Origin of the sequence: Micromonospora sp. NPDC048842, assembly GCF_040649935.1 — a bacterium.
GTDB lineage: Bacteria > Actinomycetota > Actinomycetes > Mycobacteriales > Micromonosporaceae > Micromonospora > Micromonospora hortensis.
This window is the reverse complement of record NZ_JBEZGK010000014.1, coordinates 1-56,157: the sequence shown is the minus strand read 5'-3', so window position 1 is coordinate 56,157 and position 56,157 is coordinate 1. Positions and strand designations below refer to the sequence as shown.

Below are 56,157 nucleotides of genomic sequence, written 5' to 3'. Positions count from 1 at the left end.
CACCGCCTACGTGGACCTGCTCAGCCAGTACAAAATCAACTACCTGCACCTGCACCTCACCGACGACCAGGGCTGGCGCATCCAGATCGACTCCTGGCCCCGCCTCACCACAATCGGCGGGGGACCCGGCACCGGAGTCGACGGCGTCGGCCCCGGATACCTCACCAAGGCCGACTACAAGGCCGTCGTCGCCTACGCCGCCGCACGACACATCACGATCATCCCCGAGATCGACATGCCCGGGCACACCAACGCCGCCCAGTCGACGTACCCCGAACTCAACTGCGACGGCGTCGCACCGCCCCCGCGCACCGACATCGCGGTCGGCTACAGCTCCCTGTGCATCAACGACGAACTCACCTACCGCTTCGTCGAAGACGTCATCCGCGAACTCGCCGCCATCACCCCCGGACCATTCCTGCACATCGGCGGCGACGAAGCCCACGCCACCACCGACGAGGACTACCGCACCTTCATGAACCGGGTCCTGCCCCTGGTCGCGAAGTACGGCAAACGCGCCTCCGGATGGAACGAGATCACCCAGGCCGACCTGCCCACCGACGCCGTCGCCCAGTTCTGGGGAACCGGCACCACAAACGCCAGCCTCGCCGCAGCCGCCGCCCGCGGCAACAAGGTCATCATGTCGCCGGCGAACAAGGCCTACCTGGACATGAAGTACGACGCCAACACCCGCCTCGGCCTGCGCTGGGCCGGCCTGATCGAGGTCTCCGACGCCTACGGCTGGGACCCCGCCACCCGGGTCACCGGAGTCGGCGAGAACGCCATCCTCGGCGTCGAGGCCCCACTGTGGTCCGAGACGCTGCGCACCCTGGACGACATCGAATACATGGCCTTCCCCCGCCTACCCGCGATCGCCGAACTCGGCTGGTCCACCACCGCCAGCCACGACTGGGAATCGTTCCGGACCCGGCTGGGGGAGCAGGCATCCCGCTGGCGACTGCAACAGGTCGACTTCTACCCGTCCCCGCAGGTGCCCTGGATCTGACCCGTACCCCCGTCGCACGCTGTTCGTGGGCACCGGCCGACCCGGCCGGTGCCCACGACGGTCAACGACCGCAGGCGGAGTCCAACGCCTTCAGCGGCGGGTCGAGATCCGGCGCCTCGATCTCGGTGGCCTTCGGACTGGCCAGGTGCTTCTCCACCCCGGCAGCCAGGGTTTCCAACGCGGTACGCACCTGCGGATCGGCAGCGGTCGGCGCCGCCGTCCGCAGGTCCTGCAACAGCGCGGTGTAGTGACCGCGAACCTTCGCGCCCGCCTCCTTGGCGCTCACCGGCTTGTCGATGGCGGCGATCGCATCGTCGGCCATCGCGACGTAGTGCTTCTTGACAAAATCGAGACTCGCGTCGCAGACCTGCTTGCTGTTCGCCGCCACGTCGACGGTCGGGCTGGGCGCCGCGGTGGCCGTCGGCGCGGCGGTCCCCGCGCTCTCCTTCTCGGCAGGCTGGCAGCCCACAACGAGGCCGACGGTCGCGACCAGGCCAACGACAATACGGACAGGCTTACTCGTCAAGGTGTTCCCCCGTGGTGATGTGCGGCCCCGCCGATCGCGGTGAACGGGCGGCGGCCAGAGCGCACCACTGTAGACATCACCCGCCGTAGGCGCACACCGCTTTCACGCCCGGTGTCCCGGCTCGACCTCGCCGGGCATGAGACGTTGGAGCACATGAACCTGGCGTACGACCACTCAGCGGACACCGGACCAACTGTGGTCTGCCTACCCATGTTCAGCATGAGCCGCACCGCCACGGCCGCCGCCCTCAGCCCCGCACTCGCGGGCGCCGGCCTGCGGGAGATCTACCTGGACCTGCCCGGCCACGGAGACACCCCCGCGAACTGCCCACCCACCTCCCGGGCGGTGCTGGACACCGTCTGCGCCTGGCTCGACCACCACGTCGACGCGCCGGTCCTGCTCGCCGGCGGCTCCTACGGCGCGTACCTGGCCGCCGGCATCGCACGCCAACGACCCGACCTCGTCGCCGGCCTGCTCCTGGTCTGTCCCGGTGTCACCATCGCCCGCGACAGCCGGACCCTGCCCGACGACCCACCGCTCGAAGCGCCCCCGGGCTGGCTCGACGCCGCTCCCACCGAACTGCACGCGCACCTCGACGCCGCCCTGGGCCACCGCACCCCAGCCGTCGTCGCGACGGTGCTCGCCGCCCTGAACTCCGGCGGTCCCGGTGACCCGACATTCCAACAGCAGTTGCAGAACGGCCCCGGCTACGCGCTACCCGACGAGAACGCCGAGGTCGTCTTCGACGGCCCGGTCAGCGTGATCACCGGCCGACAGGACCGGATCGCAGGTTACGCCGACCAGTTCCGCGCCATGCGCCACTACCCGCGTGGCACCTTCACCGTGATCGACGCGGCCGGTCACTACCTGCCGTACGAACAACCCACCCTGCTGCGCGCACTCACCCAGGACTGGCTGCGCCGCACGCGCGACTGACAGCCCAAGCTGGGGGAGCGGGCCGTGCCTGGCCCGGCCAACACCCCTGCTCGGCCTCAGAGTTCCCGGAAGCCGGGCCGCGACCGTGTTGGCGACAGAAATCATCAACGCGGCGATCGTCTGACGCGCCAATCGCTCGCGACGCGCGGCAGTAACCAGATTCGGCCGGCGATCATTGGTGCCACCGAAGCACCTTTGGTGGTCGGATGCGGGCTAGGTGACGGCTACGTGAAGTCAAGAGCCGGCAAGTGAAGAAAATACCATTTCAAGACGATCGCGGACATCGACTTCAGAAAAACAAGTACGTGGAATAGTCTGGCGATCTGGCCCCTGCCGAAGAACATGAGGGCCCTGCTGGCGATTACTTGTCATGAATACCAATGTTGCTGTGAGCTCGTCCGCTGCGGCGCGGACTGTATGCAGTTGCCTGTGGTCAATCGAGTAGTGGGCCCCTGCCGGAAGGTCCGCGGAGAACCGCTCCTCGACCGACACGGTTGCTTGTTTTTCGAGCAGATCGCCGTCGTTCTGCGACGGCGGGCGTGCCAGGTAAGACCCAATGGGACTGCCCTCGTTCACTATTTCAAAATGACGGAGGCGCAGGCGGCCACACAAGACCACGGAGCTGAACCCTTTGACATGGTTGTGAATGTCCTCATTGATTCGCGCACGTCCCGGCAGCCAGACATTCAGCCTCACTTGGTTACTTTCGGCGACCCCCCGCATGACAACAAGCTTTTCGAACCCGTTGACATGGGCGTACGAGGCATCGGCGATTGAACGGATCATGGCAGAATCGACGAGCATGCGCCGAATTACGTCAACGAGATCGTGGCGCCGGAGAAAATTCTCGATGGCGGGGCGCATATTGTCAGCTTGGTTAATAAAGTCGGGATCATCGAGCAGCGCCGGCTCCAAGTACGGATTCGCAACCTGTGGCAGATCCACGAAAAACCTCCTCATGCGCCCCGAGCAGCTTCTGCGCGTACGCCAAGTCCCGTCTCTGCGGTAGAACGGTGACCCAGCGCTACAAGCTACGAATCGACTCAGACACAACCTCGGTCAATTTGTCGATCTCACCGGGCAGTGCCGCTACCACGCGATGCTTCTGCTTGCCCGAAACCTGAGTCGAATGTGCCTCGCCGTGCAGGTTTCGGACCACAGCTCCAGCCTCCGTAGCAATCAATCTGCCAGCGTGAAGGTCCAGATCTCCGACATCATAGCCCACTATCCCATCGATGTCACCCTTTGCGAGCATGAGCCAACACGGCAGCGGAGCCCAAAGATCCAATAAGCGGTGCCCATGACGGATCAACGCATCAAGAATTGCCTGAGGATCTCCATCTCGGCGAACATCGTATCCTTGCAGCCAAGCAAGTACCGGACCACGCGTCGAGGACCGCTCAGGCGCGCGTATCGTCTTCCCATCGTTATCCCAGGCACCTCGATCCTTGATCGCGGACCATGTTCTTTTAGAGACAGGATCGTGGACCGCGCTAAGAATCGGAGTTCTGCGCCGACACAGGGCCACGCCTACCGCCAGGACCGGTAATCCGATCGCAAGGTTGTTGGTTCCGTCGAGCGGATCCACGAGCCAGGTAAACTCGCCGTCGCCGCTCAGCGATCCCGACTCTTCAGCGACGATTGCATGATCCGGAAATGTGCGTCTTATTTCATCGATAATGATCCGTTCCGCACTTGTGTCGAGCGTTGTTACAACGTCGCCACCGTCCCCCTTGTCGCGGATTGAAAGACGGTCGAACATATGTTCGTGTATGAACTCGCCGGCAAGATTGACGGCATCAATGGCTACCCGCCTGCCCAACTCTGCGTCTAGCTGATTCATGCTTGAACTCCACAATGTCGGCGGTAACGCCATCCGCGAAATCGCGAGTGCACCGCCTCTGCGCACTCGCTGCAGCTGACGGCAAGCAGCATCATAACAGCATGTGAGCTATAGGACATGCCACGCGTGCGGGAACGCATCATTCATAGGGATTTTTGGCTCGAATTGCTTTGTCGATGACTTCTCGCACGGAGACGTCGTCGAAGCCCTTAGGCAGAGGAACGCCAACCGCGACAAAAAGAGCACGAGCCTCGGTGACGGTTGGCTCGTCACTTAGGGGTGTCCGGGCAGCCGCCTCCAGGTCTACGCGCTTAGCCTGCGCCATCGTCGTCCGAAGATCATTCGCATACCCATCGAACAGCGGGCTGCCGTTCGAGACGACCATGGCGGGGAATTGAGGATCGTCCTGGGTGATAATGACGCGAGATGCGGATAAGTCAAACCGAAAAGTGGACATTACCGTCGACAATCCGATGCTTATGTCGAGAAACTGGAACCGCTGTTGGTGGTAACACGCAGAGAGGATTGTCGCGTAGGATTCGCGCATTGTGCGGTCGGCTGTCCAAAGTTCACCAGTTCCGTCTGGTCGCGACGACACGGCGTGTCGAAATCTGCTGTACGCTTCACACAGCACCGAGCTTGTCGGATCAATGATTTCAATACGCACGAGTAGAGCACGCCGATCTCGACGTGCGTTCGCAATGCATTCGGGAAGAGTCACCGCGCGGGTATAAGTACCTGTACCCCCACGGAACAGCCATCTGTCAGTATGTTGTCGGGCTTCAGAGAACGCCGCAGCGATATCGGCACCCCGCACCGTCCGGATGTGTGCAATTCCCTCAACCGTCGTCTGCATCTTCAGAACGGCCGAACTCGCCGCTTCCAAGGAAGCCATACGCCGCTCAATTTGTGTCAGCGACTGCGATGCCGTCGCGACACTCATTTCGGTTGACCTATCCGCAGATGCCTTGTTCCACCGATCGCGTAGAAGCGCGAATGAAATTACGGCCAGCGTTGCCAGTGTTGCGTTACCGGCAATTTTCGGCGACACAACGTCGAGGAGGCCCAAAGTGCTAGTGACGACAGCAAGAAGCAATGCGACAATGGCGTCGATCTGACGAACTAATCGAAGGGAAGTGCGCTTCATCGATGCACTCCTCAAGAGAGAGGGAATAGCTGATAAATGCGACGTCCTTTTGCGGAATCGATTGTAACACTGGGGGACAAACCTCCATCAAGGTCCTCGCCGCCGCACTTCCGTACAACCAGCACTCCAGCGGGAGATCCCTTCTGCATTGGTTCGTACGGTCTTCACGTGCCTTTCGGCCGGATCCTGCCTGTTGCTGTCGGATCTTGATGGAGCGCGGGTTCGTGGGGGAGCGGCCGCAGTGAAGTCACACAGACCCTCCTGCGCTGGCGACAGGAGGACGGCCTTGACGCGTTCGTCGAGGTCAACTCCCAGCCCGTGGTTATGCGCTGGAGAGGCGATGGTCGCGGCGACACCGGGAGGAACACGGCTTCGAGTTCCTCGCCCTCGTCCTACGACCTCTCGATACCGGATTCACCCGCCAATGCTCCTGAGCGTTGCCCCGTCCAAGGCTGACGAACAACAGCCGCCGTCACGACTTCCGGTTCCGGCCCAAGGCGCAGGAATCAAGGGCCCTGGACTGACGTAGCCGTACCTCCCGCCCATCCACTTCGAGGCGATTCGATAATGCACATTATGTAAAGTGGTGGGTTCTGGGGGTCCCCTCGTAGCCTGCCGACAGGGGTCAGTCGCGCATCAGGCCCGGCGGACACGCGTCCTCGTCCGGCTCGACGAGGCGCGCGTTGACCAGCGGGTTGCGTCGCAGGGTCGTCAGCACGGCAACACTGGCGCCGATGTCGGTCCAGGTGTCGTCCCACAGGGCGGAGACGAGCCAGGAGCGATCCGCCGGGAAGAACAGGTCGGGCAGCACCCCGTCGCCGCCGCGCATGTGACCGACGCGCCAGGCGAGAGCCTGTTCCGGTCCGGCCTGGACCAACACGTAGGACCAGTCCCCGTAGAGGGACACCCTCGCCGCGCGCGGAAAGACGACGTCGTGGGCACCGGTGTCGAGAAAGCCGAGCCACCAGGGCTGATCCGGCGTGCACGACACCAGCTCGTCGATCACCGCACGTTCGTGGGCGTGGTACTCGACACCCTCTGGCCGGTGGAAGGTGCCGTACGCCTCGAACACCGGCGGGATCGCCGCGGTGACCGAGAGACCCTGTGTGGTGCGCCCGGCGAGCCAGGCGACGTCGCTGGCCGTGCCGATCCGCCAGGTCCGTCCGTCCTTGCTGACGTCAATGGGCTCGGTCGGGGTCGTTGCGTCGTGCTCGACGGCGGTGGGTGACGCATACGGAGCCCACCCGGCTCGGCCAGCGGCCCGCCACTGGTGCCCCTCGGAGCAGACCAGATCTATCGGACCGTCGAGGTCCCGGTACACGATGGGCGTGCCGGGTCGACCACAGGTGGGACAGGTGGCGGCGAGCGACGTCATGCCGCGCACGTTACGTGCTTCTCGGTCAGCTCCAGCCGTACTCGTGGCGGCCGGGACGAGGTCCGCTCCCCCTCGCTGACCGCTTCCCGAATACGCGAAAATGCTGCATAATATCCCTTATGCATGACAAACAGGACGAATCGCTCGTGGTGCTGATCGAGGAGTTCCTGACCGCCCGGGCCACCCGCAAGCCCTCCCCGCACACCCTGGCGGCGTACCGCAGGGATCTGCGCACTGTCGCGACTCTCGTCGCGGAGGATGCCACCCCTCCCCTGCCCCTGGACGCGCTGTCGATCACCGCCCTCTCCCCCAGGGTGATGCGCGCGGCCTTCGCCCGGTTCGCCGCTCCCCGGGCGTCCGCGTCGGTGCACCGGGCCTGGTCCACCTGGAACAGTTTCTTCACGTTCCTTGTCGCTGACGGGTTCGTGGCGGGTAACCCGATGCCGGCGGTTGGGCGGCCTCGGGCGCTACTCCCCCAGCCGAAGCCGCTGCGCGGCGCGGACACCCCCGAGGTGCTGCTGGCGTCCGCCGCGCGCGACGACGGTCGGCAACGCGATCCGTGGCCGGAGCGGGACGTGGCGGTGTTGGCGGTGGCGCTCTGCGCCGGGTTGCGTCTGTCGGAGCTGCTCGCGTTGCGCGTCGACTCGCTCGGCGGCCGGCCCGGTGAGCGGCGGATCGAGGTGGCGGGCAAGGGTGGGCGGCCTCGGGTGGTGCCGATCGAGGCGGATCTGGACCGGGTGCTGCGGGACTACCTGGACAGTCGGGTGCGGCGCTTCGGTTCGCGGTCGGTCCGTCCCGACTCGCCGTTTCTGGTGGATCGGCGTGGTGAGCCGTTGCGCCGTGGTGGCCTGCAGTATCTCGTCGAGTCGTGTTACCGGCGGGCGGGCATCGGTGACCGGGTGCCGCGTGGTGCGCGGCTGCACGCGCTGCGGCACACGTTCGCGACCCGGTTGGCGGAGGACGGGGCGAGCGCGGCGGAGATCATGCGGTTGTTGGGGCACGCGTCGTTGGCGTCGTCGCAGACGTACATCGAGGTGACGGCCGGGCAGCAGCGTGACGCGGTCCGCGCCAACCGGACCAACCGCGCGCTGGCGGGTCTGGTGCCGCCCGGGTGAGCGTGGTCAGTGTGCGCGGTGGCCGGTGCCGTCGGCGGTGACGGGCAGGGGGCCGAGGACGGCGTTGATGATGTGGATGCGGGCGTTGGTGGCCTGGTAGTCGGCGCAGACCGTGTCGGCGCGGTCGCCGAGGCGGGCGGTGGGTCCGGTGCGGGTGACGGTGAGGGTGACGCCGTCGAGGGTGGTGGCGGCGCCGGCGGTGGTGAGGTCGGCGATCGGGTGGCTTCCGGTGATGAGGTGGGCTTTCAGCAGGGTGCGGAGCTGGTCGGTGTGGTGGGTCATGAGGTCGTCCCAGTTGTCCTCGGAGAACGTGGCGGCGAAGGCGTCGTCGGAGGGCGCCAGGACGGTGACGCCGGTGCTGGCGGCCAGGGCGGTGAGGACGCCGCTGGTGCGCAGTGCCGCTTCGAACGTGGTGAGGGTGGGGATCCAGCGCAGCGCCTGGTCGACGGGTTGCCCGGCGAGGAAACTCGGGTTGCCCGGGTCGGTGCCGGTGGGTAGGGCGGCACAGAGCGGCCCGGTGGGCTGGGGTGCGGCGCTAGAGGGTGCGGCGTTCGTGCGGGGAGCTGCGGGGCTGCCGGTGCAGGCGGCCAGCAGCAGGGTCGGCAGGAGCAGACCGAGCGTCCGTCGGACGCGCCGAGCGCCGTGCGGTCCGCGGTGTCGTCGGGGTTGTCGCTGTGGGGTGGCGGGGTGCGACACGGCGGCCTCCACGGGTGCGGGGGTTGCTGGTGGGGTGCCGGCGGCGCGGGTGTTGGGCCCGCGCCGCCGGCGTGATGGCTCGCTAGTCGTCGGTCACAGTGACGCGCATTGGCTGGTGCGCGGGCCGTTCACGGTGTTGGCGACGCCGAGGTTGGTCGGGGCGGCGCTGTTAGCGGTGCAGGTGAGCGGGCCGCGAATGGTGTTGCCGGCCAGCAGGGGTGCGTCGGTGCCGGTGGTGTTGCCGGACAGGTTGACCGGGCCGGCGATGGTGACGTCGATGATGGAGATCGCGTCGGTGGTGTTGGTGATCTGCAGTGGCCCGTTGACAGTGGTGTCGGCGAGGAGGACTCCGCTGGCGCGGGTTGCGCTGACTGGTCCGCTGATGGTCGTTCCGGTCGCGACGAGTGCGGCGCCCGTCCGGACGGTGACCGGGCCGTTGATGGTGGCGTCGGCGGCGCAGGTGAAGGCGGATACGACGAGCGGTCCGTTACGCCGGCCGGTGAGGGTCGGGTAGACGCGTTCGCCGTCGGTCAGCTTCTCCACGCCCTTGGTGTCGAGCAGCAGCGGGATCAGGCCGCGTTCGGGCTGGTTGAGGGGTACGTAGTAGCCGTCGTCGGTCTTGATGACCTTCCAGCCGTGCGCGGCGATGCGCTGCGCGACTGTGCTGCCCGCGCCGCCTGGTCCGTCGGTGCGTGCGCCGTTGTACTGCTCGTCGGTGAGCTTGTAGGCGCACGGGGCGTTGTCGAGGATGAGGTCGGCGGGGGGTGCGTCCAGCGGTGGTGGGCTGTCGCCGGGGTGCGGTGCCGGGTGGGCGGGGATGGGGCGGGAGCCGCGGAAGACCAGCCGGCCGGTGTTGGCGGCTTGGGTTTCGATGGCTTCGCTGCGGGCCTTCAGGATGTCGGCGCGGTCGGCGCGGTGGTAGTCGAGGAACTGGTGGAAGGTCCACAGGGCGGAGTAGGTCTTGCGGCGTCGGTTGTTGGCGGTGTTGCCCTCGTCGGGGCGGGTCTGGCCGCCGGAGCTGCGGAGTTCCAGCAGGGAGTTGGTGACGTTCTTGAGTCCGAGGGTGTTGCGCAGGATGGTTTCCTCGCTGAGGCCGACGTTGCCGCCACCTTCACAGCCGTAGGGGCAGGCCCACCAGCCGGCTTGGGCGCCCTTGGCGTACATGTGGCCTTCGATCATGTCCTGGGACTGGTCGAAGATGGGTTGGGCGACGTTCTGATGCCGTGGGGGCAGCATCGGCAGGTCGCCGGCGCGGGAGTTGCCGAACTCGTGGCCGTCGTAGCCGGCGACGGGTCGGTAGTCGCGGACCATTTTGATGTACGCGGTGGTTTCGGGTTGGCGGATCAGGGAGTAGTCGCGGTTGAGGTCCTGGCCGGTGGAGTTGCCGCGGGTGTTGTTGGCGCGGCCGTCGCCGTTGATGGTGGGGACGATCAGGACGGTGGTGTGGCTGAGCAGGTCGGTGATGCGGGGGTCGGTGCTGAAGGCGAGTTGGCGGGCCATGATGAGGCAGGCTTCGCGGTCGCCGGGTTCGTTGCCGTGCACGTTGCAGTTGATGGCCACGGGTGCGGTGGCGGCGACGGCTTCGGGGGTGGCCGCCGGGGTGGGGTGGCCGATGACGAGCATGTTGATGGGGCGGTTCTGGACGGTGCGGCCGAGTTCGACGACGCGTACGCGGTCGCTGAGGGCGTCGATGGCGGCGGTGTAGGCGTACTCGTCGGTGTCGCTGGTGTACTGCGCGGCGTGGGTGGTCTCCCAGCCGGTGCGTAGTTGCTCGCCGGGGGTGGTGGGGTTGCCCCAGGGTGCGGTGGTGGTGGCGGTGACCGGGTCGGAGTAGGGCTGTTCGGTGGTGCCGGTGCGGGCGCGTACGCGCCATTGGAAGGTGTCGCCGGGGTTGTAGCCGGCGTCGGCGAAGGTGGGTGCCTGTTGGTTGATCTGGCGGTTGGGTCGCCAGATGCCGACGATGGTGGGTGTGCCGGTGGGGGTGTTGTCGGCGTCGACGGGGGTGCGTTCGATCTGGTAGTCGGTGGCGTCGTCGACGGGTTGCCAGGCGAGGGTGGTGTATCCGTCGGCCTGGTGGGCGGTGAGGGCGGTGACCTGGTCGGGTGGTGCGGCGCGTTGGGCGTTGGCGGGGGTGGCTGCGGTGGTGAGGGTGACGGCGATGAGGGTGGACACGGCGATGAGGGTGGGTCGCTGGCGTCTCATGTGGCCTCCGACGAGTTGATCGTGGCGCGTGTTGACCAGCATGATCGTCGAAGTCCATCGATGCAATGATCTTGAGGGAATCTTGCGGCTGAGCGGGGCTCCTCCCCCGGCGGCTCGGCCAGCCGAGTTCGGCACTCACCGTGTGGGACAGTGGTGTGTGGAAGGCTGTGGTGGGTCTGGTCAGGGTTCGATGAGGCCCGCGCGGATGGCGTATCTGGTGAGTTCGAGCCGGTTTCGTAGGCCCAGTTTCTGCAGCAGATTGCTTCTGTGCCGCTCGACGGTCTTGATGCTGATGAACAGCAGTTCGGCGATCTCCTTCGAGGAGTGCCCTTCGGCGACGAGTTTGAGGATCTCTTCCTCGCGGCCGGTGATGGCTCGTTCGGGTACCGGTTCGCCGTTGCGGACGCGATCGAGGTAGTTACGGATCAGCGCGGTGACGGCGCCGGGGTAGAGGAACGGTTCGTCGCGCATGGCGGCCCGGCATGCCTCGACGAGGTCGCGGTCGGCGACGGATTTGAGGACGTATCCGTTGGCGCCTGCTCGGAGTCCTTCGAAGAAGAACTGTTCGTTGTCGTACATGGTCAGGATCAGTACCCGCAGGCCCGGTTGCTCTCTGATGAGCTCACGGGTGGCTTGCAGGCCGGTGAGCCGGGGCATCGCGATGTCGAGGATGGCCAGGTCCGGGTGGTGTAGCCGGGCTTGTTCGACGGCTTCGGCGCCGTCGCTGGCCTCGGCGACGACGGTCAGGTCGGGTTCGCCGTCAAGGATGAGCCGGACGCCGCGGCGTACCAGTGCGTGGTCGTCGGCCAGCAGGATGCGGACGGGTGCGGTCATGTCAGTCCCGCCGGGCCGGGCACGTCGAGGGTGACCTGGGTGCCGCCGTCGGAACCGGGGCCGATGCTGAGGTGGGCGCCGACGAGCAGTGCCCGTTCGCGCATGCCGCGGATGCCGGCGCCTTCCGGTTGGCCGTCGATGCCGCGTCCGTCGTCGCGGATCCGTAACCGCACGCCGTTGCGGTGCGGGATGAGCGTGATGTCGACCCGGTTGGCGCCGGCGTGCCGGGCGACGTTGGTGAGGCCTTCCTGGGCCACGCGGTAGAGCACCAATTCGACTTCCTCGGTGAGTGCGGGTAGATCGGGTGCGAAGTCACGGCGGACCTGCAGGCCGCTGTGGTGGGAGATCTCCGCGAACAGTGAGCGCAGGGCGGCGACCAGGCCGAGTTCTTCCAGGACGCCGGGTCGCAGGCGGCGGGCGATGCGCCGGATCTCGTCGAGGCTGTCACGGGTGGTCTCCTGAACCTGGTGCAGTTCGGGGCGTAGGTCGGGCGGGGCGTGGTCGGCGACGCGGCTGATCTGCAGGAGGACGGCCGTCAGCGTCTGGCCGATCTCGTCGTGGAGTTCCTGGGCGATGCGCCGTCTCTCGTTCTCCTGGGCGGACAGCGCGCGGGCGTTGCTGGCGGCGCGGTCGGCTTCGAGTCGGTCGAGCATGGCGTTGAACGTGCTGATCAGGGCGGCGATGCCGGCGTGCCCGGTGACCGCGGGGCGGGGTCCGGGGCGGAGCAGGTCGATGGTGGTCATCGCACGGGTGAGGCGTTGCAGCGGTGCCAGGCCGACCCGGAGCAGCAGCGCGTTCGCGACGAGCATGACGACCAGCCCGGCGCTGAGGATGAGTGCCTCGGCGAGGACGACTGGTGTCGACACCGTCACGGGGCCCAGCAGGACCAGGACTGTCGCCGCGGTGAGGACCGCGGCGTTGATCAGGAAGATCCGCCAGAACAGCGACACCGTACCGGGCCTCCCGTTGTTGTCTCCGCCGGGCGCGGCTGCCGCGGCGGTGTCGACGCTCCGGTACCCCAGGATCTCGTCGGCGCCACGTGGGTGTCTATGGGGGCTGGCTCCCATGTTGTCCCCATGGTCAGCGCCGTGGAATGAGTGTTGGCCCCGATGTCGGGAGCGCCCTGCGTTGGCAACGGTGGTGGGACAGACGGCGGGTGGGCCTTCGGGGTCCGCGCAGAGGGGGGCGGTGGATGACCACGGCGGGCTGGTTGGCGGTGGCGGTGTTCGCGGTCGTGTATGCGCTGATCGCCACGGACCGGGTGGACCGGGTCGCCGCGTCGGTGGGCGGTGCGGTGCTGATGCTCGCGGTCGGGTTGACCGGTACGCAGGAGGCGTTCTTCTCCACGGACACGGGCATCGACTGGCGGGTCATCTTCCTGCTCATCGGGATGATGATCATCGTGTCGGTGCTGAGCCGCACCGGCGTGTTCGAGTACCTGGCGATCTGGGCGGCGAAGCGGGCCCGGGGGCGACCGTACCGGCTCATGGTCATCCTGGTGCTGATCACCGCTGCCGCGTCGGCGCTGTTGGACAATGTCACCACGGTCCTGCTCGTCGCGCCGGTGACCATCTCCGTGTGTCGGCAGCTCGGCGTACCCGTGGTGCCGTTCCTGCTGGCTGAGGTGTTCGCGGCGAACCTCGGCGGCACGGCGACGTTGATCGGTGATCCGCCCAACATCATCATCGCTGCCCGGGCCGGGTTGTCGTTCAACGCGTTCCTGGTGCATCTGACGCCGCTGGTCATCGTGTTGCTGGGTGTCCTGTTGCTGTTCTGCCGGGTGCTGTTCCGGTCGGCGCTGACGTACCACCCGGAACGGGTCGGGCCGGTGCTGGCGCTGCGGGAACGCGACGCGATCCGCGAACCGCGCCTGCTGCTGCTCAGCGGCATCGTTCTCGCCTTCGTCCTCGCCGGGTTCGGCCTGCACACCGTCCTGCACCTGGAACCGGCGGTGATCGCCCTGACCGGCGGCGTCGTCCTGCTGGGTGTGTCGCGGCTGGAGGCGGGCAGTGTGATGCGCGACGTGGAGTGGTCCACCCTGGCATTCTTCGCCGGACTGTTCGTCATGGTCGGCGCTCTGGTCGACACCGGCGTGATCCAGGTGTTGGGCACGTTCGCCACTGACGCGGTCGGTGACAACCTGTTGGGCGCGTCGCTGACCTTGATCGGCGGTGGGGCGCTCATGTCGGCGTTGGTCGACAACATTCCGTCGGTGACCGCCACCAGCCCGATCATCGAGCAGCTCGTCGCGGCGAACGGCGGCATGGAGCAGGCCGGCATGCTGTGGTGGTCGCTCGCGCTCGGCGCGGGGCTGGGCAGTAACGCCACAGTGGTAGCAGCCGCCTCCAACGTGGTGATGGTGGGTGTGGCGCAGCGGGCCGGGTACCCGATCTCGTTTTGGCGGTTCACCCGCGACGGCCTGCTGCTGACCATCGTCACGGTCGCGCTCGCCTGCGTTTACGTGTGGCTGCGCTACTTCGTCCTGGGAGGTGCGCCGTGACGTTGCCGGCGCTGTATCTGCTGTTGGCCGCCGGGACGCTGGTGGCGCTTGTCAGCGTGGGCGCTGCGAAGATCGCCGCGAAAGCCGGGATGCCTGTGCTGCTTGCGTACCTGGGCGTCGGGATGCTGCTCGGTGAGGGCGGCCTCGGGCTGCCGTTCGACGACGCCGCGCTGGCGCAGGCGCTCGGGTTGGCCGCCCTTGCGGTGATCCTTGTCGAGGGCGGCCTGACCACACGACTCAGCGATGTGCGGCGGGTGTTGCGCCCGGCCTGCGCGCTCGCCACCCTCGGTGTGTTCATCAGTGTCGCCGTCACCGCCGCCGCGGCGCACTACCTGCTCGGCCTGCAATGGCACCTGGCGTTGCTGCTCGGCGCGATCGTCTCGTCCACCGACGCGGCCGCGGTCTTCTCGGTGCTGCGCGCCGTGCCGCTGCCCCGCCGGCTGAGCAACCTGCTGGAGGCGGAGTCGGGGCTCAACGACGCGCCCACGTTCATCCTGGTGCTGGCGTTCAGCGCGACAAGTCTGACGACGCTGTCCCCGGGCGGGATGCTTGCCCAGATGAGCTACCAACTGGTGGTCGGGGCGCTCGCCGGCGTCGGGGTGGGCATGGGGGCGGTGTGGCTGCTGCGCCGGTTGACCCTGCCCACCTCGGGGCTGTACCCGATCGCCACGTTCGCGTGCGGGGTGCTCGCCTTCGCCGGCGCCGGCTTGGTTCAGGCCAGCGGGTTCATCGCCGCCTACCTGGCGGGTCTGGTGCTCGGCAACGCCGGCCTGCCACACCGCCGCGCGACCGAGTCACTGGCCGAGGGTCTCGGCTGGATCGCGCAGATTGGCCTGTTCGTCATGCTGGGGCTGTTGGTCTCACCGTCCGACCTGCCGGCGGCGATCGTGCCGGCGTTGGTGGTCGGCGCGGCCCTGCTGCTCATCGCCCGGCCCGTCTCGGTGCTGCTGACCCTGTTGCCGTTCCGTGTGCCGCTGCGCGAGCAGGTGTTCCTGTCCTGGGCGGGGTTGCGCGGCGCCGTACCCATCGTGCTGGCCACGGTGCCGGTGGTGGCCGGCACGCCGGGCAGCCTGGTCGTGTTCAACATCGTCTTCGTGCTCGTCGTGGTGTTCACCGCGATTCAGGCGCCGTCGCTGCCGTGGCTGGCCCGACGCCTCGGACTGGCCCCGCATCGCGTCGGCCCGGACCTGCAGGTCGAGATCGCCCCGCTGGACAACATCGACGCCGACCTCATCAACGTCACCGTCACCGCGGGCTCGAAGCTGCACGGCACGTACCTGGACGAGCTGCGGCTGCCGTACCCCGCGGTGGCACCGCTCGTGGTTCGCCACGGCGTCGCGTTCGTCCCCGCGACGGACACCCGGCTGCGTACCGGCGACGACCTGCTCGTCCTCACCACCCCGGCGGTTCGTGAGGCGACCGAACGCCGACTGCGGGCGGTCAGCCGCGCCGGGCGGCTGGCGCACTGGCACGGCGAGTACGGCGACCCCGAACGGGGTGCGGAACACCCAAGGAGGAGTCCGTCATGGAAATCGAACGCATCGCCCTCCCCGGCGTCGGCGTCTCGTACTCGTTCGTCAACGGCGATGGCACCCGACTCGGCGTGATCTGCCACCCCAACGGCGCCCGAGACATCGCCCTGTACGACCGCGGCGATCCCACCGATGTCCGCGCCGCGGCGGCGCTGTCGCCGTTGGAGGCCCACCACCTCGCCACCCTGCTCGCGGCGACCTCTGTCATCGACCTCGTGCCGGACGGCGACGCGGACGTGGACGCCGTAACTGTGGCCCGGGTGCCGATTCCCGCCGGCAGCGACTACGACGGCCGACCCCTGAAGAGCCTGCGCAGCGACGCCGCCGTCGTCGCGGTTGTGCGCGACGGCCACCCCACCCTCAACCCCGACAGTCGGTGGGCCCTGCGATACGGCGACGCCTTGATCACCGTCGGCACCCGCGACGCGATCGATCACCTCGCGCGCGTCGTCGCCGGGTACGTCACTGGCGGCGGCGCGACACCGCTGCGGGTGTGACGGGCCGGGCGACCGTGGAGAGGACGTGGTCGAGTGGGACGCGGGGCCGCCGATGTGGGTGATCCGCGACGGCGTTGCGGCGCTCACCGGGCGTGGCGCAGGGCCCAGTCGAGGGCGACGTCGGCGATGCGCTGCCAGCCCTGTTGGGCGGGCAGCAGGTGCGCGTACCCCTCGAAGAGCTCGACCTCGGTGATGGTGTCGCCCTTGTAGTGCGCGGCGTTGGCGCGTTGCACGCTGGGCGGCATGATGTGGTCTGCCGAGCCGGAGATGAACAGCAGCGGCGCGCGCTGGTCGTTGTGGTAGTCGACGGCGATGTCCTGGGGGCCGGGCAGCAGGTTGGCCAGGACGCTGTCCCAGAGGATGCCGCCGGCGGCGGGGATGGCGTAGCGCTCGTACAGGGTGCGGGCGGTCTGCTCGTCGAAGGTGTTGGTGAACGCGTAGTTCCACTGCTCGAAGGTGAACCCGACGGCGCGGTGCCGGTTGGCGGGGTTGCGCAGCACCGGGAAGGTGGAACGCAGCTGCGAGAAGGGAGTCACCGTGACGCCTTCGGTGGGTGCCGAGTTGAGCACGACCGCCGAGGCGCCGTAGCCGTGGTCGAGCAGCACCTGGGTGAACGCCCCGCCGGCGGAGTGGCCCATGAGGATGGGTGGCGTGGGCAGCGCGTCGAGCACCGCGGACAGGTGCGCGATGATCTGTGGCGCGGTCAGCGTCTCCAGCGGGCTGGGGTCGGCGTTGATCGCCTCGACCTCGCCTTCCAGGCCGGGGTACGTGGGGGTGAGCACCCGGAAGCCCTTGTCCTGGTAGTGGGTGACCCAGTGTTCCCAGCTGCGGGGGGTGACCCAGAACCCGTGGATGAGGACGATCGTGTCCGGCGTGTCGCTCATGGTCAGCTCCCTGTGGTGTCGGGGGTGGCGATGGTGCGACAGCGTGGTGTCGGCGAGCCCACCCTAGGCATTCGTGAGCCGCGATGCGGCCGGTTGGGCGATGATGCTCAGCCGAGGTCGACCAGCAGGGGGCGGTGGTCGGAGATGGTGGACGCCGGCGCGGTGACAGCGCGTACGGGTGGGAGCTGGTCGAGGGCGTGCCGGTCGGCGAGGATGTGGTCGAGTTGAACGCGGGGCTGCCCGGACGGGTAGGTGGGGCGTCGACCCAGGGGGTGCCAGCCGGAGACGAGCCGGGCCGCGCCGGCGGGCAGGTTGAGGTCGCCGAGCAGGACGCGGGGCCCCGGCAGCGCACGCAGGGCACGGACGGTCTGACGTAGTTGGCGGGCGTTCCAGCCGGGCACGAAGGACAGGTGGGTCGCGGCGACGGTGAGAGGGCCGTGCGGGGTGTCCAGGACGGCGGCGAGGACCACGCGGGGTTCGTCGTGCAGCAGGATCAGGCCGCCGCGGGGGCCGGGCACGTAGACCGGTGAGCGCACCGGCGCCGGCTTGAGTCGGGTGACCTGCCAGCTGCGTACGGGGTGTCGGCTGATCAGCCCGATGCCGTAGCAGGGTTCGCCGTGGCCGTCGTCGTCGTGGCGCAGTGGGCGGAACTGTTCGCCGGGGGTGCCGACCACGGCGGCGGCGAAGCGGTGGTGCGGCGCGTCCAGGGCGCGGGCGGCGATGGCGGTGAGGTCGAGGTGGCCGCTGCGGCGTTGGTCGCGGTCGACCTCCTGAAGGGCGAGCACGTCGGCGTCGAGGGCGCCGATGGCGGCGGCGAGTCGGTCGGAGTCGACGAGCCCGTCGGTGAGGGACCGTCCGTGCAGCAGGTTGAAGGTGGCCAGGCGCACTCCTGCACCTTACGTGCCCGTGGCATGGTTGCCCGGTGGTGAAGGTGTTGTTGTGTTCGGTGCTGGTGTTCGTGGCGGTCGGAGCGTTGGGGGTGTGGTTGCGGCGGACGCGGGGTCGGTGACCGGGTGAGGCTGGCCACTCGGGTGCCGCCGCGGCGCGTCGGGTGGGCAGACTTGCTGCCCGTGGACGCCGTGACGCTGAGTACCCTGCTGGCCGCCGCCGCGATGGCCGGGTGGGTCGATGCCGTGGTCGGTGGTGGCGGGTTGTTGCTGCTGCCGGCGTTGTTGGTGGCCGCCCCGGGATTGCCGGTGGCCACCGCGTTGGGCACGAACAAGTTGGCCGCGATCTTCGGTACGGCCACGGCGGCGGCGACGTACGCCCGCAGAACGACTGTCGACTGGCGGGTGGCGGGCCCGGCGGCGGGGTTCGCGGTGCTCAGCGCGGGTGTGGGCGCGGCGCTGGCCGGGGCGGTGCCGGCGTCGGCGTACCGGCCGGTCGTGCTGGTGGTGCTGGTGTCGGTGGCGGTGTTCGTGCTGCTGCGTCCCCGGATGGGGGTGGTGGCGGTACCGGCGAAGCGCACCCCGGTACGGGTGGCGATGGTGATCGCGGTGGCCGGGGTGGGGATCGCCCTGTACGACGGGTTGATCGGCCCGGGCACCGGCACGTTCCTGGTGTTGGCGTTCACCGCCCTGGTGGGCGCGGACTTCGTGCACGGTTCGGCGATGGCGAAGGTCGTCAACGCGGGGACGAACCTGGGCGCGCTTGTGGTGTTCGGGGTGACCGGGCACGTGTGGTGGCTGCTGGGCGCGGGCATGGCGGTGTGCAACATCGCCGGCGCGGTGCTGGGGGCGCGGATGGCGTTGCGCCGCGGCGCCGGGTTCGTCCGGGTGGTGTTGCTGGTGGTGGTGGTGGCCCTGGTCGCGAAGCTGGGCCACGACCAGTGGGTGAGCTAGCCGCGGCGGCTGGGTGAGTCGAAGCGCCCGGCGCGGATCTCGCGCAGGGCCCGGCGGCGGGTGTCGCCGCGCAGGGTGTCGACGTAGAGCCGCCCGTTCAGGTGGTCGGTCTCGTGTTGCAGGGCGCGGGCCAGGAAGCCGCTGCCGGCGATGGTCAGCGGCTCGCCGTGCTGGTCGACGCCGTGGGCGGTGGCGTGCAGGGCCCGCACGGTCGGGAAGTACAACCCGGGGATGGACAGGCAGCCCTCCTCGTCGTCCTGGAGCTCGTCGGACAGCTCCAGGGTGGGGTTGATGAGGTGGCCGCGGTGCCCGTCGGCGTCGTAGACGAACACCTGGGCGCTGACGCCGATCTGCGGTGCGGCGACGCCGGCGCGGCCGGGGGCGCCGAGCAGGGTGTCCATCAGGTCGGTGACGAGGGTCCGCAGCTCGGCGTCGAAGGTGGTGACCGGTTCGCATCCGGTGCGCAGGACAGGGTCGCCGATGATCCGGATGGGCCGCATGGTCATGGGGTTCAGCGTATCGCCGTGCGGTGGCGCGGTCAGCGCCCGGCCAGGGTGGCGCGGATCGGGGTGGTCTTCGCGGCGGCCTCGGCGACCTCGGCGCGTGCGTCGCTGTCCCAGGTGATGCCGCCGCCGGCCCAGGTGTGCAGCCGCTGGCCGTCGGCGGCGGCGGTGCGGATGGTCAGGCCCAGGTCGACGTGGCCCGGGGCGACCCAGCCCAGCGCGCCCATGCTGGCGCCCCGCCCGACCGGTTCGAGGGCGCTGATCTGGGTCAGGGCGGCGAGTTTCGGGGCGCCGGTGACGGAGCCGCCGGGGCAGGTGGCGCGCAGCAGGTCGGCGAGGCCGAGGCCGTCGGCGGCGGCGGCGCGGACTGTCGACTCGGCCTGCCACAGGTCGCACCAGCGGCGCACGGCGAACAACTCGTCGACGGTGACGGTGCCGGTGCGCGCGATGCGGGCGAGGTCGTTGCGTTCCAGGTCGACGATCATGATGTGTTCGGCGCGTTCCTTCGCGCTGGCGAGCAGTTCGGCGCGGCCGGTGGCGGTGGCCGGGCGGGTGCCCTTGATCGGTCGGGTGATCACGTGCCCGTCGGTGACCTCGACGAGGGTTTCCGGGGAGGCACAGCCGATGGCCCAGCCGTCGCCGGTGAGGACGCCGCCGTAGCGGGCGCCGGGGAGCGCGCCGAGGCGGCTCAGGGCGGGCAGTGGGTCGCCGGTGTAGGGGGCGGCGGCGTGGCCGACGAGGTTGCTCTGGTAGACGTCGCCGCGGCCGATGGCGGCGCGGACCGCGTCGACGGCGGCGGCGTGCTGGTCGGGGGTCCAGCTCTCGACCCATTCGCCGAGCCGCCACGGCGGCGGCGGGCCGGGGCGGGTGACGCGGGTGGGGCCGTGCTGGTAGATGACGACGGCGAGGTCGGGCAGGGTCGGCGCGGGTTCGGGTGCCCCGGTGGGTGCGCCGGCCAGCAGCGCCCCGGCGGCGGCGGACAGGTACAGCGCCGCGCCGCAGACCCCGGTGCCGTGCTGGCCGGTGGCGGGTCGGGTCAGGTCGTGCAGGGGTAGGCCGTGCGCGGCGAGGAACTCCTCGGCGAGGGCCGCGGGGTCGCCGCCGTCGCCGCGGGACCAGCGCAGGCGGGCGCGTTCGACGAGCGCACCCCGGCACACGGCCGGTGCGGCGGGTGCATCGATCGATGCCGCCGGGCCGCGGTAGGCGGCAGATGCCGCCGGGTCGCTGTCCGCGACCCACACGTGTGGGAGCGTTTCCACGCCGTACGGTCCAACCTTCCTCATCCGTTCAGTGGATTTCCCGTGCACCAGGCGGGCACCTGCTCGATGCTGGACACTTTCGCTTGGTACTGTGCGTCACTGGTCATGTGAACCATGACACAGTGCCCCCACAGTCCGGAGAACCCGATGTGCCAGCACCAACCGACCTGCCCCTCCGCTGAAGCCACCGACCGGGAAGCCGCGCGGGTCCTCGCCTGCTTCCGTGAGCAGGGCTGGAGCCTGCTCTGCAACGGTGTCATCGTCTTCGAGGACACCGGCGAGCTGCTTCCCGACGGCAGCAGCATCGCACCGCACCGCGGCCCCGCCCGCCACGCCCTCGTGGCCTGACCGACCACTCAGCGTCACCGTTTAGCCGCCGTCGACCCAGGCTAGTCCCCCGGTAAGGGACGTCGCCGCCCAGGTCGCAGCGGCTGCCGGGGCAGGCCGTACCGCCCGCCCCGGCGCGCCGTCGTCAGTCCTCGAACGCCTCCGGCGTCGTCAGTCCTCGAACGCCTCCGGCGACGGGCACGAGCAGACCAGGTTCCGGTCGCCGTACGCGCCGTCGATGCGCCGCACCGGCGGCCAGTACTTGCCGGCCCGGTCCACTCCGGCCGGGTACGCGCCCACCGACCGCGGGTACGAGTGCGACCACTCGTCACCGCTGACCATCACCGCGGTGTGCGGCGCGTTGGCCAGGGGGTTGTCCCCCGCCGGCCACGCCCCGGAGCCCACCTGCTCGATCTCCGCGCGGATCGCGATCATCGCGTCGCAGAACCGGTCCAGCTCGGCCAGGTCCTCGCTCTCGGTCGGCTCCACCATCAGCGTCCCCGCCACCGGGAACGACATCGTCGGCGCGTGGAAGCCGTAGTCGATCAGCCGCTTCGCCACGTCGTCGACGCTCACCCCGGTCGCCTTCGTCAACGGCCGCAGGTCGAGGATGCACTCGTGGGCCACCAGGCCCTTGTTGCCGGCGTACAGCACCGGGAAGTGCCCCCGCAGCCGCGCGGCCACGTAGTTCGCCGCGAGCACCGCCACACCGGTGGCCCGGGTCAGCCCTTCGGCGCCCATCATCCGCAGGTACGCCCACGGGATCGGCAGGATCCCCGCCGACCCGTACTTCGCCGCCGAGATCGCCGGCGTGGCGTCCACGTGCGCGCCCAGCGGGTCGCCGGGCAGGAACGGTGCCAGGTGCGCGCGGACCGCCACCGGACCCACTCCGGGGCCACCGCCGCCGTGCGGGATGCAGAACGTCTTGTGCAGGTTCAGGTGCGACACGTCAGCGCCGAACTTGCCGGGCTTGGCGAACCCGACCAGGGCGTTGAGGTTCGCCCCGTCGACGTACACCTGACCGCCGGCGTCGTGGACCTTCGCGCACAGCGACGCGATGCCCGTCTCGTACACGCCGTGCGTGGACGGGTACGTCACCATGATCGCGGCGAGCCCGTCGCGGTGCTTGTCGATCTTCGCGTCCAGGTCGACGAGGTCGACGTTGCCGTCGTCGTCGCAGGCCACCACGACGACGCGCATGCCGGCCATCACCGCCGACGCCGCGTTCGTGCCGTGCGCCGACGACGGGATCAGGCACACGTCGCGGTGCGTCTCACCCCGCGACGCGTGGTACGAGCGGATCGCCAGCAACCCGGCCAGCTCACCCTGCGAACCGGCGTTGGGCTGCACGCTCACCGCGTCGTAGCCGGTCACCTCGGCCAACCACGACTCCAGCTGACCGATCATCTCCCGGTACCCGACGGTCTGCGCGTCCGGCGCGAACGGGTGGATGTTCGCGAACTCCGCCCAGCTGACCGGCTCCATCTCGGTGGTCGCGTTCAGCTTCATCGTGCACGACCCGAGCGGGATCATGCCCCGGTCCAGGGCGTAGTCGAAGTCCGACAACCGCCGCAGGTAGCGCAGCATCGCCGTCTCCGAGTGGTGGCTGCGGAACACCGGGTGGGTGAGGAAGTCGCTGCCGCGCGTCAGGTCGACAGGCAGGGCCGCGTCCGCGTCGCCGTCGAACGTGGGCACCCCGAACGCCTCCCACACCTGCGTCAGGTGCGCGTCAGTGGTGGTCTCGTCGCAGGACACCCCCACCCGGTCGGCGTCGACCAGCCGCAGGTTGACACCACGGTCCGCGGCGGCGGCCACCACCTCGGCGGCCCGCCCCGGCACGCTCGCGGTGACGGTGTCGAAGAACGCGACGTCCGCGACGTCCACCCCACCGGCGCGCAACCCGGCCGCGAGCCGCGCCGCCATCGCATGGGTACGCGTCGCGATGTCGCGCAGCCCGTCCGGGCCGTGGTAGACGGCGTACATGCCGGCCATCACCGCGAGCAGCACCTGCGCGGTGCAGATGTTGCTGGTCGCCTTCTCCCGCCGAATGTGCTGCTCACGGGTCTGCAACGCCAACCGGTAGGCCGGGTTGCCGTCCGCGTCGCGCGACACCCCGACCAGGCGCCCGGGCAGCATCCGCTCCAGGCCCGAGCGCACCGCCAGGTAACCGGCGTGCGGCCCACCGAAGCCCATCGGTACGCCGAAACGCTGGGTGGTGCCGGCGGCGATGTCCGCGCCGATCTCCCCCGGTGCGCGCAGCAGCGTCAACGCCAGCAGGTCCGCCGCGACGGTCACGAGGGCGCCGACGGCGTGCGCCGCCTCCACGAGGTTGGCGTGGTCGCGCACCGCCCCGGACGCCCCCGGGTACTGAAGGTGCAGGCCGAAGAACTCCGCCGGCAACTCGTCGCGCTGCACGTCGAGGACCCGCACGTCGATACCGAGCGGCTCGGCCCGGCTGGTGATCACCGCGATGGTCTGCGGCAACGCGTCGGCGTCGACGACGTACACGCCGCTCTTGCTCTTGGAGGCCCGCCGCGCCAGGGTCATCGCCTCCGCCGCCGCGGTGCCCTCGTCGAGCATGGAGGCGTTCGCGGTGGCCAACCCGGTCAGGTCGGTGACCATGGTCTGGAAGTTCAGCAGCGCCTCGAGGCGGCCCTGGCTGATCTCCGGCTGGTACGGCGTGTACGCCGTGTACCAGGCCGGGTCCTCCAGCACGTTGCGGCGGATCACCGCCGGGGTGTGCGTGCCGTGGTACCCCAACCCGATCATGGAGACGGCGACGGTGTTACGCGCCGCGAGGGCCCGCAGCTCGGCGATCGTCTCGGCCTCGGTGGCCGGGTCGGGCAGGTCGAGGGTGCCGTGCCAGCGGATCACCTCGGGGATCGCGGCGTCCATCAGCTCGTCGATCGAGTCGTGCCCGACGACCTCCAGCATCCGACGCTCATCGTCGGGGCCGGGACCGATGTGACGGGTGGCGAACTGCTCTACGGTCATAGGGGGCACTCCCGGGGCGAGGTCGACGTGTCGGCCTCCCCCTCTGTCGCACCCACAGGGGCACTCCACAGTGCCTGCCCACGAGGTCCTTTTGCCTGAGAGGTTCCGGGGAGGATTTGCCCCTTCGGCGCCGCCCTGCGTGCTGTCGGGCGGTCTCTCCCACGTGGGTGTTACCGGCGTGCTCAACGCTACCAGCGTCGGTGTTTCCGGCGGATGTCCTACCCCCGGGCCGGGCACCGAGGCCAGAGACCCACGATCACACCTTGAGCGGCGCTCCAGCGCCGACCCGCGCGGCCAACCGCGGCAGCACCGCGCCCAACGGCGCGTCGACGCAGACCGTGGCGTGGCCGTCACCCCGGGTCGGCCCCTGGTTGACGATCGCGACCGGGATGCCCCGTTTCGCGGCCCGAATCACGAACCGGCGCCCCGACATCACCGTCAACGACGACCCGAGCACCAGCAACGAGCGGGCCTGCTCCACGGCCGCGAAACACCGCGCCACCCGCTGCGGCGGCACCGTCTCACCGAAGAACACCACGTCCGGTTTCAGCATCCCGGTGCCGCAGATCCCGCAGTCCACCGGCCGGAACGCCGCCACCTGCTCATCAGGGAGATCAACATCACCGTCCGGGTTGATCGCGGCGACGCGGGCCACGAACTCCGGGTTGGCCTCGCGCAGCCGCCGGTGAAGCTCCTCCCGGGAGGTCAGGTTGCCGCAGTCCAGGCAGGTCACCTCGTCGAGGCGGCCGTGCAGCTCAATCACCGACGGGCTGCCGGCCGCACCGTGCAGACCGTCGACGTTCTGGGTGATCACCGTGTCGACCAGCCCGGCGTGTTGCAGCCCGGCCACCGCCCGGTGCCCGGGGTTGGGCGCCGCGCCCGCGATCAGCCGCCAACCCAGGTGGCTGCGCGCCCAGTAACGCCGCCGGGCCAGGGGATCACGGGTGAACGCCTGGAAGGTCATCGGCGTGTGCCGCCGCGCCACCCCGCTGGGCCCCCGGTAATCCGGAATTCCCGACTCGGTGGACAGGCCGGCGCCGCTGAGCACCACCACCCCACCACCGGCCACCAGCGAGGTCAACGCGTCGAAGCTCTCCATCACCTCTCCATGCTGCCTCAACCGGTTCGCCAACGCCGAGCCCCGCGCCGGGTGGGCGACCCCACCCGGCGCGGGCGACGTCGGCGGCTACACCGCGACGACGTCGGCGACGACGCAGGCGATGTTGTCCGGTGCCCCCTTGGCCCGCGCCAGATCGATCAGCGCCCGCACCGTGTCCTCGGGATCGTCCGTCGCGGCCAACGCCGACCCCAGATCGGCCCGCTCGACGACAGCGGACAACCCGTCGGAGCACAACAGGTACCGGTCACCCGGCAACGCGCTCCGCAGCGCCAGATCCGCCTCGACCTGCCGGCCGCCACCGAGGGCACGCACCAACACCGCGCGCTGCGGATGCGCCGCGGCCTGGTCCCGGTCGAGCCGGCCCTGATCAACCTGGGCCTGCACCCAGGTGTGATCCTGCGTGAGCAGCGACAGCTGACCGCCGCGCAGCAGGTAGGCCCGGGTGTCGCCGACGTGCACCAGCGCCAGGCGGGAACCGCTGAGCAGCAGCGCGGTCAGCGTGGTGACCGGCTGGTCGGTGTCGGTGGCCAACCCGTGCACGGCGCGGTCGGCGTCACTCACCGCGCCGGCCAGCATCGTCAGCAGGTCGGCGGCCGGCACATCGGTGAACGCCAACGGCTTCAGGGCGTCGACGGCGGCGGCGCTGGCGGCCGCGCCGCCGGGCCCCCGCATACCGTCGGCCACGGCGAGCAACCGCTCGCCGGCGTACGCGGTGTCCTCGTTGCTGTCGCGCACCAGGCCGGTGTCACAACCGGCGGCGCAGCGGACGGCAACTGTGGGATTCGGGTCGGACATGGTGGCGCCCCCTTCGGAGAGGTGGTCCACGAGGAGGGTGGCGAGCCGCGCGCGGGCCGCGGTGTCGGCGCTGACCTGCCGCCAGTACGCGGTGACCGCCTCAGCCGCCGCCGCCGGCTCCAGAGCACACACGGCCCGGATCGTCGCCAGCGGCATACCGAGCCGACGCAACTGGGCGACCAGCCGAGCCACCGGCAGCTGAGCCGGGTCGTAGAGCCGGTAACCGGACTCCGGATCGACAGCGGCCGGCACCAACAGCCCCACCTGGTCGTACAGGCGCAACGCCTTCGGCGTCAGCCTCGCCGCCCGGGCGAACGCCCCGATGGTCATCAGCCCCACGTCGACATCCTCCTCGCACCGGTCACGGCGACCGGCACCCACCAGGCTGAGGGTTACCCAAAGGTCAAGGTCAAGCCGGTGACGCCGCCCGCACCCGCGGCGCCGGTAGGTTGGGCGCATGCGCGTCGTCATCGCCGGAGGCCACGGCAAGATCGCCCTACTGTTGCAACGTCACCTCGTCGGGCGCGGCGACACCGCCGTCGGCCTCATCCGCAACCCCGAGCAGACCGCGACGCTGCGCGCCGCCGGCGCCACCCCCGTCGTCTGCGACCTGGAACACACCCCGCTCGACCAGGTGGCCGAGCACCTGCACGGCGCCGACGCTGTGGTCTTCGCCGCCGGCGCCGGCCCCGGCAGCGGCGCCGCCCGCAAGGACACCGTCGACCGGGCCGCCGCCGCGCTGCTCGCCGACGCCGCCACCCGCGCCGGCGTCCACCGCTACCTGCTCGTCTCCTCCATGGGCGTGGACACCCCACCCGCCCCCGGCACCGACGACGTGTGGGCGGCATACCTGCGCGCCAAACGCGCCGCCGAGGACGACCTGCGCGGCCGCGACCTGGCCTGGACGGTGCTGCGACCCGGCCGGCTCACCGACGACCCACCCACCGGGCGGGTCACCCTCACCCCCCACGCCGGCGGTGGCGCGATCAGCCGCACCGACGTCGCCCACGTCCTCACCGCGCTGCTCGACGAACCACGCACCACCGGCGCGACACTCGAGCTCGTCGACGGGCCCACCCCGATCGCCGAGGCCATCCGCGCCGCCGCCAGCTGACCGACCCGCCGCGCCGAGGAGAGAACCCATGGACCCGCAACCACTGGACTACCGCTTCACCGCGCCCATCGAGAAAGACGGCGCGTTCGCCACCTACGTGACAGTGCCCGACTCCGCGGACCTGCTCGGCACCCGACGCGCCGTCAAGGTCACCGGCACCATCGACGGGCACCCGTTCAACGCCACCCTCATGCCCTCCGGCGCCGGCCCCCACTGGCTGCCCATCCGCGCCGCCCTGTGCAAGACCATCGGTAAGAGCGCCGCCGGCACCGAGGTCACCTTCCACCTCGAACAACGGCTCAGCTGACCACCCGCCCCGCCGACGGTCGCCCTCAGCCGCCCTGGCGGTGCGCGGCGACCAACACCGGGCCACCGGGGACTGTCGGAAAACGCCGAACCTCACCCAGCCCGGCCCCCGCCAGCACCTCCGCCATCCGGTCGGCGTCGAACGCGTTGCCGCCGTTGCGCACGGCGTTCCACCGGTCGACGGCCGCCCGCAACGGGTCCCCCGCCGGCGGATTGGTGCCGGCCACCAACCACCCGCCGGGTCGCAGCGCCTGCACCAGCCGGGGCAACGCGAGCGCCAACGTCTGCTGGGGAAGAAACGGCGCCGGCACCCAGACCAGGTCGTACCCTCCCGGCTCGGCCACCTCCGCGACGTCCTGCCGGCGCACACTGATCCGATCCGCGACATCGCGCGCCTCGGCCAACTCCCCGCGGGCCAGGTCCAACGCCCGTTGCAGCACGTCGATACCCACCACCGACACCCGGGGCAACGCGCGGGCCAGGGCGACAGCCAACGCCGCCACACCGGTGCCCACGTCCAACACCCGGGCGTCCGCCGAGTCCAAACGCTCCGCCAGCCCCGCCAACTCGGGCACCACCCGGGTCGCCAACGCCCGGCCGGTCGCCGCCGACGCCCGGCCCTGATGCAGCAACACCTCGTCGTCCACCTGCGCCCAGCCGGCCCCACCCCCGCCGGAAGGCTCCTGCGCCGCCGCGGCGACCGCCTGCCGCAGCGAACTCAACCGCGCCTGCACCGCGCTGCGCCCGGTCGGCCCGTCGGCAGGCACCAGCGACGGGTGCGCGACCGGCGCACCGCCGTCCCAGCACAGCAGACCGGCGGCCTCCAGCACCGCGCTGCGATGCGGCGACGCCGCGAGGACCTCGGCGAGCGGGGCCGACAGGGCGTCACTCATGGTGCCGACCGCGGCCGCCAGCGCCCACGCCGACGCCTCCAACGCGGCCAGCGGGTCCGCTGACCCACCGGCTGGGGACGGTGCTACCGACACGACGGCGCCTCTCCCAGGGACGGGCCACGGGTCAACCCCGCCTGACCCCTCCGACTATGCCACCGCCGCCAGCGCGCCGGGTGGGGTCCGCATCAGCGCACCCCACCCGGCGACTCAGCGCTGCTGGTGCCGCGGCAACGCCGACTGGCCCACCACGCCACCCACGAACGGCGCCCCCGGCGTCTCCGCCGCGATCCGATCCATCGTGCGCGCCAACTGCTCACTGCCGTCGTCGAGATGCCGCGCCGCCGCCTGCATGTGCGACACCATCATCTCCCCGAAGATCCGCAACGCCTCCCGGGTAGCCACCGTGTCGTCGAAGCTCGACCCCGCCGCGCTGCGGTACTCCGCCACCGCCCGCTCCGCCTCCTGCTTCGCCTCCGCCTCCGCCGCGTGCAGGTAACTCTCGTACTGCACCCGGGCGTACTCGGCGACCCGACGCGCGTAGTCATGGGCCTGCGCGATGATCTGCTCGGCCTCCCGCTGCGCCGCCGACAGCAGATTCACCTCCCGCGCCGCCGGAACCTTCGCCGCCGCCCCCGTACTCGGAATCACCCCGTGCCGGTGCAACTCCACCCGGTCGGTCAGCCGCTCGTTCTCCGCCCGCAACGTCGCGATCTGCGTCGCCAACAGGTCCAACTCGTCAGCGACCTGCACCCGGAACCGGTCCACGTCAGCGTTGTCGTAACCACGCCGAGCAAACGACGCCGCACCGAACTCCCACCGCCGAACCCGATCCGCGGTCATCCGCACCTGCACACCGCCGGAAACCTGCACACCGTCATACCGACTGATCGGCGTCGCACTCACCTGCGCAGACCTCCGTTCGCGACCGCCGGGCTCGCAAGCTCACTTCTCGCGCTCACCTGTGCCCACCTCCCGAAGCGTCACCCGCAGCCGACTGCTGCACCGCCGTCCGCCACGCCGGGCCGTACCACTGCGCGCCCAGGCCCTCGTGGTGCACCTGACCCGCGTGGTAACCCGCCTGCACCAACGTCCGCACCGCGTGCGACACCATCTCGTCCGACCCACACACGAACACGTGCCGGGACCGCCAGTCACCGTCGGCCAACGCCCGGTCCACCGCCTGCACGAACTCCCCCGGCCGGTGCACATCGGCACCGACCACGTACGTCACCGTCAACCACGGATACGACGACGCCAACTTGTCCATCGCATCGCTGTCGTAGAACTCGCTACGGGACCGGGCACCCACATACAGGTCCACCCGCCGACGAGAACCCTCCGCGGCCACCTGCTCCACCAACGCCTTCACCGGCGCCCAGCCGGTACCCGACACCAACAGCAACAGGTCACTGGAGCCCGCCGACCACAACCCCAGCCGGTCCCCCACCGGCGCCGCCAGGTGGATCCGATCCCCCACCGCCGACCCGTACACCAGCCGCGACGACACCGCACCACCCGGCGCGGCCCGCACATGCAACTCCAACGTGCCGTCCGCCCGCGGCGCGTTCGCCGGCGAGTAGTACCGCCACGACCGCACCGACGGGTGCGACACCCCGATCGACTGACCCGGCGTGAACGGCAACAGATACTGCGGACGCACCGTCAACACCGCCACGTCGAACGCCCGCCGCTCATGCGCCACGATCTCCGCCACCCACCACGGCGGATTGACCGACTCAGCGGCCTGCGCGGCCTCCATCATCACCTGGGCGACCAACCCGTACGCCGCCGTCCAGTCCGCAGCCAACTCGTCGGTCCACTGCTCGGCGAGGAAATGCTGCAACGTGGCCACCAGCGCCTCACCGACCGCCGGATAGTGCTCCGCGCGGACCGCGAACTTACGGTGATCCGCGCCGAGATCCTGCAGGAAACCCACCAACCCATCGACCTGGTCCACGTTGGACACGATGTGACCCAACGCGGTCACGAGGCGGTCCCGCTGACCGGCCATGTTCGTGGGGAACATCTGCCGCGTCTCGGGATGGGCGAGGAACAACGTCGAGTAGAAGTAGAGCGGCACCTGGTCGCCGTGACCGGCGACCACCGACCAGCTCTGCTTGAGGCGAGCCGCGTCCACGCTCAGGCGCCCGACCTGTTCCCGGCAGCCACCACCTGGCCCTGCACCTGCCCCAGCACTGTCTGCACGTCGGCGAGGATGTCCGCCGGCACCCCCAGCTCGGTCAGCGTCACCGTCAGGTGCTCGCCCACCTTCGCGTAGTGCTCCACAGTGATGTTCAACGGCTGGTGCGCCTCGGCCAACCCGCGACCCGTGTACTCGTTCGGGCCACCCAGCACCACCGTCAACATCAACGCCAGATGCCGCCGCTGACCTGCCATGTCCACGCCAGCGAAATAGCCCGCCAACTCCGGGTCCGCGAGCACCTTGTCATAGAACAGCTCAACGGCCGCCTTGACCGAACTGGCACCGCCAATGCGGTCGTAGTGCGAGGCGGGAGCAGTCTCTTCCGTAACCGTCACGGTCGTTCCTTCCGGGGGTGAAGGGTCCAGAACCGTGAGGGACCATAGCGTGCCAACCGCCCCCGGTCAGCGCCCCCTTATCGGATTCCCGACAACACGACGACACGGTGCGTCACCACTACCGATGGGTATATCCACAATGGGCCACCGACACGACACCCACAGTATCCACAGTGGACCGACACGACCGATAGACCCCCACCACCGTCACCGACGGTCGCGAGAAAACAACCGGAAAAAAACCGAAAGACGGAACGGTCAGCCGGCGCGCCGCCGCGCCCGCCGCGCCGCCAACTCGTCACCCACCGGATCCGGACCCGACGCCACCGCCGGCTCCACCGGGCCGCTCGTCGCCGGCTCCGCCGGCAGATGCGACAACGACCCCTGGATCTCCTTGAAAGCCCCACCGATCGCGATGCCGAAGACCCCCTGGCCACCCTGCAACAGGTCGACCACCTCCTCCGGAGACCGGCACTCGTACACCGTCGTCCCATCAGAGATCAGCGTGATCCCCGCCAGATCCTCCACACCACGCGACCGCAACGCCTCGATCGCCTTACGGATGTTCTGCAGGGACACCCCCGCATCCAACAACCGCTTCACGACCTTCAACACCACCAGGTCCCGGAACGAATACAACCGCTGCGTCCCCGAACCTGAGGCGTCACGAACGCTCGGCACCACCAGCGTCGTCCGCGCCCAGTAATCCAACTGCCGGTAACTGATGCCCACCGCGTGGCAGGCCGTCACACCCCGGTAGCCAACCGAACCGTCACCCTCAGCCGCCACACCTGGCGACGAGGCACCCGACTCGTCGAACTCTGCACCCGGATCGGAATCCCGCGGCTCGTGCATCCGGACAACCTCCCCGTCAGTGTGGCGACGCATCGTTTCCGGGACGCGCACCCCTCGACATGGAAACCCTATCGCCACCGTCAGGGGTTACCACGGAGGAACCGACGCGACACGCCGCGCAGCCACCGAGAAAGATCACCAACCGAGCCCGGGCACACCTCAGCCCGCGAAATCCTCCGGACGCACCTGCTCCAGGAACTCGCGGAACTTCTCCACCTCGTCCTCCTGCTCATCAGGGATAACGATCCCCGCCTCGCTGAGGACCTGCTCCGCACAACGAATCGGCGCACCAACCCGCAACGCCAACGCGATCGAATCGCTCGGACGCGCCGACACCCGCACCCCATCGCCGATCAACAGATCCGCGTAGAAGACGTTCTCCTTCAGCTCGGTGATCTCCACCGCCTGCAAGGGCGCCTTCAACGCCGCCAACACATCCCGCAGAAGATCATGCGTCAACGGCCGGGCCGGCTTGACCCCCTGCTGCTCATAAGCGATAGCCGTCGCCTCGACCGCGCCGATCCAGATCGGCAGATAGCGGTCCCCCTCGACCTCCCTGAGCAGGACGATCGGCTGGTTGCTGGGCAGCTCCACCCGAACTCCGACCACGCTCAGCTCGCGCACCGCCGCCTCCGTGTCGTTGTCACCTACGCCGCACCGCGCCCTTCCCTGCACGGTACACGGACCGCAACACGGCCGTCCCATGCGCTACAGCACCACGCCCGCGCCGAAAAGGGGTTACCCCGGCAAGCCTACGGCACGCTTCCCGGAAGAGATCTTTCCGCTCAGCCGCCACCCACCGGGCACCCTCACCGACCCAACGTCGACCGCAGCCCCACCCGCACCAACGCCGCGTGCAACTGCTCCGACAACGCCACCAACTCCCGCGCCGTCTCCGCCGCCCGCGCCCGCGCCGCCGGATCACTCTGCCGCGCCAACGGGGCCACCAACTGCGCGAACAAACCAACCTCCCGGTCCGCCGCCGTCCGATAACCCCGCAGGTGCCGCGGCTCCAACCCGTACGCCGCCAACCCCGCCACCGCCGACGCGATGATCAGAGCATCCGCGTCATACCACCCCGGCGGATCCGACACCAGCACACCGAGCCGCTCCAACTCCACCAACGTCGACTCGTCGACCCCACTGCGCGCCACCAGATCCGCCCGGCCGAGCCGCACCTGCGACGACTCGGCCGGCTCCGCCAACTCACGACCCGGCACCGCACCATCGGGACCGACCGCCACCAACGCCGGCCGCGACCGCCCCGGCTGCTCACCGGACGAATCCCACTGGGCCAACTGCTCCCGGATCACCCGCAACGGCAGGTACTTGTCCCGCTGCGCGGTCAACACGAACCGCAACCGCGCCACATCGTCCCAGCTGTACTTCCGGTAACCCGCCGCCGTCCGCTGCGGCTCGACCAAACCCTCGGCCTCAAGAAACCGCAGCTTCGAAATCGTGGTATCCGGAAAATCCACCCGCAACTGCCCAAGCACCTCACCGATGCTCATCAGCGGCTCAGACCGAGCCGCCCCGGGTGACATGGAGGCCGCAGGCTCGTTCACCCCCGGCCGGCCTCCTCCTCCGGGCGCGGACCGGCGATGAACACCACCCGGAACTTACCGATCTGGACCTCGTCACCATTGCTCAACGTGGCCGCCTCAACCCGCTCACGATTGACGTACGTGCCATTCAGGCTGCCCACGTCCCGCACCGTGAACGTCCCACCATCACGGTGGAACTCCGCGTGCCGACGCGACACCGTCACGTCATCCAGGAAGATGTCACTGTCCGGGTGCCGGCCACTGGTCGTCACATCGTGGTCCAACAAGAACCGGGCACCCGCATTCGGGCCTCGACGAACCACCAGCAGCGCCATACCCGGCGGCAACGAACCGGACATCCGGCTCGGCACCACATCGGTATCCGGCCCCTCCAGCACTTCGTCGAGCGAACCGAGATTGAGCGTCGAAGTGACGTCGAGTGGGGGGAACTCGTCGTCTGGCCGCGTCATGGGACCACCTCACGGATCTGTTCGGTCGGCGTCGGGTAATGGCGGGTCTGGCCGCCGGGCACTTGAACACCCGGCGGCTGGCTCCCCGTGCCCGGGAAGGCAATTCCGCAACGCTCAACTATTGGGTTCTCGGTCGACTGGGCGAGCCTAGCCAGCGCCGAAATGCAGGGCAACCGGACGCGCGCAGACATCCCACGCACCGGATCAAGCACACTCAGCCTTCGGTGATCTTCTGATACGCGGCCGCCGTCAGCAACCCATCAGTCGCAGTCGGATCATTCGGCGTGATCTCCACCAACCAACCCTCACCGTACGGATCAGTGTTGATCAGCTCAGGCGTGTCAGCCAACGCGTCGTTGCGCGCCGCCACCGTACCGGCCACCGGCGCGTAGATCTCCGACACGCTCTTGGTCGACTCGATCTCGCCCAACGAGTCACCGGCCGCGACCACCGCACCCGCCTCGGGCAACTGCACGTACACGATGTCGCCGAGCGCGTCCTGCGCGAAGTGGGTGATGCCGACCCGGACCGAAGCCGTGCCGTCACCCGCCACCCACTCATGCTCGGCGGTGTATCGCAGATCCTCGGGTATCACCAGACGCGTCCTTCATCCATCGGTGCCCCGGACCACCCGGGTCCGGCGCGGCCGCGCCGGTCAGGAGACCGGACGGGCGTGTTCCAACTTGATCGGCACGTGCAGCGCCGAAACCTCGGCAACCTCACGCTCCCCAAACGTCACGTTACCGCCGGCACCCCGGACCGACGCCACCACCCCACCAGGAATGTTCAACGCCGTACGCATCGTCGCCGGATCACCGATCACCGTGATCGTGTACGGCCCCGACAACCGACGCCCCTCCACCATCAACGACCCGTTGTCATCGAGGAAGTACGTCGACGCGATGATCCGCACCGTCGCCCGATCCCCACCGGAAATCTGCATCGCCTCGGCGCCCGCACCACGCAGCTCCTGCACCGCGTCCAACACCCGGTTCGCCGAGATCGCCTCCACACCCGCCTCGAACTGCACAGTCAACCCGGGACCCACCGCCGGCAACGTCCCCGCCAGGATGCCCAACTCGTCCGCCCGCCGCGTCGCCTCGTCCAACGCCGCCTGACGACCCTGCTCACCCGAACGCAACTGCCGCTGACTGTCCTCCAGAGCCCGGATGTCCTGCTGCAGGCGGTTCTCCCGCGCATCCAGATCCGACAGGATCCGGACCAGGTCCTCCTGCCGGGTCGCCCCCAGCGTCGGATCCGTCGACGTCGTCTTCAACTGCACGACCAACGTGAACCCCAGCAACGCCAACAGCGCGGCGATCATCACCCCGGCCGCACTCCACCGGGACCGACCAGCCACCACCGGCGCCGCCGACTCCTGCACCGGCTCCGCCAACCCGTCAGAACCCGCGACCGGCCGCTCCCCCGACCGCGACACCGCGCTCAGGTCCACCGTCGCACCATCGTCGACCGGCTCCACACCCGGCTCCACCACAGGGTCGGCCGCAGGCTCGTCATCCGACGGCTGCGCCGGCCCCTGCGGCGCCAACGGACTCAACTCATCCGGATCCGGCGCATCCGGCCGCGGATCCGGCTCACCCGCCGGCCCACCCGGCCGCACCGGACCCGCCGGCTGCGGCCACCCGGTCCCCGTGTCGGTCTGCTCGTCACTCATCGCAACCCAACCTACGCCCGGAAAAGGTGCCGACGGATCGCCGCCACGTTGCCGAAGATACGCACACCCAACACAACGACCACACCGGTGGACAACTGCCCACCCACCCCCAACTGGTCACCCAGATACACGATCAGACCAGCCACCAGCACGTTCGAAATGAACGACACCACGAACTGCTTGTCGTCGAAGATGCGATCCAACCGCGCCCGCACCCCACCGAACACCGCGTCCAACGCGGCCACCACAGCGATCGGCAGGTACGGCTGCAACGCCGCCGGCACCGTGGGATCAAGCCACACACCCAGCACCACACCGGCGAGCAACGCCAACACCGCGATCATCGGCCACCTCCGGAGGGGCTAACAGTCGTCGCCGGACCGGACGACCCGGGACTGCCGGAACGGACACCCGACGCGGAAGGGCTCGGACTGACCGACGGCTTGGCGTAGCGTAGCTGCGGCTCCGGCGCCGCCGGCAGGGTGAGGTCATCCGCCTCCCGCACACCGAACGACAACCCCGTCCCCTGCGCGACCTTCCGCATCAGCGCCGCGTTCCGGCTGTCCTCGAACTTGCGCCGCATCGAACCGGGCCCGATCGCCGACACCTCGTACGGCCCGGTCACCGGCCGGAAATCCACCAGCATCGCCTCACCCGCCGACCGGATCGTCGACGTCGACGTCAACCGCTGCCCGTTGATGGCGATCGCCTCCGCGCCAGCACTCCACAATGCGTTCGCCACACCCTGAAGGTCGCTGTAGAGCACCCGCGGCGGCCCAGCGCCGGCACCGGTGACCGCATCCGCCTTGTCCGGCGCATCCGCCAACCGCACCACCACACCATCACCGCGCACCCGACCCAGCCCGGTGCTCGCCTCCAGGTTGCGCAACCGGGCCGCAGCCGACCCGCTCAACGCCGCGTCCCGCTGCCGACTGACCTCCTCGCGCAACTGGTCCGCCCGCGTGGACAACCGATCGGTCTGGCTCTCCCGCTCCTTGATCTGCGACACCAGACCCGAACGGGCCTGGCTGCGCCCCGGCTCGTCCGCCATCGTCTGCCGGTACGCGACAGCGAACAGGAAACCGAGCATCACCACCACGACCAGGCTCACCGACCGTGCCGGCAAGGCCCGCCACCCGCGCGCCGGAGCCGACTCCACCGAGCGCCGACGGGCGGCAGCCGCGTCCGCGTACCCCGGATCCAGCGGGTTGCGGAACAGCTCGGTGAGGAAGTCCGGCGCGTACACCCGGTCCTGGCCGGGTTTCCCCAGCCGCGGCGCGCTCACGCCGCCGCTCCCGGACCGCGCGCCGCGCGCACCAGCCGGGCCGCCTGCACGACGTACATCCCGCCGGCCACCCAGTACAGCACCAGTCCCCACCAGGCCAACGCCCAACCGATGGCACTCGCCGCCGTCGCCACGTCGGTCGCCGCGCTGGCCAACAGCAGCACCGGGAACGCCGCGAGCAGCAGGAACGTGGCGGTCTTGCCCACGTAGTGCACCGGCGGCGGCCCGTACCCGTAGCGACGCAGCACCGCCAACGAGGCCAGCAGGAGCACCTCACGGGCCAGCAGCGCCGCGGTGAACTGCCACGGCACCACCTCCCGAGCGGTGAAGGCGACCAGGGTGGCGAGGATGTAGAGCCGGTCGGCGAGCGGGTCGAGCAGCTCGCCCAGGCGGCTGACCTGATGCAGGCGGCGGGCGATCCAGCCGTCGACCCAGTCGGTGGTGCCGCCGATGGCCAGCACCACGACCGCCGCCACGTCGGCCCGCGCCACCAGGAACAAATAGAGGAAGAGCGGCACGCCCAGCAGCCGCCCGAAGCTGATCAGGTTGGGCAGGGTGAGCACCTGGTTGCCGGGAGTCTCGTCACCGGTGTCCCGCGGTTGCTCTGCCCGAGCCTGCCGACGCGACACCGATCCTCCTCCACGGCACGCGGGCCCCCGGCCAGCGCCGGGCGCGGCTGAGGGTCGTACGCGCTGTCGGGCCGACCAGCGCCGGCTCTCCCCTGCGGCCCCGGGCGGGGCCCCCTCCCCTGATGCGGCCCGCGATCTCGATGATCGCGGGCCGGGTAGGTGCGCTGCCACTATATCGGGCTTCCTCTCGCTGGCCGGGCGCCGCTTCGGGCTGTCGGCGCGGCTGTGCCGCACTGTGGCGTGGATCACCACGCGTAGAGCGTCCTAGGATACTAGTGGAAGAGGGGACAGCGCTCAGGCCGTCTGGACGGCGGGATCGGTCTGCTGCTCGGGCGCCGACGTCGCCGCCCGAGCGAACCCGGCCAGCGCCAACAACAGCTCGTGCTGCATCCGCGCCGGCATCCGGTCCAACACCGCCTGCACCGCGCGCTGCCGCCGCTCGGCCAACTCCCCCAACAGCGTCAACGCCGCGGCGGTCGGCACCAACCGCACCTCACGCCGGTCACGCGGATCGGCCACCCGACGCAACAGCCCGGTCGCCTCCAACCGGTCACACAGGCGGCTCGCCGACGAGGGCACCACGTCCAGCAGCTCCGCCAACCCGTTGACGTTGGTCTCCGGACGACCGCAGATCAGCGTGAGCACTCTCAGCTGGGTGGGCGGCACCTGATGCCGCGCCGCGGCCGACTCCAGCACGGCGATCAACGTCCCGGCGGCCGCGTCGATCGCCGCGGCGAGATCCGCAGGTCGCTCCACCTGATGTCCCCTGCCGTCGTCGCGCTGGTGCCCGCCCGGCAACGCGGCGGCGAACCTCACCCCGTGCCCCGTTCGCGCGGACCGTGCCAGTCCAGACAGACCACGACGGCGTCGTCGCGCAGATCGGAATCCGCGTGATAGGCGTGCAGTTCGCGCATCACCGTACCAACCGCCTCGGCCGGCGGCTGCAGCCGCGTGGCGCGCATGGACCGAGCCATCGTCCGCTGCCCGTACGGCTCCTGACCCGGCGGTTCGGCGGCCCACACCCCGTCACTGACCACGAAGAGCCGGTCACCCGGGGCGAGTTGCACCTCCTGAAGCTCGTAGCGGGTCTCGGCGAACATGCCCAGCGGCAGCTGCTGATCCAGCTTCATCGGCTCGACAGTGGACCCGCGCATCCGCAACAGATGGGGAGAGCCCGCGTCGACCGCCCGCACCCGGCCGAGGCGAGTGTCCACCTCCAGCAGCAGGGTGGCCACGTACCGGGCGCCCCGGTGTTGGTAGAAGACCGTGTCCGAGGCCAGCTCTGCCTGCTCCACCAGGCCGCCACCGGAGCGACGCGCGTTGCGCATCGCGTTGACGGTGACGGCGGTCAACAGGGACGCCGCCAACCCACTGCCCTCGCCGTTGAGTACCGTCACCGTGAGACGTTCGCCGTCCAACGACCAGTCGAAATGGTCGCCGCCGACGGTGTACGCCGGTTCGAGCTGGCCGGCCAGCTCGAACGCGTGGTGGGACACACCACGACCGGGCAGCAGGTCCCACTGCATCTCGGCGGCCATCGTCAGGCGCTCCCGTCGGCGGGCCCGCCGGTAACGGTCGGTCTCCCGGTCCGCCGCGCGCATCGCCACCGCCAGAGCGCCGGCGATGTCCGTCGCCCGACCGGTGACCGTCGCGTTCGGTACGGTCGGCAGCTCGATCAGCAGCACACCCAGCCGCTCCCCCCACACCGTCAGCGGCAGGTACAGCCGGCAGGGACCTTCACCGTCGCGTACCGGTTGCTGGCTGCTGAAGCAGCGCTGTGCCATGGTGTGGCAGGCCAGGAAGCCGCCCGCCGGCAGGTCCGGGTCCAGCACCGGCCAGAGGCCGCTGATCCGGTAGTCGGCGACGAAGACGTCGGTGCGCAGCGCGCCCATCGCGGACCGGATCGCCCGGTCCGCCGCCTCCGCCAACTGGTCAGGCGGAGCCTCGCGCAACGCGCGCGACACCACGTCCGGCGCGTCTACCATTCGTCGTCCTCCCCAGAAGCTTGCTATAGGGCAAGCATCATACGGACGCCCTCGGACGGATGATCGGCGCGGTCAGTCCGCCGCGCGGGTCGCGAGCACACCGTGGAACGCGTCGGGCACCCGCGCCGGCGGGCCGTCCGGCCGCCACTCGGCGACCGGGACGATCCCGTCCGCCGTCGGCGCCCACCGACCCAGCAGGGGCGCGAACGCCGCCGGTGGACGCATCCGGAACTGCGGGCCCATCATCGCCAGCGCCTGCGGGTGGCCGGCCAACTCCTCGGTGTCGAAGTCCACGGCGAGCAGGCTGCCCGGCGCCGCGGCGGCGTACAGCTCGTCGAGGGTGCGGGTCAGTGTGGCGTCGTCGAGGAACGCGGCCAACCCCAGGAAGACCACCCCGACCGGCCGCCGACCCCAGCCCGGCACGAAACGGTGCAGCTGCGCCGGGTCGATGGTGCCGATGTCGGTCGCGTCGCCGAAGCCGTAGCCGGCCCGGTCGCTGCCGGCGAGGATGCTCTGTCCCAGTCGGATGGTGACCGGGTCGACATCGGTGTAGAGCACTGTCGCGTCGGTGGCGACCTCGTGCACGTTGCCCATCGTGGGCACCCCGGCGCCGAACACCAGGAACCCGTCCACGCCCTGGGCGGCCATGGCTCGCACCGCCCGGCCCAGGAACGCCCGCAGCTCCCGGAACACCGGCGCGCACGGCCCGTACGCCTGCTCGAACGCGCTCGCGGCGGCCACGTCCACGGGGAAGTGATGCTGCCCGCCGAGCCAAAAGTCGATCATGCGAGCGGTGCTCGGCTGGTCTGGTTCACCCATCGGCGGCGCTCCCTCCCCGGTCGTCGTCAGCGTACCGACCGGGACGCGCTCAGCGGTATCGCGGCGCGAGGGCGTCCGGGCCCGCGATACTGGCCGCGAGCGGAGGTGGGCGGTGAACTCGGCGAACAACGCGGCGGTGGTGGTCGGCGTCGACGGCTCGGAGTCGGCGCTGCGCGCCGTGCGTCTCGCCGCCGCCGAGGCGGCACGCCGGCACCGACCGCTGCGGGTCGTGCACGGTTTCATCTGGCCGCTACTACACGTACCGGTCTCCCCCGCCCCGGAGGCGCCGCCCGGCGGAGGGCTGCGCCACCGGGCCGAGGAACTCGTCGAGGCCGCGGTGCGCGAGGCCGAGGCGACAGTGCCCGGGTTGTCGATCTCCGGCGAGATCATCGACGGAGAGGCCGCCGCGGTGCTGGTGGGCGAGTCCCCCACCGCCGCGCTCATCGTGCTCGGCGATCGCGGGCTGGGTGGGTTCTCCGCGCTGCTTGTCGGCTCGGTCGCGGTGCAGGTCGCCGCGTACGCCGACTGCCCGGTGCTGGTCGCGCGCGGCACGCAACGACCCGACGAGCCGGTCCTGGTCGCGGTGGACGGCTCGGACGCCTCCCGGCGGGCGGCGGACTTCGCTGCCGAGACCGCCGTGTCGCTCGGCGTGCCACTGGTGGCGGTGCACGCCTACCGACACCCCGGCAGCAGCGGCCCGGGCGACATGCAACCCCTGGTGTACGACGAGGTGAAGCTGCGCGGCGAGCAGGAGCAGATGCTCGCCGGGTGGCTGACCGGGCTCACCGAGGACCACAGGGGTCTGCGGTTGACCTGCCAGGTGGTGCATGGCCGACCTGGCACCGTGCTCGCCGAGGCGTCCCGCTCCGCCCAACTGGCGGTCGTCGGTGGGCGCGGACGCGGCGAGGTGACCGGGTTGCTGCTGGGGTCGGTGAGCCAGTCGATGCTGCACCACGCGCAGTGCCCGGTGGTCGTGGTCCGCGCTCCCCAATAGCGCGCCGGTGGTTGGTCCGCCACCAGACGGGTAGACGGCCGCGGTACGCCCAGCGGACGGTGGGCAGCACCAGGTGCCCAGACCGACGAAGGAGGCACAGATGCCAGGACCACGGCCGGGCAGTAACGCGTACGACAAGCAGCGCGCGCGGTTGCGCAACGCGATCGACGACTCCGGGCGCCGAGTACCCGACGGCAAGGCCAACCAGGTCGCGAACCGGATCCTCCAGGAGGATCGCGGTCAACGGGGCGTGGTGCGCGGTGAGCGGACGTACGGCCCGAAGAGCGAGCGCGAACCGGGCGACCCGAAGTGAGGACTGTCGACGTGGCCGACGGCGCGATCGCTGGCGCCGTCGGCAGCACCGCGCTGAACGTGGTCAGCTACCTCGACATGGCGCTGAGGGGACGGCCGGAGAGCGACGTCCCGCAGGAGACCGTCGACCGGTTGGCCGGGATCGCGCACGTCAGCCTGGGGTCCGACGGCCGGGCGGCGAACCGCCGCTCGGGCCTCGGGCCGCTGATCGGTTACGGGCTGGGCGTCGCCGCGGGCGTCGGGTTCGCGCTCTACGCCGGTGGTCGACGTCAGCCGTTGCCGGTGGCCACCGGTCTGCTCGGCGCGGGCGTGATGACCATGACCGACGGGTCGATCACAGTGCTCGGGATCAGTGACCCGCGTACGTGGCGGCGCTCCGACTGGATCTCCGACATCATCCCGCACCTCGCGTACGGACTGGCGGCCGCCGCCACCTGGAACAGGTTGCGTCGGCCGCCAGCCCGCGGTCGCTAGCTCATCGGTCAGCGGGTGTCGCTGTCGTCCTCGGCCACCGGCTCACCGGCCGGGCCGTACGGCGACACCTGCCCCTTGGGCACCGGTCGACCCTCGTCGCCGCGCGACGTGCCACGGTTGGCCGGATGCCCGCCCGGGGCGGGGCCCTTGTTGTCCTGGCTGGTCGCGCCCAGCGCGTTACGGCGCAACTCCTGCTGCTGCGGGTTCGTCACGGGGTGTCTCCCTCCGGTACGGCAGGCGGCATCGACCGCCTCCGCCGTCGGCATACCCGCCCGCCCCGATGGCATTCCGGCGATGGTCAGCGGTGCGACGGCTAGCGGGTCCCCAATTGGGTAACCCGACAGTGTGGGCAATGACCGAAGTGTGGTGCGGGTGCTGCTCGACCGGCGTGGCCGCACGTACGCGGAGGAGGCCGGCATCCGGCTCTCCGACCGGCCCGGGCCGTTGTATCAGCTGCTGGTGCTGACCACGCTGCTGAGCACCCGGATCCGCGCGTGCATCGCGGTGGACGCCGCGCGAGAGCTGTTCGCCGCCGGCTACCGCACCCCACAGGCCATGGAGGCGGCCAGTTGGCAGGAGCGCGTGGACGCGCTGGGCCGGGGCCACTACCGCCGCTACGACGAGCGGACCGCCACCATGCTCGGCACCGGCGCCCGGCTGTGCCTGGACCGTTGGCACGGTGACCTGCGACGCCTGCACCGGGAGGCCCAGGGCGACCCGGCCGGGCTGCGGCGGCGACTCACCGAGTTCCCCGGCATCGGCCCCACCGGCGCGGACATCTACCTGCGCGAGGCGCAGACGGTCTGGTCGGACGTGCGCCCGTACGCCGACCGTCGGGCCCTGGCCGGGGCGAAGCGGCTGGGCCTGCCGGGGTCCCCGGACCGGCTCGCCGGTCTCGTCGACGAACCGGACTTCGGCCGGCTCGCGTCGGCGCTGGTACGGGTGGCGCTGGGTGAGGAGTCCGCCGGTGAGGTCACCCGCGTCGCTGCCCGCTGAGGCGCTCACTTGACCGTCTTGTCCCCCGGGCGGGTCAGGTGCCACACCAGCAGCGCGGCGAGCAACGCCAGCACCACCACCCCGCCGGAGATGCCACGGCCCTCCTCGGGGCTGCGGCCGGCGCTGCCGAAGTAGATCACCGCGAGGCCGGCCAGCACCGTGACGAACGTACGCAACCCTCGGTCCTTCACGTCTGGCACCGTAGGCAAACCGCGTTCCCCACCTTGTCGATTTAGACCTTTTGTCAGCTTTTTGGGTGAACGCTTAACGCTCGGTGACGAACCCGCAGAGGCGTACCCGGCGCACCGCCCGGTCGGCGACCTCCACCACCTGCAGGGTCAGCCCAGGCAGCCGCACCGTCTCACCCGGGGAGTCCGGCAGGTGCCGCAGTCGGGCCAGCACCAGACCAGCGACAGTCGTGTAGTCCCGGGACAACGGAAAGCTCAGCCGCACCCCCAGGTCGGGCAGGTCGTGCAGCGGGAAGTCACCGGGCACCAGCAGCGATCCGTCCGGTTCCCGGACGACCCCGCGCACGTCCCGGTCGGTCTCGTCGTACAACTCGCCGACCACCTCGGCCAGCAGATCCTCCATGGTGACCATGCCGTCGATGCCCCCGTGCTCGTCAACCACCAGGGCCAGTTGCTGATGCTCCTGGCGCAGCTGACGCATCGCGTCGGCGACCGGCAGGGTCACCGGCAGCAGCAGCGGCGCCCGGACCCGCTCACCCACCGGAGCGGTGCCGGCCCGCACCAGGTCGCGGATGTGCACCACCCCGAGCACCTCGTCCAGGCCGCCGGGGCCGGTGACGGGAGCGCGGGACCGCCCGGCGGCGGCGAGCCGCCGGACCCCCTCGTCGGCGGCCAGAGCGGCCGGCAGTGTCGTCACCTCCCGCCGGGCCACCAGGATCTCCCGCAGCGTCCGGCCGGCGATGTCGAACGCGCCGGTCAGGATCTCCCGCTGCTGGGCCGACAGGCCGCGCTGGCTGGCCAGCATCTCCCGCAGCTCCTCCTCGGTCATCTCCTCCCGGTTGGCCCGCGGGTCACCGCCGGCGAGCCGCACGACCACGTCGGTGGCCCGGCTGAGCAGCCACACCGCAGGCCGGGACACCCGGGCCAGCAGATCCAGCGGGCCGGCGCTCAGCAGCGCCCAACGCTCGGCCCGTTGCATGGCCAGCCGCTTCGGGGCCAACTCCCCGAACACCAGCGTGACGAACGTCAGCAGCACTGTCACCAGCAGCACCGCGGCGGGACGCGCCGCGCCGCCGAGGAAACCCAACGGCCCGACCAGCGGAGAGGCCAACGACACCGCGGCCGCCGCCGAGGCCAGGAACCCCGCCAGGGTGATGCCGAGCTGAATGGTGGCCAGATAGCGGTTCGGGTCGCGGGACAGCCGCACCAACCGGTCGCCGGCCCGGCTGCGCCGGCCCAGCCGCCGCAACTGCCCCTCCCGCAGGGTCACCAGCGCCATCTCGCTGCCGGAGAGCGCGGCGTTGACAAGCACCAGCACGGCCACCAACGCCAACTGCCCGAGCTGACCGCCCATCGCGTACCCCCGTCCGCCGCCTGAGGTCACTCAACCGCAGCGCGGCGCGGCGCGGGCCGGTTTGCGACCGCGCCCCCGCTCAGTCGACCTCCAGGTCGTCCAGCGAGATGGCGTGGGTCATCAGCCACCGGGCCAGCGCCGACATCCCGAACAGCCACAGCGGCACCGACTCGGTGGGGCCGTTGGTGGCGTAGATGGCGAAGCGCAGGTCCGGCGCGCGGTACGCCTCGATCCGCCACCGGTGCTGCCGGTCCCGCCAGACCGCCGAAGGGTCCATGGCGTCACCGTAGGTGACCGGCGTCGACCTCGGGGCCGGTTGGCCGGGCACCGGCTCAGCCCGGCACCACGCCCGTCCCGAACACGATGCGGGCGACGGACACCAGGAGGCTGATGCCGACGGCGGCGAGGATCAGCCAGCCGACGCCACGCCACCCCGAGCCCCGGCCGGGCACCGGCACCGGCGGTGGTCTCCACAGCTCCCGGTACGTCCAGGCGAGCACACCCACCCCGAACGGCAGGAGCCCGACCCAGAACCAGAACCACCGGGTGCCCGCCAGCGGCGGCGCGCCACCGATCAACCGGCCCAGCCACAGCACGGTCAGCACGCCGGCGAGCAGACCGGCGATGCCCGCGATCCGGTGCGCGAGGTCGCCGCCGGACTGCCACGGGTCGGCCACGGCAGCGAGCCTCGCGTCCAGCCCGGCGTTCGCCGACAGGTCCGGCTCGCCCGGGTACGAAGCCGAGGCGGGCGGGTCGACGAAGGCGTACCGGATCTGGCCGTTGGGCACGGTCCAGACGAGCATCCCCCCGTTCGTCGCATGCTGCGACCGAGAACGGCTCCCCCAGTACGCGCCGTCGTCGGCCCAGCCGGACGACCGCTGGAAGGCCACCACCTGGCCAGCGGCGAGATCCCGGTCGAGCTGCGCCTCGGTGGACTCGCGCGGCTCGACCCACCACGCGAGGGACGCCCACAGCACCCACAGCACCGGCAGCGCCCAGCGCAGCACCACCGGTACGACCGCACGCCACCGGCGGCGGGAGGCCCGTGACCGGGTGGGGATCGCCTCGACCATCAGCTCACCGTCGCACCTCGGCGCACTGTTGTCAGCCCCGGATCGGACGCGACTGACGGCCGTGCGGTGGTCAACGGTCCGGTTGATCCTTGTCCGACGGCACAGTGGCTCGCCGGACGCAGTCGCGCAGCAGGGCGCGGCGTTGATCATGAACGTCGTCGGCTTCCAGGCTGCTGGCCGCGTAGACGTTGCTGACCGGCGACCAGGCCATGGACATGGCGATGACCAGAGCCATGAGGTCGAACGGGTCGCCCGCGCGCACCCGCCCGGCGGCCTGCGCCTCAGCGATGGCCGTCAGCTTGCGATCGTCGTAGTGCTGGTGGGTCTCGACGAGGTGCCCGGCGGGCCGGCGCTCCAGTCGTGTCCAGGTCGCGAGGCGGATGAGATCGGGGCGGCGCAGGTATTCGTCGTAGAGGCGAACGGCCCAGTCGGCAAGATCGTCAGCGTCGATCGGCACGACGTTCGTGATGCGCTCCAGTGAGCTGAGGAAGATCGCGTCGAAGAGCCGTTCCTTGTCGCCGAAGTAGGCGTAGAGCTGTGCCTTGTTGGTGCGCGCCGCCGTCACGATGCGTTCCACCCGCGCCCCGGCAATGCCGTGCTGGGCGAACTCCTCGGTGGCGGCGTCCAGGATGCGCTGGTAGGTCGCGGCGCCTCGCGAGGTCGGTGGCTGCTCCGGCATGGCCCGCACTCTAGCAAACAGAACGGTTGGTTTGCCGTACGTCGCGATCGTGTCTACGGTGAAACAGACCGAACAGTTTGTTTAAGGAGTTCACCGATGCGGACGACCACCGGGTGGCAGGCGACCGGCCCCACGACGCTGCGCCGTACGTCGCTGGAGCGGCGCGACCTGCGCCCCGATGACCTCGCGGTGCGGATCGATCACTGCGGCGTGTGCCACAGCGACCTGCACGCCCTCAACGACCACGGCCAGCGCGTGGACGCGCCTCTGGTACCCGGTCACGAGTTCACCGGCGTGGTGACCGAGACAGGCCCCGAGGTGACCGCCTTCACCGTCGGCGATCGCGTCGCGGTGGGCAACATCGTCGACTCCTGCGGCGTGTGCCCGATGTGCGCGGCCGGACAGGAGAACTTCTGCCACTCCTTCCCGACGCTCACCTACGGCGGCACCGACCGGCAGGACGGCTCGACCACACTTGGCGGCTTCTCCCGCGACTACGTCGTCCGCGACGCCTTCGCCTACCCGCTGCCCGCCGGCCTCGACCCGGCCGCGGCCGCCCCGCTGATGTGCGCCGGCGTCACCGTCTGGGAACCGCTGCGCGCCCTCGGTGTGGGCCCCGGCAGTCGCGTCGCCGTGGCCGGGCTCGGCGGCCTGGGTCACCTCGCGGTCAAGCTGGCCGTCGCACTCGGCGCCACCACGACCGTCATCAGCCGCACCCAGGAGAAGCGCGACGACGCCCTCCGGCTCGGCGCACACAATTTCCTGGACTCCACCGACACCCGCCAGATGGCAGCGACACGCGACACCTTCGACGTCGTCATCGACACCATCTCCGCTTCGCACGACCTCGCCCCGTACCTGAAGGTGGTGGCGATGGACGGCACCCTCAGCCTGCTCGGATACCTGGGCCCGGTCACCGTCGAGGCGATGGACCTGCTTGTCGGCCGCAAGAAGCTCAGTTCCGCCGGCAGCGGAGGCCGCCGCTCGACAGCCGAGATGCTCGAGTTCTGCGCCGACCACGGCATCGCCGCCGACGTCGAGGTGCTCCCGTCGGCGCAGGTGGAGACGGCACTCGACCGCCTCCGGCGAAACGACGTCCGCTACCGCTTCGTGCTCGACATGTCCGACCTGGACTGACAGCGGTTGACCCGGTCGTGGCGCCCGCTCAGGTGACGACGATCCGGGCGTCGTCGGGCAGCCGGCGGGTCGCGCCCCGCCGGTCCAGCAACTCCAGCAGGGGCACCGCCACCCGGCGGGTGGTGTCCAACGCCTGCCGGGCTGCGGACAGGGTGAACGGCTGCGGCAACCCGGCCAACACGCGGACCGCGTCGTCGAGCACGTCGGGCAGCAGCACCACGTTGTCGGCCAGCCGCAGCAGGGCGCCGGCCCGCACCGCGGCGCCGATCTCGCGGGGGCCCAGGCCGAGGTCGACCAGGCGGTCCGCCTCGGGGGCGCGGAACGGCCGGTCGCCGTACTCGGCGCGGACCCGTTGCACGGCCAGGGCCACCGGTTCGGGCAGCGCGTTGGCGCTCGCCGCCCCGACCCGACCGGCGTGGATCCGCAGCGGCGGCCGGACCAGCGCCTCGACCAGCACCCGGTCGGGCAGGGCGAGGCGCTGACGCAGCGCGTCCACCGGCATCCCGGCCTCCAACGGGTGTTCCCGCGCGTGCCGGGCGACCTCCTCGGTCAGTTGCTCACCGAGCCGCCGCCAGTGTGCGGGGTCGGCCAGCCAGTCGCCGGCCACCGGCTCGGCGTATGCCGGCCCGTCCTGCACCGGCTCGGCGTGCGTCGGCACACCCATCCGGATCAACGCGCCCGACTGGATCAACCGGCGACGGCGCAGCTCCCCCGCCAGGTCGGGTCGACCGTCCAACTCGGCGAGGACCTGGGCGCGGGCGGCGGCCGCACCCCGTCGGCCCAGCGGTGGAGGTGCCACGTCCAGCACCCGCACCCCGCCGCTGACGTGGTGGCGGCCCGGGTCCCGCAGCAGCGCCCGGTCACCCACCAGCAACGGCAGTGGGCGGGCCAACCGCAGCCGGACGGTGTCCGGGCCGAGCGGGCGCACCCGTACCGGCACCGCCGCCGACCCGACGTGCAGGGTGAGGGTGGCCGGCAGGTCGGCGGCCGGGTCGCCGGCGAGCCGGACGTCGACCACGTCGGTGTGGTGAAACCGGCCCGGGGTGAGCAACGCGTCGCCCCGGCCGAGCCGGTCGCGGGGCGTACCGCGCAGGTTGACCGCCACCCGGGCGACCGCCGCCGCCTCCGGTCGGGCCTCGCCCAGCGAGTGCAGGCCACGGACCCGGACGGGTTCGTCGGCGCCGGCCAGCTCCAGTTCGTCACCCACCCGCAGCCGGCCGGCGCCGAGGGTGCCGGTGACGACGGTGCCGCTGCCCCGCACTGTGAAGCTACGGTCCACCCACAGCCGGGCCGGGTCGTCCACCACCGGCGCGGGCAGTTGGGCGGCGAGCTGGTCCAGGGCCGCCCGCAGCTGCGGCAGGCCGGCGCCGGTCAGGCCACTGACCGCCACCGCCGGCACCGCGCCGAGGCTGGTCGCGGCGATCTCCGCGCGGGCGCGGGCCGTCGCCGGCCCCGGATCGGCAAGGTCCGCGCGGGTCACCGCGAGCAGTCCGTACGCGACGCCGAGCGCGTCGAGCGCGGCCAGGTGCTCGGCGGACTGCGGCATCCAGCCCTCGTCGGCGGCCACCACTATCAGCGCCGCCGGGACCGGGCCGACCCCGGCGAGCATGTTCGGCACGAACCGCTCGTGCCCAGGTACGTCGACGAAGGCGACGGTGCCGCCGGACGGCAGCGTCGTCCAGGCGAAACCCAGGTCGATGGTCATCCCTCGGCGGCGTTCCTCGGCCCACCGGTCGGGTTCCATCCCGGTCAACGCCCGGACCAGTGTCGACTTGCCGTGGTCGACGTGCCCGGCGGTCGCGACGACGAACACGCTCAGTCCTCCCCGGGCACGTGCAGCACGGCCTCGCGGACGGCCTCGTCCGCGTCGACGGGCACACAGCGCAGGTCGAGCAGGAGCCGGCCGCGCACCACCCGACCGAGGACCGGCGGGTCCCCGGTGCGCAGCGGCGCCGCGTACCGCTCGGGCAGGCTCAACGCCCACGAGTCCAACTCCACCCCGGGGGCGCCGCCCCCGCCGACCACCGCGACGGCCGGCACCACCTCCGCCTTGCGCCCGTCCGCGCCGAGCCGGTCCCGCAGCCGCTCGACCCGTTCCCGCAGGGCACCCGGGTCGGCGTGCAGTGCCGCCCGGGTCGGCGTGTCCGGTTGGTGCACTGTGGCGGCCAGCGCGGCCAGGGTGAGCTTGTCCACCCGCAGCGCCCGCGCCAGTGGGTGGCGACGCAACCGCTCGATCACCTCGACGTCACCCAGCAGCAGCCCCGCCTGCGGCCCGCCGAGCAGTTTGTCGCCGCTGGCGGTGACCAGCGCGGCGCCGGCGCGCAGGGTGCTGGCCGCGTCCGGTTCGTCGGGCAACAGCGGGTCGGCGGCGAGCAGCCCGGAGCCGATGTCCGCGACCACCGGCACCCCGAGTGTGGCCAGTTGCCGTACCCCGACGGCTGAGGTGAAGCCGGTGACCCGGAAGTTCGACGGGTGCACCTTGAGCACGAAGCCGGTCTGCGGGCCGAGCGCGGCGGCGTAGTCGGCGAGGGTGGTGCGGTTGGTGGTGCCCACCTCGCGCAGCCGCGCGCCGGTGCTCTCCAGCAGGTCGGGCAGGCGGAAACCGTCGCCGATCTCGACCAGTTCGCCGCGGCTGACCACGATCTCCCGGCCGGCGGCCAACGCGGTGGCGGCCAGCACCAACGCGGCCGCGCCGTTGTTGACCACGTGCACGGCGCCCGCGTCGGGCACGGCGGCGGCCAGCGCGTCGAGCGCGCCCCTGCCGCGACGGGCACGCCGGCCGGTGGCCAGGTCCAACTCGACGTCGGTGTGCCCGGCGGCAGCCATCACCGCGGCGACAGCGGCGGACGACAACGGCGCCCGGCCCAGGTTGGTGTGCAGCACGACACCGGTGGCGTTGAGCACCACCCGGGGGCCGGGCGTGGGCAACGCGGCGACCGCCGCGTCGCGTACCTCGTCGGGGTTGAGCTCACCGCGGCGGGCGCGACCCTGCGCGTGGGAGACGATCGCCTTGACCTGCTCCCGGCCGAGGGTCACTGTGGCGGCGGCCAGCACCGGGTCGGCGAGCAGCGTGTCCGTACGGGGCACCCGACGTCGCGGGTCCACCGGGCCGTCGCCCATCACGTCATCTCCTGCAAGCGGTGTGGCGGAGACGGACGGGAATCGAACCCGCCTGGCCCGGGTCCCGGACCACTCCGGTTTTGAAGACCGGGAGGGGCACCAGCCGCCTGAACGCCTCCACCGGACATTCGATCACACCGCGGGCGGGACCGCCCGATCAGCTGGAAGATCCATGCCGGTTCGCCGCGCTTCCGCCCGTTCGCGCTGCGGCACCACCGTGTACCGGGGGTCGCGGGCCGAGGCGACGCCGCCGTAGAAGATGCCGAACCGGGTCAGCACCGACGCGGCCAGCAGCGCTGTCCCCGAGAGCGCCCCGACCACCCGGCTGCGCCGGCCCAGCAGAGCACCCACCACCCCGCCGACGGTCAGCAACCGCCCGGCGCGCAGCAACCGACCCGGCCGACCCAACCGGTAGGGCTCGCTGAGCAGGCCGAGGCGGGTCTCCACCCGGTGCGCGCCGTACAGCTCCAGGGCCGCGCCGGCCACGGCCATCCGGCGGGCCGGCCCGGCCTGGGCCGGCGGCGCGGCGAGCAGACCCACGCCGGCGCCGCTGGCCAACGCGCTGCCCGCGAAGATCACCGGCAGCTCGGGGTACGCCTCGTGCCACGACGGCACCGCCGTGTCGGCCAGCAACACCCCGGTGTACGTGGCCAGCGCCGGCGCGGTGCCGGCGGCGAGCAGCCCAGCGGCGTGCCCGATCGGCGGCAACGCCCGGCCGGCCAGCCCGAGCAGACCGTGCCGGGGCAGCACACCTGCCGCCTCGGCGATCGCGGCGAGGCCCGCCGCCGGCCCGTACGCGGTGAGAATCCAGGTACCCATCGACATCGGCGAGGTCGGCTTGGCCACCCGCAGCATGTGGTGGAACCGCGCCGGCCGGCCCAGGTCCTTCACCAGGAAGACGGCGCTGGCACTGACGGCGGCCAACGCGGTGACCCGACCGGCACGCCGCAACGCGGGCCGGTCGGTGAGCTGCCCGCCCGCGGCCAGCAGCGACGAGCCCGCGGCCAGCCCGCCGGTGAACAGGTACGCGGCGATGTCCCACTTCCAGACCGGCCCCTTCAGAACGGGCCGACCGTAATAGGACGTGAACTCGGCCTCCGGCACCCGCAGTTCCTCACCGCCCCCGCGCCGCCGGCCCCGCCGGCCCCCGGCTTCGGTGCTCCGCCGCGCCGTCAGGTCGCCCCGGCTGCTGCTGACGGCGGTGCCCCTGTCGTTCGGATGGTCGCCACCGCTCGTGGCCGCCGCACCGCTCGTGGTGCTGGGGCTGTCGTCGCCCACCGGTGGTCGGTCGCCGCCCTCGGCGGCGAGCCGCTCCCGGAAGCGACGGAACCGGTCGCCCACGGGGCCCGGTGGGGTCATGAGGAACCTCCGACGAACGCGGCGACGGTAGCCGCCGCCATGGCGAGAGCGGCGAGGCCGGCGCGCTTCCACATCTTCGGCAGGTCACGAGTGGTCACGACCGGGTCGGGTGGCAGCCCGTACACCTCGGGTTCGTCCAGGAGCAGGAAGAACGCCCCGTCACCGCCCACGCCGTCGTTCGGGTCGTGCCCGTACAGGCGGGCCTCGGGGACCCCGCGGTCGTGCAGCGTCGCCACCCGCACGGCGGCGCGTTCACGCAGCTCCTCCAGGGGCCCGTACTGGATCGACTCGGTCGGGCACGCCTGCGCGCACGCCGGCGTCATGCCCGCACCGAGCCGGTCGTAGCACAGCGTGCACTTCCACGCCCGACCGTCGTCCTTACGCTGATCGATCACCCCGTACGGACACGCCGAGATGCAGTACCCACACCCGTTGCAGATGTCCTCCTGCACCACCACTGTGCCGAACTCGGTGCGGAACAACGAACCCGTCGGACACACGTCCAGGCACGCCGCATGCGTGCAGTGCTTGCAGACGTCCGACATCATCAACCAGCGGAAATCCGTGCGCTCCTCGACGCCAGTGCCCCGGCCCGGAGGCTGGGCCCCCGGCATTCCGAGGAACTGCGGTCCGGCGTCGACCGGCCGGGCCGGGCCGGCGTCGACCGGCGCGCCGAGGACGTCCGCCGGTGCGGCGCCAGGCCCGGCCGGGCGGGGCTGCTCGATGAACGCGACGTGTCGCCACGAGTTCGCTGTCAACGCGCCGGTGTTGTCGTACGACATGCCGAGCAGGTCCAGGCCGCTCTCCGGGACGCCGTTCCACTCCTTGCAGGCGACCTCGCAGGCCTTGCAACCGATGCAGACGCTGGTGTCGGTGAAGAACCCCATCCGCGGCGGCGCGTTCTCGTAGCCTGCCTCGGGTGCCGGGTCCAGCGGACCGTACAGGCTGTTCGGGTCAGGAAGCACCGTGTTCCTTCCCCTCGTCGTCGATGGTCACGGCCGGGGCGTGCTGGCCCGGAACGATTCCGGCGCGCCGCTGGTAGTCGGCCACCAGGTCGAGCAACGCCGGGCCGGTGGGACGGCGGCCCGGCCGCACGTCACAGGTGCCGACCTTGCTCTCCTGGATCAGCACGTTCGGGTCCAGGCTGATGCCGAACAGATCGTTGGCCGAGTCACCGGTGACAAGGCCCTCGAAACCGAAGTGGTACGGCAACCACACCTGGTGGATGATCCGACCGTCCACTCGCAGCGGGGTGAGCCGATCGGTCACCAGCACCTTCGCCTCGATCACCGCACGGCCGCTGACCAGGTGTGCCCAGCCCAGATGCGTCAGCCCGACCTCGCCGGCCAGGGCCGGGGACACCTCGACGAACATCTCCGGTTGCAGCTCGGCCAGCGGTGACACCGTCCGGCTCATCGCACCAGCGGTGTGGTGCTCGGTGAGCCGGCTGACAGTGAACACGTACGGGAACACCTGACCGTGCTCCTGCGGCGGGCTCGGGTTCACCGAGTTCACCGGGTGTGCGTACATCTTGCGGGTCGGGTTGGCCTGCTGTCGGTAGAGCGGGTTGCGCACCGGCGACTCCACCGGCTCGTAGTGCGTCGGCAGCGGCCCGTCCAGGACACCGCTGGGCGCGTACAGCCAGCCCTTGCCGTCGCCCTGCATGACGAACGGGTCGTCGCCCGCGATGCCCTCCGGCCCGGACGCGCCGGCCGGCGGCCGGTACGACGGTGGCTTGGTCTTCTCGAAGTCCGGCACGTCGTAACCGGTCCACTCGGCCTTCTCCGCATCCCACCACACGTAACGCTTGCGCTCGGACCACGGGTTGCCGTCCGGGTCGGCGGAGGCACGGTTGTAGAGGATGCGCCGGTTCGCCGGCCACGCCCAACCCCACTCGGCGGCCACCCAGTCCTGAACGTGGCGGGACTTACGCCGGGCCGCCTGGTTCACCCCGTCCGCGTACACCCCGCTGTAGATCCAACAACCGATCGCTGTGGAGCCGTCCGCGCGGGCCTCGGCGAAACCGGACAGCGGGCGGCCGGTCGCCACGTCGTACCCGTTGATCTCGCGCAGCACCGCCTCGGCGCTCGGCTCCGCGTGCGGACCGTGCGTGGGGTAGTCCCAGGTGAGATCGAGCAGTGCGCGATCGCGCGGCAGCGGCGAGTCAGCCAGCTTCTCCCGCAGTTTGCGACCCAGGTGATAGAAGAACCACAGCTCGGAGCGGGCGTCGCCCGGCGGCTCGACGGCCTTTTCCCGCCACTGCAACAACCGCTGCGTCTGGGTGAACGTGCCCTCCTTCTCCACATGCGAGGCGGCGGGCAGGAAGAACACCTCCGTGCGGCACTCCTCCGGCACGATCTCCCCGGTGGCGACCTCCGGGCCGTTCTGCCAGAACGTCGCGCTCTCGATCATGAAGAGGTCCCGGACCACCAACCAGTCGAGGTTGGCCATCCCGAGCCGCTGCGCACGACCGTGCGCGGAGCCGACCGCAGGGTTCTGCCCGAGCAGGAAGTACCCCTTGATCTTCCCGTCGATCATGTTGAGCACCTGCTGGTACGTGCCGTGATCACCGGTCAGCCGGGGCAGGTAGCCGTAGCAGAAGTCGTTCTCCGGCGTCGCCGCGTCACCCCAGTACGCCTTGAGCAGGCTGGCGGCGAACGACCGCGCGTTACCCCAGAACCCCTTCTGCCCCGGATGGCGAATGCTGTCCACCCACTCGTCGAAGCTCGGGTGTTCGGCGTGGTGCGGCATCGGCAGATAACCGGGCAGCAGATTGAACAGCGTCGGAATGTCGGTCGAGCCCTGGATGCTGGCGTGGCCACGAAGCGCCATCACCCCGCCACCCGGGCGGCCCATGTTGCCCAGCAACAGCTGGATGATCGCGCCGGTGCGGATGTACTGCACACCCACACTGTGCTGCGTCCAGCCGACTGAGTAGATCAGCATGCCGGTGCGGTCCCGGCCGGAGTTCGCCGTCCACGCCCGCGCCAACTCCAGGAACTGCGCCTGCGAAATGCCGCAGACCCGCTCGACCATCTCCGGGGTGTAACGGGCGAAGTGTCGCTTGAGAATCTGATAGACGCAGCGCGGATGCTGCAACGTCTCATCGCGCCGGGTCTGCCCGCCCACCGGCGCGCCGTGCGACTCGTGCGTCAGCCCCGCGGCGCTGTCCCGCTCCTGCTCGGTGTGCCCACTGCCCGACGAGTCCTCGTGCCCCTCGTACTGCCAACTGTCCTGCACGTAGGTGCCGGTCGCCGGGTCGAAGCCGGAGAAGAAGCCGTCGCCGTCCTCGGTGTCGCTGAACTCCTCGCTGACGATCGTCGCCGCGTTGGTGTACGCGAGCACGTACTCCCGGAAGTCCAACTCGTTGTCCAGGATGTAGCGCACCACCCCACCGAGCAGCGCGATGTCGGTGCCCGCCCGGATCGGCAGGTACTCGTCAGCGACCGCACTCGTCCTGGTGAACCGTGGATCGACGTGGAAGACCTTCGCACCCTTGCGTTTGGCCTCCATCACCCACTGGAAACCCACCGGGTGCGCCTCAGCCATGTTCGAACCCTGGATGACGATCACGTCAGCGTTGGCGATGTCCTGCTGGAAATCCGTCGCACCGCCACGACCGAAGCTGGCCCCCAGACCGGGGACGGTGGCGGAGTGTCAAATGCGGGCCTGGTTCTCGATCTGCAGCGCCCCCATCGCGGTGAACAACTTCTTGATGAGGTAGTTCTCCTCGTTGTCCAGCGTCGCCCCACCCAGACTGGAGATACCCAGCGTCCGGTTGAGCGGCCGGCCCTGCGTGTCGACGTCCTCCCAGGTCTGCTCGCGGGCGGCGAGGATCCGGTCGGCGATCATGTCGAGCGCGGTGTCGAGCTCCAGATCCTCCCACTGCGTCGAGTACGGCCGGCGGTAGCGGACCGTTGTCTGCCGCAGCGGACTGGTAACCAGGCTCTTGCTCGCCGAACCCTTCGGGCAGAGCCGACCCCGCGAGATCGGACTGTCCGGATCACCCTCGATCTGACTGACCTGCCCGTCCTTCACGAACACCCGCTGACCACAACCCACAGCGCAGTACGGGCAGACCGACCGGGCGACGCTGTCGGCGGTATCGGTACGGGCGGTGAGCGCGCGGGACCCGTCGGACTTCGCCGCGGCACCCCGGCCCAACGGGTCCGTGCCGGTGAGCTGGCGATAGACCGGCCAACCCTCGATAAAGGTCCGTAGACCCAACCCCGACACCCCCTCCCACGCGAGCGACCCTCTGAAGATAGGTCAACTGAGACAGGTTCGCGAACCCGGGGATGCAGACAGCGCCGCCCCCAGCCTTGGGAGCTGGGGGCGGCGCTGGTGTCGGTGTGCAGGTCGCCTCTCGGCGAGTGGCACGACGCGGCTCCAGCCGAACGGTATTCCGCGAGGGCGATATTAGGTG

The 56,157-nt window shown here is 70.6% G+C and carries 58 protein-coding genes, 1 tRNA gene and 1 riboswitch (1 of these 60 only partly in view); of the genes, 15 read left to right on the top strand and 44 right to left on the bottom strand.

What is annotated here, in order from left to right:
- Positions 1-1,006 carry the 3' portion of a beta-N-acetylhexosaminidase gene (locus tag AB0C19_RS20535; protein WP_357187626.1) on the top strand. 593 nt of this gene lie to the left of the window's left edge, so the window shows 1,006 of its 1,599 coding nt (coding positions 594-1,599); the start codon falls outside the window, past its left edge; it ends in the stop codon at positions 1,004-1,006.
- A gap of 61 nt (positions 1,007-1,067) precedes the next feature.
- Here the strand turns inward: AB0C19_RS20535 and AB0C19_RS20530 are convergent, their stop codons facing one another.
- Positions 1,068-1,532, bottom strand: coding sequence for a hypothetical protein (locus AB0C19_RS20530; RefSeq protein ID WP_357187623.1), 465 nt, complete (start codon positions 1,530-1,532; stop codon positions 1,068-1,070).
- A gap of 111 nt (positions 1,533-1,643) precedes the next feature.
- Here AB0C19_RS20530 and AB0C19_RS20525 point away from each other — a divergent pair, with 111 nt between their 5' ends.
- Positions 1,644-2,468 carry an alpha/beta hydrolase gene (locus tag AB0C19_RS20525; protein ID WP_357187620.1) on the top strand — a complete coding sequence of 275 codons (825 nt, stop codon included), beginning with the start codon at positions 1,644-1,646 and terminating at the stop codon, positions 2,466-2,468.
- 234 nt (positions 2,469-2,702) lie between these two features.
- On the opposite strand, the gene AB0C19_RS20520 is transcribed toward AB0C19_RS20525, so the two are convergent.
- The 4 genes from AB0C19_RS20520 to AB0C19_RS20505 form a co-directional block, all read right to left on the bottom strand.
- Positions 2,703-3,413 carry a hypothetical protein gene (locus AB0C19_RS20520; protein ID WP_357187617.1) on the bottom strand — a complete coding sequence of 237 codons (711 nt, stop codon included), beginning with the start codon at positions 3,411-3,413 and terminating at the stop codon, positions 2,703-2,705.
- Positions 3,414-3,492: 79 nt separating this feature from the next.
- Positions 3,493-4,311 carry an inositol monophosphatase gene (locus tag AB0C19_RS20515; protein ID WP_357187614.1) on the bottom strand — a complete coding sequence of 273 codons (819 nt, stop codon included), beginning with the start codon at positions 4,309-4,311 and terminating at the stop codon, positions 3,493-3,495.
- Between the two features lie 139 nt (positions 4,312-4,450).
- Positions 4,451-5,458, bottom strand: a complete 1,008-nt coding sequence (locus AB0C19_RS20510; protein WP_357187611.1) for a hypothetical protein — start codon at positions 5,456-5,458, stop codon at positions 4,451-4,453.
- 625 nt (positions 5,459-6,083) lie between these two features.
- Positions 6,084-6,833 (bottom strand): hypothetical protein, encoded by a 750-nt coding sequence (locus AB0C19_RS20505; RefSeq protein WP_357187608.1) that lies wholly within the window; start codon positions 6,831-6,833, stop codon positions 6,084-6,086.
- Between the two features lie 119 nt (positions 6,834-6,952).
- Here AB0C19_RS20505 and AB0C19_RS20500 point away from each other — a divergent pair, with 119 nt between their 5' ends.
- A complete protein-coding gene (locus AB0C19_RS20500) occupies positions 6,953-7,948 on the top strand; it encodes a tyrosine-type recombinase/integrase (protein WP_357187605.1) in 996 nt (331 codons plus the stop codon).
- A 6-nt stretch (positions 7,949-7,954) separates the two neighbouring features.
- On the opposite strand, the gene AB0C19_RS20495 is transcribed toward AB0C19_RS20500, so the two are convergent.
- From AB0C19_RS20495 to AB0C19_RS20480, 4 genes are all read right to left on the bottom strand, one after another.
- Positions 7,955-8,644, bottom strand: a complete 690-nt coding sequence (locus AB0C19_RS20495) for a fasciclin domain-containing protein (protein ID WP_357187602.1) — start codon at positions 8,642-8,644, stop codon at positions 7,955-7,957.
- 93 nt (positions 8,645-8,737) lie between these two features.
- A complete protein-coding gene (locus AB0C19_RS20490; protein WP_357187599.1) occupies positions 8,738-10,846 on the bottom strand; it encodes a M14 family zinc carboxypeptidase in 2,109 nt (702 codons plus the stop codon).
- Positions 10,847-11,026: 180 nt separating this feature from the next.
- On the bottom strand, positions 11,027-11,680 hold the full coding sequence (locus AB0C19_RS20485; protein ID WP_357187596.1) for a response regulator transcription factor: 654 nt from the start codon (positions 11,678-11,680) through the stop codon (positions 11,027-11,029).
- Positions 11,677-12,747, bottom strand: coding sequence for a HAMP domain-containing sensor histidine kinase (locus AB0C19_RS20480; protein ID WP_357187593.1), 1,071 nt, complete (start codon positions 12,745-12,747; stop codon positions 11,677-11,679). The genes AB0C19_RS20485 and AB0C19_RS20480 overlap by 4 nt, the downstream gene beginning before the upstream one ends.
- 125 nt (positions 12,748-12,872) lie before the next feature.
- Between AB0C19_RS20480 and AB0C19_RS20475 the strand changes: the two genes are divergently transcribed.
- The 3 genes from AB0C19_RS20475 to AB0C19_RS20465 are packed head-to-tail and all read left to right on the top strand — an operon-like array spanning position 12,873 to position 16,209.
- Positions 12,873-14,180, top strand: a complete 1,308-nt coding sequence (locus AB0C19_RS20475) for an ArsB/NhaD family transporter (RefSeq protein ID WP_357187590.1) — start codon at positions 12,873-12,875, stop codon at positions 14,178-14,180.
- A complete protein-coding gene (locus tag AB0C19_RS20470) occupies positions 14,177-15,787 on the top strand; it encodes a potassium/proton antiporter (protein ID WP_357187587.1) in 1,611 nt (536 codons plus the stop codon). Before AB0C19_RS20475 ends, AB0C19_RS20470 begins: the two co-directional genes overlap by 4 nt.
- Complete coding sequence (locus AB0C19_RS20465; RefSeq protein WP_357187585.1) at positions 15,706-16,209, top strand: TrkA C-terminal domain-containing protein; 504 nt, start codon at positions 15,706-15,708, stop codon at positions 16,207-16,209. Before AB0C19_RS20470 ends, AB0C19_RS20465 begins: the two co-directional genes overlap by 82 nt.
- A gap of 83 nt (positions 16,210-16,292) precedes the next feature.
- On the opposite strand, the gene AB0C19_RS20460 is transcribed toward AB0C19_RS20465, so the two are convergent.
- Together AB0C19_RS20460 and AB0C19_RS20455 are read right to left on the bottom strand one after the other, a co-directional pair.
- On the bottom strand, positions 16,293-17,093 hold the full coding sequence (locus tag AB0C19_RS20460) for an alpha/beta hydrolase (RefSeq protein WP_357187581.1): 801 nt from the start codon (positions 17,091-17,093) through the stop codon (positions 16,293-16,295).
- A gap of 107 nt (positions 17,094-17,200) precedes the next feature.
- Complete coding sequence (locus AB0C19_RS20455; protein WP_357187578.1) at positions 17,201-17,980, bottom strand: endonuclease/exonuclease/phosphatase family protein; 780 nt, start codon at positions 17,978-17,980, stop codon at positions 17,201-17,203.
- Between the two features lie 183 nt (positions 17,981-18,163).
- Here AB0C19_RS20455 and AB0C19_RS20450 point away from each other — a divergent pair, with 183 nt between their 5' ends.
- Entirely contained in the window at positions 18,164-18,934 is a 771-nt protein-coding gene (locus tag AB0C19_RS20450) for a TSUP family transporter (RefSeq protein ID WP_357187575.1), read from the top strand.
- Here the strand turns inward: AB0C19_RS20450 and def are convergent.
- A complete protein-coding gene (gene def / locus AB0C19_RS20445; protein WP_357187572.1) occupies positions 18,931-19,440 on the bottom strand; it encodes a peptide deformylase in 510 nt (169 codons plus the stop codon). The two genes, AB0C19_RS20450 and def, sit on opposite strands and share 4 nt — an antisense overlap.
- A gap of 32 nt (positions 19,441-19,472) precedes the next feature.
- Positions 19,473-20,747 (bottom strand): chorismate-binding protein, encoded by a 1,275-nt coding sequence (locus tag AB0C19_RS20440; RefSeq protein ID WP_357187851.1) that lies wholly within the window; start codon positions 20,745-20,747, stop codon positions 19,473-19,475.
- 96 nt (positions 20,748-20,843) lie between these two features.
- Here AB0C19_RS20440 and AB0C19_RS20435 point away from each other — a divergent pair, with 96 nt between their 5' ends.
- Positions 20,844-21,044 (top strand): DUF5999 family protein, encoded by a 201-nt coding sequence (locus AB0C19_RS20435; protein WP_007460326.1) that lies wholly within the window; start codon positions 20,844-20,846, stop codon positions 21,042-21,044.
- A 150-nt stretch (positions 21,045-21,194) separates the two neighbouring features.
- Here AB0C19_RS20435 and gcvP read toward each other — a convergent pair whose 3' ends face one another.
- From gcvP to AB0C19_RS20420, 3 genes are all read right to left on the bottom strand, one after another.
- Positions 21,195-24,017, bottom strand: a complete 2,823-nt coding sequence (gene gcvP / locus AB0C19_RS20430) for an aminomethyl-transferring glycine dehydrogenase (protein WP_357187569.1) — start codon at positions 24,015-24,017, stop codon at positions 21,195-21,197.
- A 73-nt stretch (positions 24,018-24,090) separates the two neighbouring features.
- A riboswitch (glycine riboswitch) is annotated at positions 24,091-24,189 on the bottom strand.
- 84 nt (positions 24,190-24,273) lie between these two features.
- Positions 24,274-25,116 carry an NAD-dependent protein deacetylase gene (locus AB0C19_RS20425; protein ID WP_357187566.1) on the bottom strand — a complete coding sequence of 281 codons (843 nt, stop codon included), beginning with the start codon at positions 25,114-25,116 and terminating at the stop codon, positions 24,274-24,276.
- 87 nt (positions 25,117-25,203) lie between these two features.
- Positions 25,204-26,271, bottom strand: a complete 1,068-nt coding sequence (locus tag AB0C19_RS20420; RefSeq protein ID WP_357187849.1) for a MerR family transcriptional regulator — start codon at positions 26,269-26,271, stop codon at positions 25,204-25,206.
- Positions 26,272-26,389: 118 nt separating this feature from the next.
- On the opposite strand from AB0C19_RS20420, the gene AB0C19_RS20415 reads away from it, so the two are divergent.
- Entirely contained in the window at positions 26,390-27,046 is a 657-nt protein-coding gene (locus AB0C19_RS20415; protein ID WP_357187563.1) for an NAD(P)-binding oxidoreductase, read from the top strand.
- A 28-nt stretch (positions 27,047-27,074) separates the two neighbouring features.
- Entirely contained in the window at positions 27,075-27,353 is a 279-nt protein-coding gene (locus AB0C19_RS20410; protein ID WP_112587027.1) for a DUF1905 domain-containing protein, read from the top strand.
- 25 nt (positions 27,354-27,378) lie between these two features.
- On the opposite strand, the gene AB0C19_RS20405 is transcribed toward AB0C19_RS20410, so the two are convergent.
- From AB0C19_RS20405 to AB0C19_RS20330, 16 genes are all read right to left on the bottom strand, one after another.
- The gene (locus AB0C19_RS20405) at positions 27,379-28,338 is read right to left on the bottom strand and encodes a class I SAM-dependent methyltransferase (RefSeq protein ID WP_357187560.1); all 960 of its coding nucleotides are present in this window, start codon (positions 28,336-28,338) and stop codon (positions 27,379-27,381) included.
- A 114-nt stretch (positions 28,339-28,452) separates the two neighbouring features.
- A complete protein-coding gene (locus AB0C19_RS20400) occupies positions 28,453-29,148 on the bottom strand; it encodes a cell division protein DivIVA (RefSeq protein ID WP_112587029.1) in 696 nt (231 codons plus the stop codon).
- A gap of 52 nt (positions 29,149-29,200) precedes the next feature.
- Positions 29,201-30,382 (bottom strand): globin domain-containing protein, encoded by a 1,182-nt coding sequence (locus AB0C19_RS20395; RefSeq protein WP_357187558.1) that lies wholly within the window; start codon positions 30,380-30,382, stop codon positions 29,201-29,203.
- A gap of 2 nt (positions 30,383-30,384) precedes the next feature.
- Positions 30,385-30,783, bottom strand: coding sequence for a group 1 truncated hemoglobin (locus tag AB0C19_RS20390; protein ID WP_357187555.1), 399 nt, complete (start codon positions 30,781-30,783; stop codon positions 30,385-30,387).
- Between the two features lie 258 nt (positions 30,784-31,041).
- The gene (locus AB0C19_RS20385) at positions 31,042-31,638 is read right to left on the bottom strand and encodes a MerR family transcriptional regulator (protein WP_145788361.1); all 597 of its coding nucleotides are present in this window, start codon (positions 31,636-31,638) and stop codon (positions 31,042-31,044) included.
- Between the two features lie 159 nt (positions 31,639-31,797).
- Positions 31,798-32,262 (bottom strand): bifunctional nuclease family protein, encoded by a 465-nt coding sequence (locus AB0C19_RS20380; protein ID WP_030327706.1) that lies wholly within the window; start codon positions 32,260-32,262, stop codon positions 31,798-31,800.
- A gap of 185 nt (positions 32,263-32,447) precedes the next feature.
- Positions 32,448-33,149, bottom strand: coding sequence for a MerR family transcriptional regulator (locus tag AB0C19_RS20375; RefSeq protein WP_203121165.1), 702 nt, complete (start codon positions 33,147-33,149; stop codon positions 32,448-32,450).
- A gap of 50 nt (positions 33,150-33,199) precedes the next feature.
- Positions 33,200-33,652, bottom strand: coding sequence for an FHA domain-containing protein (locus tag AB0C19_RS20370; RefSeq protein WP_007071101.1), 453 nt, complete (start codon positions 33,650-33,652; stop codon positions 33,200-33,202).
- 214 nt (positions 33,653-33,866) lie between these two features.
- On the bottom strand, positions 33,867-34,247 hold the full coding sequence (gene gcvH, locus AB0C19_RS20365) for a glycine cleavage system protein GcvH (RefSeq protein WP_091397961.1): 381 nt from the start codon (positions 34,245-34,247) through the stop codon (positions 33,867-33,869).
- Positions 34,248-34,307: 60 nt separating this feature from the next.
- Positions 34,308-35,327 carry a DUF881 domain-containing protein gene (locus AB0C19_RS20360; RefSeq protein WP_357187550.1) on the bottom strand — a complete coding sequence of 340 codons (1,020 nt, stop codon included), beginning with the start codon at positions 35,325-35,327 and terminating at the stop codon, positions 34,308-34,310.
- An 11-nt stretch (positions 35,328-35,338) separates the two neighbouring features.
- Positions 35,339-35,671, bottom strand: a complete 333-nt coding sequence (locus AB0C19_RS20355; protein WP_030327710.1) for a small basic family protein — start codon at positions 35,669-35,671, stop codon at positions 35,339-35,341.
- Positions 35,668-36,612: a DUF881 domain-containing protein gene (locus AB0C19_RS20350; protein ID WP_357187547.1), complete on the bottom strand. Its 945-nt coding sequence runs from the start codon at positions 36,610-36,612 to the stop codon at positions 35,668-35,670. Before AB0C19_RS20350 ends, AB0C19_RS20355 begins: the two co-directional genes overlap by 4 nt.
- Positions 36,609-37,241: a CDP-alcohol phosphatidyltransferase family protein gene (locus tag AB0C19_RS20345; RefSeq protein WP_112673328.1), complete on the bottom strand. Its 633-nt coding sequence runs from the start codon at positions 37,239-37,241 to the stop codon at positions 36,609-36,611. The genes AB0C19_RS20350 and AB0C19_RS20345 overlap by 4 nt, the downstream gene beginning before the upstream one ends.
- Positions 37,242-37,535: 294 nt before the next feature.
- Complete coding sequence (locus tag AB0C19_RS20340) at positions 37,536-37,997, bottom strand: MarR family transcriptional regulator (protein ID WP_357187543.1); 462 nt, start codon at positions 37,995-37,997, stop codon at positions 37,536-37,538.
- A gap of 56 nt (positions 37,998-38,053) precedes the next feature.
- Positions 38,054-39,226, bottom strand: a complete 1,173-nt coding sequence (locus tag AB0C19_RS20335) for a PP2C family protein-serine/threonine phosphatase (RefSeq protein ID WP_357187540.1) — start codon at positions 39,224-39,226, stop codon at positions 38,054-38,056.
- Positions 39,227-39,298: 72 nt separating this feature from the next.
- Positions 39,299-40,045, bottom strand: coding sequence for an SAM-dependent methyltransferase (locus AB0C19_RS20330; RefSeq protein ID WP_357187537.1), 747 nt, complete (start codon positions 40,043-40,045; stop codon positions 39,299-39,301).
- 112 nt (positions 40,046-40,157) lie between these two features.
- Here AB0C19_RS20330 and AB0C19_RS20325 point away from each other — a divergent pair, with 112 nt between their 5' ends.
- The 3 genes from AB0C19_RS20325 to AB0C19_RS20315 all read left to right on the top strand — a co-directional run bounded on the left by AB0C19_RS20325 (position 40,158) and on the right by AB0C19_RS20315 (position 41,825).
- Positions 40,158-41,039, top strand: coding sequence for a universal stress protein (locus tag AB0C19_RS20325; RefSeq protein ID WP_357187534.1), 882 nt, complete (start codon positions 40,158-40,160; stop codon positions 41,037-41,039).
- A gap of 100 nt (positions 41,040-41,139) precedes the next feature.
- Positions 41,140-41,352: a phosphatidylethanolamine-binding protein gene (locus AB0C19_RS20320; protein WP_088948250.1), complete on the top strand. Its 213-nt coding sequence runs from the start codon at positions 41,140-41,142 to the stop codon at positions 41,350-41,352.
- Entirely contained in the window at positions 41,349-41,825 is a 477-nt protein-coding gene (locus AB0C19_RS20315) for a hypothetical protein (RefSeq protein ID WP_145788350.1), read from the top strand. Before AB0C19_RS20320 ends, AB0C19_RS20315 begins: the two co-directional genes overlap by 4 nt.
- Before the next feature lie 8 nt (positions 41,826-41,833).
- Here the strand turns inward: AB0C19_RS20315 and AB0C19_RS20310 are convergent, their stop codons facing one another.
- On the bottom strand, positions 41,834-42,037 hold the full coding sequence (locus tag AB0C19_RS20310) for a hypothetical protein (RefSeq protein WP_357187530.1): 204 nt from the start codon (positions 42,035-42,037) through the stop codon (positions 41,834-41,836).
- Positions 42,038-42,170: 133 nt separating this feature from the next.
- Between AB0C19_RS20310 and AB0C19_RS20305 the strand changes: the two genes are divergently transcribed.
- Positions 42,171-42,821, top strand: a complete 651-nt coding sequence (locus AB0C19_RS20305) for a hypothetical protein (protein ID WP_357187527.1) — start codon at positions 42,171-42,173, stop codon at positions 42,819-42,821.
- 5 nt (positions 42,822-42,826) lie between these two features.
- Here AB0C19_RS20305 and AB0C19_RS20300 read toward each other — a convergent pair whose 3' ends face one another.
- The 5 genes from AB0C19_RS20300 to AB0C19_RS20280 all read right to left on the bottom strand — a co-directional run bounded on the left by AB0C19_RS20300 (position 42,827) and on the right by AB0C19_RS20280 (position 46,115).
- Positions 42,827-43,012 (bottom strand): hypothetical protein, encoded by a 186-nt coding sequence (locus tag AB0C19_RS20300; RefSeq protein ID WP_036410487.1) that lies wholly within the window; start codon positions 43,010-43,012, stop codon positions 42,827-42,829.
- A 73-nt stretch (positions 43,013-43,085) separates the two neighbouring features.
- Complete coding sequence (locus AB0C19_RS20295; protein WP_357187524.1) at positions 43,086-44,363, bottom strand: hemolysin family protein; 1,278 nt, start codon at positions 44,361-44,363, stop codon at positions 43,086-43,088.
- Positions 44,364-44,442: 79 nt separating this feature from the next.
- Positions 44,443-44,640 (bottom strand): hypothetical protein, encoded by a 198-nt coding sequence (locus AB0C19_RS20290; RefSeq protein ID WP_030327722.1) that lies wholly within the window; start codon positions 44,638-44,640, stop codon positions 44,443-44,445.
- 55 nt (positions 44,641-44,695) lie between these two features.
- On the bottom strand, positions 44,696-45,436 hold the full coding sequence (locus tag AB0C19_RS20285) for a hypothetical protein (RefSeq protein ID WP_357187521.1): 741 nt from the start codon (positions 45,434-45,436) through the stop codon (positions 44,696-44,698).
- A 70-nt stretch (positions 45,437-45,506) separates the two neighbouring features.
- The gene (locus AB0C19_RS20280) at positions 45,507-46,115 is read right to left on the bottom strand and encodes a TetR family transcriptional regulator (protein WP_357187518.1); all 609 of its coding nucleotides are present in this window, start codon (positions 46,113-46,115) and stop codon (positions 45,507-45,509) included.
- 96 nt (positions 46,116-46,211) lie between these two features.
- Here AB0C19_RS20280 and AB0C19_RS20275 point away from each other — a divergent pair, with 96 nt between their 5' ends.
- Positions 46,212-47,252, top strand: coding sequence for an NAD(P)-dependent alcohol dehydrogenase (locus tag AB0C19_RS20275; RefSeq protein WP_357187516.1), 1,041 nt, complete (start codon positions 46,212-46,214; stop codon positions 47,250-47,252).
- A 28-nt stretch (positions 47,253-47,280) separates the two neighbouring features.
- Here AB0C19_RS20275 and selB read toward each other — a convergent pair whose 3' ends face one another.
- The 6 genes from selB to fdh form a co-directional block, all read right to left on the bottom strand.
- Positions 47,281-49,065, bottom strand: coding sequence for a selenocysteine-specific translation elongation factor (gene selB, locus AB0C19_RS20270; RefSeq protein WP_357187513.1), 1,785 nt, complete (start codon positions 49,063-49,065; stop codon positions 47,281-47,283).
- A 2-nt stretch (positions 49,066-49,067) separates the two neighbouring features.
- Positions 49,068-50,372 (bottom strand): L-seryl-tRNA(Sec) selenium transferase, encoded by a 1,305-nt coding sequence (selA, locus tag AB0C19_RS20265; RefSeq protein WP_357187510.1) that lies wholly within the window; start codon positions 50,370-50,372, stop codon positions 49,068-49,070.
- A gap of 23 nt (positions 50,373-50,395) precedes the next feature.
- Positions 50,396-50,491: transfer RNA gene (locus AB0C19_RS20260), tRNA-Sec, on the bottom strand.
- 13 nt (positions 50,492-50,504) lie between these two features.
- Entirely contained in the window at positions 50,505-51,731 is a 1,227-nt protein-coding gene (gene nrfD / locus AB0C19_RS20255) for an NrfD/PsrC family molybdoenzyme membrane anchor subunit (protein ID WP_357187507.1), read from the bottom strand.
- Positions 51,728-52,696 carry a 4Fe-4S dicluster domain-containing protein gene (locus AB0C19_RS20250; protein WP_357187504.1) on the bottom strand — a complete coding sequence of 323 codons (969 nt, stop codon included), beginning with the start codon at positions 52,694-52,696 and terminating at the stop codon, positions 51,728-51,730. Before AB0C19_RS20250 ends, nrfD begins: the two co-directional genes overlap by 4 nt.
- Positions 52,686-55,958: a formate dehydrogenase gene (fdh, locus tag AB0C19_RS20245; RefSeq protein ID WP_357187501.1), complete on the bottom strand. Its 3,273-nt coding sequence runs from the start codon at positions 55,956-55,958 to the stop codon at positions 52,686-52,688. Before fdh ends, AB0C19_RS20250 begins: the two co-directional genes overlap by 11 nt.
- Between the last annotated feature and the right edge of the window lie 199 nt (positions 55,959-56,157).

What these genes read in the sequence shown, in the direction of transcription:
- AB0C19_RS20375 (WP_203121165.1), bottom strand. Translation starts at nt 33,149, where the DNA reads ATGAGCATCGGTGAGGTGCTTGGGCAGTTGCGGGTGGATTTTCCGGAT.
- AB0C19_RS20330 (WP_357187537.1), bottom strand. Translation starts at nt 40,045, where the DNA reads ATGGGTGAACCAGACCAGCCGAGCACCGCTCGCATGATCGACTTTTGG.
- AB0C19_RS20360 (WP_357187550.1), bottom strand. Translation starts at nt 35,327, where the DNA reads ATGAGTGACGAGCAGACCGACACGGGGACCGGGTGGCCGCAGCCGGCG.
- AB0C19_RS20435 (WP_007460326.1), top strand. Translation starts at nt 20,844, where the DNA reads ATGTGCCAGCACCAACCGACCTGCCCCTCCGCTGAAGCCACCGACCGG.
- gcvP (WP_357187569.1), bottom strand. Translation starts at nt 24,017, where the DNA reads ATGACCGTAGAGCAGTTCGCCACCCGTCACATCGGTCCCGGCCCCGAC.
- AB0C19_RS20285 (WP_357187521.1), bottom strand. Translation starts at nt 45,436, where the DNA reads ATGGTCGAGGCGATCCCCACCCGGTCACGGGCCTCCCGCCGCCGGTGG.
- AB0C19_RS20500 (WP_357187605.1), top strand. Translation starts at nt 6,953, where the DNA reads ATGCATGACAAACAGGACGAATCGCTCGTGGTGCTGATCGAGGAGTTC.
- AB0C19_RS20355 (WP_030327710.1), bottom strand. Translation starts at nt 35,671, where the DNA reads ATGATCGCGGTGTTGGCGTTGCTCGCCGGTGTGGTGCTGGGTGTGTGG.
- AB0C19_RS20335 (WP_357187540.1), bottom strand. Translation starts at nt 39,226, where the DNA reads ATGGTAGACGCGCCGGACGTGGTGTCGCGCGCGTTGCGCGAGGCTCCG.
- AB0C19_RS20410 (WP_112587027.1), top strand. Translation starts at nt 27,075, where the DNA reads ATGGACCCGCAACCACTGGACTACCGCTTCACCGCGCCCATCGAGAAA.
- AB0C19_RS20425 (WP_357187566.1), bottom strand. Translation starts at nt 25,116, where the DNA reads ATGGAGAGCTTCGACGCGTTGACCTCGCTGGTGGCCGGTGGTGGGGTG.
- AB0C19_RS20485 (WP_357187596.1), bottom strand. Translation starts at nt 11,680, where the DNA reads ATGACCGCACCCGTCCGCATCCTGCTGGCCGACGACCACGCACTGGTA.
- AB0C19_RS20490 (WP_357187599.1), bottom strand. Translation starts at nt 10,846, where the DNA reads ATGAGACGCCAGCGACCCACCCTCATCGCCGTGTCCACCCTCATCGCC.
- AB0C19_RS20505 (WP_357187608.1), bottom strand. Translation starts at nt 6,833, where the DNA reads ATGACGTCGCTCGCCGCCACCTGTCCCACCTGTGGTCGACCCGGCACG.
- AB0C19_RS20480 (WP_357187593.1), bottom strand. Translation starts at nt 12,747, where the DNA reads ATGGGAGCCAGCCCCCATAGACACCCACGTGGCGCCGACGAGATCCTG.
- AB0C19_RS20475 (WP_357187590.1), top strand. Translation starts at nt 12,873, where the DNA reads ATGACCACGGCGGGCTGGTTGGCGGTGGCGGTGTTCGCGGTCGTGTAT.
- AB0C19_RS20290 (WP_030327722.1), bottom strand. Translation starts at nt 44,640, where the DNA reads ATGGACCCTTCGGCGGTCTGGCGGGACCGGCAGCACCGGTGGCGGATC.
- AB0C19_RS20515 (WP_357187614.1), bottom strand. Translation starts at nt 4,311, where the DNA reads ATGAATCAGCTAGACGCAGAGTTGGGCAGGCGGGTAGCCATTGATGCC.
- AB0C19_RS20320 (WP_088948250.1), top strand. Translation starts at nt 41,140, where the DNA reads ATGCCAGGACCACGGCCGGGCAGTAACGCGTACGACAAGCAGCGCGCG.
- AB0C19_RS20370 (WP_007071101.1), bottom strand. Translation starts at nt 33,652, where the DNA reads ATGACGCGGCCAGACGACGAGTTCCCCCCACTCGACGTCACTTCGACG.
- AB0C19_RS20275 (WP_357187516.1), top strand. Translation starts at nt 46,212, where the DNA reads ATGCGGACGACCACCGGGTGGCAGGCGACCGGCCCCACGACGCTGCGC.
- AB0C19_RS20460 (WP_357187581.1), bottom strand. Translation starts at nt 17,093, where the DNA reads ATGAGCGACACGCCGGACACGATCGTCCTCATCCACGGGTTCTGGGTC.
- AB0C19_RS20510 (WP_357187611.1), bottom strand. Translation starts at nt 5,458, where the DNA reads ATGAAGCGCACTTCCCTTCGATTAGTTCGTCAGATCGACGCCATTGTC.
- nrfD (WP_357187507.1), bottom strand. Translation starts at nt 51,731, where the DNA reads ATGACCCCACCGGGCCCCGTGGGCGACCGGTTCCGTCGCTTCCGGGAG.
- selA (WP_357187510.1), bottom strand. Translation starts at nt 50,372, where the DNA reads ATGGGCGACGGCCCGGTGGACCCGCGACGTCGGGTGCCCCGTACGGAC.
- def (WP_357187572.1), bottom strand. Translation starts at nt 19,440, where the DNA reads ATGACCATGCGGCCCATCCGGATCATCGGCGACCCTGTCCTGCGCACC.
- AB0C19_RS20465 (WP_357187585.1), top strand. Translation starts at nt 15,706, where the DNA reads ATGGAAATCGAACGCATCGCCCTCCCCGGCGTCGGCGTCTCGTACTCG.
- AB0C19_RS20295 (WP_357187524.1), bottom strand. Translation starts at nt 44,363, where the DNA reads ATGGGCGGTCAGCTCGGGCAGTTGGCGTTGGTGGCCGTGCTGGTGCTT.
- AB0C19_RS20415 (WP_357187563.1), top strand. Translation starts at nt 26,390, where the DNA reads ATGCGCGTCGTCATCGCCGGAGGCCACGGCAAGATCGCCCTACTGTTG.
- AB0C19_RS20280 (WP_357187518.1), bottom strand. Translation starts at nt 46,115, where the DNA reads ATGCCGGAGCAGCCACCGACCTCGCGAGGCGCCGCGACCTACCAGCGC.
- AB0C19_RS20385 (WP_145788361.1), bottom strand. Translation starts at nt 31,638, where the DNA reads ATGCACGAGCCGCGGGATTCCGATCCGGGTGCAGAGTTCGACGAGTCG.